This is a genomic window from Hungatella sp. SL.1.14, from assembly GCF_024460495.1.
In the GTDB taxonomy this organism is placed as follows: domain Bacteria; phylum Bacillota; class Clostridia; order Lachnospirales; family Lachnospiraceae; genus Hungatella; species Hungatella hathewayi.
Map to the genome: position 1 here is coordinate 285,888 of NZ_JANFYJ010000001.1, position 57,671 is coordinate 343,558.

General features: G+C 50.6%; 54 protein-coding genes (2 of these 54 cut by a window edge). 9 read left to right on the top strand and 45 right to left on the bottom strand.

The genetic code is table 11. The features are described 5' to 3' along the window. The 8 genes from udk to NE473_RS01450 form a co-directional block, all read right to left on the bottom strand. A protein-coding gene (gene udk / locus NE473_RS01415; protein ID WP_006775043.1) for a uridine kinase crosses the window boundary here: on the bottom strand, positions 1-351 show its 5' portion. It extends 264 nt beyond the left edge of the window; 351 of the gene's 615 nt are visible here — the first part of the coding sequence; it begins with the start codon at positions 349-351; its stop codon lies off the left edge, out of view. A 4-nt stretch (positions 352-355) separates the two neighbouring features. Continuing rightward, a complete protein-coding gene (locus tag NE473_RS01420) occupies positions 356-1,288 on the bottom strand; it encodes a hypothetical protein (protein WP_055648931.1) in 933 nt (310 codons plus the stop codon). Beyond that, entirely contained in the window at positions 1,275-2,408 is a 1,134-nt protein-coding gene (locus tag NE473_RS01425; RefSeq protein ID WP_006775041.1) for a DUF58 domain-containing protein, read from the bottom strand. Before NE473_RS01425 ends, NE473_RS01420 begins: the two co-directional genes overlap by 14 nt. After that, positions 2,409-3,347: an AAA family ATPase gene (locus NE473_RS01430; RefSeq protein WP_055648932.1), complete on the bottom strand. Its 939-nt coding sequence runs from the start codon at positions 3,345-3,347 to the stop codon at positions 2,409-2,411. It abuts the gene before it with no gap. Positions 3,348-3,481: 134 nt separating this feature from the next. After that, complete coding sequence (locus tag NE473_RS01435; protein WP_022032470.1) at positions 3,482-4,174, bottom strand: DUF975 family protein; 693 nt, start codon at positions 4,172-4,174, stop codon at positions 3,482-3,484. 88 nt (positions 4,175-4,262) lie between these two features. Then, on the bottom strand, positions 4,263-6,314 hold the full coding sequence (recG, locus tag NE473_RS01440; RefSeq protein ID WP_055648933.1) for an ATP-dependent DNA helicase RecG: 2,052 nt from the start codon (positions 6,312-6,314) through the stop codon (positions 4,263-4,265). A gap of 90 nt (positions 6,315-6,404) precedes the next feature. Continuing rightward, complete coding sequence (locus tag NE473_RS01445) at positions 6,405-8,075, bottom strand: DAK2 domain-containing protein (RefSeq protein ID WP_022032468.1); 1,671 nt, start codon at positions 8,073-8,075, stop codon at positions 6,405-6,407. Positions 8,076-8,089: 14 nt separating this feature from the next. Next, on the bottom strand, positions 8,090-8,446 hold the full coding sequence (locus NE473_RS01450; protein ID WP_002604164.1) for an Asp23/Gls24 family envelope stress response protein: 357 nt from the start codon (positions 8,444-8,446) through the stop codon (positions 8,090-8,092). A 166-nt stretch (positions 8,447-8,612) separates the two neighbouring features. Between NE473_RS01450 and rpmB the strand changes: the two genes are divergently transcribed. Further along, the gene (gene rpmB, locus NE473_RS01455; RefSeq protein WP_006775035.1) at positions 8,613-8,798 is read left to right on the top strand and encodes a 50S ribosomal protein L28; all 186 of its coding nucleotides are present in this window, start codon (positions 8,613-8,615) and stop codon (positions 8,796-8,798) included. Positions 8,799-8,949: 151 nt separating this feature from the next. On the opposite strand, the gene NE473_RS01460 is transcribed toward rpmB, so the two are convergent. From NE473_RS01460 to NE473_RS01510, 11 genes are all read right to left on the bottom strand, one after another. Further along, positions 8,950-9,087, bottom strand: a complete 138-nt coding sequence (locus tag NE473_RS01460; RefSeq protein ID WP_002604166.1) for a hypothetical protein — start codon at positions 9,085-9,087, stop codon at positions 8,950-8,952. 56 nt (positions 9,088-9,143) lie between these two features. After that, entirely contained in the window at positions 9,144-9,548 is a 405-nt protein-coding gene (locus NE473_RS01465; protein WP_006775033.1) for a GerW family sporulation protein, read from the bottom strand. Between the two features lie 74 nt (positions 9,549-9,622). Next, positions 9,623-10,540, bottom strand: coding sequence for a DUF2953 domain-containing protein (locus NE473_RS01470; protein WP_155560675.1), 918 nt, complete (start codon positions 10,538-10,540; stop codon positions 9,623-9,625). 7 nt (positions 10,541-10,547) lie between these two features. Beyond that, positions 10,548-10,937, bottom strand: a complete 390-nt coding sequence (locus NE473_RS01475) for a hypothetical protein (RefSeq protein ID WP_055648935.1) — start codon at positions 10,935-10,937, stop codon at positions 10,548-10,550. Further along, positions 10,918-12,258, bottom strand: coding sequence for a hypothetical protein (locus NE473_RS01480; RefSeq protein ID WP_242866045.1), 1,341 nt, complete (start codon positions 12,256-12,258; stop codon positions 10,918-10,920). Before NE473_RS01480 ends, NE473_RS01475 begins: the two co-directional genes overlap by 20 nt. Before the next feature lie 21 nt (positions 12,259-12,279). Next, the gene (locus tag NE473_RS01485) at positions 12,280-13,527 is read right to left on the bottom strand and encodes a competence/damage-inducible protein A (protein ID WP_022032464.1); all 1,248 of its coding nucleotides are present in this window, start codon (positions 13,525-13,527) and stop codon (positions 12,280-12,282) included. Between the two features lie 6 nt (positions 13,528-13,533). After that, positions 13,534-14,076: a CDP-diacylglycerol--glycerol-3-phosphate 3-phosphatidyltransferase gene (gene pgsA / locus NE473_RS01490; protein ID WP_022032463.1), complete on the bottom strand. Its 543-nt coding sequence runs from the start codon at positions 14,074-14,076 to the stop codon at positions 13,534-13,536. Beyond that, positions 14,060-15,400, bottom strand: coding sequence for a 30S ribosomal protein S12 methylthiotransferase RimO (rimO, locus tag NE473_RS01495; RefSeq protein ID WP_022032462.1), 1,341 nt, complete (start codon positions 15,398-15,400; stop codon positions 14,060-14,062). The genes pgsA and rimO overlap by 17 nt, the downstream gene beginning before the upstream one ends. A gap of 97 nt (positions 15,401-15,497) precedes the next feature. After that, entirely contained in the window at positions 15,498-15,749 is a 252-nt protein-coding gene (rpoZ, locus tag NE473_RS01500) for a DNA-directed RNA polymerase subunit omega (RefSeq protein WP_002604174.1), read from the bottom strand. Between the two features lie 23 nt (positions 15,750-15,772). Continuing rightward, entirely contained in the window at positions 15,773-16,393 is a 621-nt protein-coding gene (gene gmk / locus NE473_RS01505) for a guanylate kinase (protein ID WP_055648936.1), read from the bottom strand. A 19-nt stretch (positions 16,394-16,412) separates the two neighbouring features. Continuing rightward, positions 16,413-17,291, bottom strand: a complete 879-nt coding sequence (locus NE473_RS01510; protein WP_055648937.1) for a YicC/YloC family endoribonuclease — start codon at positions 17,289-17,291, stop codon at positions 16,413-16,415. Between the two features lie 155 nt (positions 17,292-17,446). On the opposite strand from NE473_RS01510, the gene NE473_RS01515 reads away from it, so the two are divergent. The 3 genes from NE473_RS01515 to NE473_RS01525 are packed head-to-tail and all read left to right on the top strand — an operon-like array spanning position 17,447 to position 20,518. After that, positions 17,447-17,857 (top strand): PH domain-containing protein, encoded by a 411-nt coding sequence (locus NE473_RS01515; protein ID WP_006775022.1) that lies wholly within the window; start codon positions 17,447-17,449, stop codon positions 17,855-17,857. 36 nt (positions 17,858-17,893) lie between these two features. Further along, a complete protein-coding gene (locus NE473_RS01520) occupies positions 17,894-19,651 on the top strand; it encodes an Rqc2 family fibronectin-binding protein (RefSeq protein ID WP_055648938.1) in 1,758 nt (585 codons plus the stop codon). Positions 19,652-19,678: 27 nt separating this feature from the next. Next, positions 19,679-20,518, top strand: coding sequence for a prenyltransferase/squalene oxidase repeat-containing protein (locus tag NE473_RS01525; protein ID WP_055648939.1), 840 nt, complete (start codon positions 19,679-19,681; stop codon positions 20,516-20,518). A 97-nt stretch (positions 20,519-20,615) separates the two neighbouring features. Here NE473_RS01525 and NE473_RS01530 read toward each other — a convergent pair whose 3' ends face one another. From NE473_RS01530 to NE473_RS01550, 5 genes are all read right to left on the bottom strand, one after another. Further along, a complete protein-coding gene (locus NE473_RS01530; protein ID WP_055648940.1) occupies positions 20,616-22,031 on the bottom strand; it encodes a sulfatase family protein in 1,416 nt (471 codons plus the stop codon). Between the two features lie 16 nt (positions 22,032-22,047). Continuing rightward, the gene (locus tag NE473_RS01535) at positions 22,048-23,226 is read right to left on the bottom strand and encodes a glycoside hydrolase family 88 protein (protein WP_022032456.1); all 1,179 of its coding nucleotides are present in this window, start codon (positions 23,224-23,226) and stop codon (positions 22,048-22,050) included. A gap of 46 nt (positions 23,227-23,272) precedes the next feature. After that, the gene (locus NE473_RS01540; protein ID WP_055648941.1) at positions 23,273-24,100 is read right to left on the bottom strand and encodes a carbohydrate ABC transporter permease; all 828 of its coding nucleotides are present in this window, start codon (positions 24,098-24,100) and stop codon (positions 23,273-23,275) included. 14 nt (positions 24,101-24,114) lie between these two features. Further along, on the bottom strand, positions 24,115-25,035 hold the full coding sequence (locus tag NE473_RS01545; protein WP_055648942.1) for a carbohydrate ABC transporter permease: 921 nt from the start codon (positions 25,033-25,035) through the stop codon (positions 24,115-24,117). 176 nt (positions 25,036-25,211) lie between these two features. After that, on the bottom strand, positions 25,212-26,576 hold the full coding sequence (locus tag NE473_RS01550) for an ABC transporter substrate-binding protein (RefSeq protein ID WP_055648943.1): 1,365 nt from the start codon (positions 26,574-26,576) through the stop codon (positions 25,212-25,214). A 256-nt stretch (positions 26,577-26,832) separates the two neighbouring features. On the opposite strand from NE473_RS01550, the gene NE473_RS01555 reads away from it, so the two are divergent. Beyond that, entirely contained in the window at positions 26,833-28,638 is a 1,806-nt protein-coding gene (locus NE473_RS01555) for a sensor histidine kinase (protein WP_055648944.1), read from the top strand. A 27-nt stretch (positions 28,639-28,665) separates the two neighbouring features. Continuing rightward, on the top strand, positions 28,666-30,270 hold the full coding sequence (locus NE473_RS01560) for a response regulator transcription factor (protein WP_055648945.1): 1,605 nt from the start codon (positions 28,666-28,668) through the stop codon (positions 30,268-30,270). A gap of 35 nt (positions 30,271-30,305) precedes the next feature. Here NE473_RS01560 and NE473_RS01565 read toward each other — a convergent pair whose 3' ends face one another. The 7 genes from NE473_RS01565 to NE473_RS01595 form a co-directional block, all read right to left on the bottom strand. Next, entirely contained in the window at positions 30,306-31,220 is a 915-nt protein-coding gene (locus tag NE473_RS01565; RefSeq protein WP_055648946.1) for a hypothetical protein, read from the bottom strand. Between the two features lie 8 nt (positions 31,221-31,228). Further along, positions 31,229-32,086 carry a nitroreductase family protein gene (locus NE473_RS01570; protein WP_055648947.1) on the bottom strand — a complete coding sequence of 286 codons (858 nt, stop codon included), beginning with the start codon at positions 32,084-32,086 and terminating at the stop codon, positions 31,229-31,231. 153 nt (positions 32,087-32,239) lie between these two features. Continuing rightward, positions 32,240-34,258, bottom strand: coding sequence for a sensor histidine kinase (locus NE473_RS01575; RefSeq protein ID WP_055648948.1), 2,019 nt, complete (start codon positions 34,256-34,258; stop codon positions 32,240-32,242). Next, positions 34,255-34,935 (bottom strand): response regulator transcription factor, encoded by a 681-nt coding sequence (locus NE473_RS01580; protein WP_055648949.1) that lies wholly within the window; start codon positions 34,933-34,935, stop codon positions 34,255-34,257. The genes NE473_RS01575 and NE473_RS01580 overlap by 4 nt, the downstream gene beginning before the upstream one ends. A gap of 227 nt (positions 34,936-35,162) precedes the next feature. Beyond that, the gene (locus NE473_RS01585; RefSeq protein ID WP_256265147.1) at positions 35,163-36,596 is read right to left on the bottom strand and encodes a serine hydrolase; all 1,434 of its coding nucleotides are present in this window, start codon (positions 36,594-36,596) and stop codon (positions 35,163-35,165) included. 2 nt (positions 36,597-36,598) lie between these two features. Then, the gene (yaaA, locus tag NE473_RS01590) at positions 36,599-37,348 is read right to left on the bottom strand and encodes a peroxide stress protein YaaA (protein ID WP_055648950.1); all 750 of its coding nucleotides are present in this window, start codon (positions 37,346-37,348) and stop codon (positions 36,599-36,601) included. After that, positions 37,345-38,700, bottom strand: a complete 1,356-nt coding sequence (locus tag NE473_RS01595; protein WP_055648951.1) for an amidohydrolase — start codon at positions 38,698-38,700, stop codon at positions 37,345-37,347. Before NE473_RS01595 ends, yaaA begins: the two co-directional genes overlap by 4 nt. Positions 38,701-38,854: 154 nt before the next feature. Between NE473_RS01595 and NE473_RS01600 the strand changes: the two genes are divergently transcribed. Further along, a complete protein-coding gene (locus tag NE473_RS01600) occupies positions 38,855-39,793 on the top strand; it encodes a PfkB family carbohydrate kinase (RefSeq protein ID WP_055649024.1) in 939 nt (312 codons plus the stop codon). A gap of 81 nt (positions 39,794-39,874) precedes the next feature. On the opposite strand, the gene ilvA is transcribed toward NE473_RS01600, so the two are convergent. From ilvA to NE473_RS01635, 7 genes are all read right to left on the bottom strand, one after another. Continuing rightward, positions 39,875-41,098, bottom strand: a complete 1,224-nt coding sequence (gene ilvA / locus NE473_RS01605; RefSeq protein ID WP_022031224.1) for a threonine ammonia-lyase — start codon at positions 41,096-41,098, stop codon at positions 39,875-39,877. A gap of 3 nt (positions 41,099-41,101) precedes the next feature. Beyond that, on the bottom strand, positions 41,102-42,043 hold the full coding sequence (gene ftsY / locus NE473_RS01610) for a signal recognition particle-docking protein FtsY (protein ID WP_006775637.1): 942 nt from the start codon (positions 42,041-42,043) through the stop codon (positions 41,102-41,104). A gap of 13 nt (positions 42,044-42,056) precedes the next feature. Further along, positions 42,057-45,617: a chromosome segregation protein SMC gene (gene smc / locus NE473_RS01615; RefSeq protein ID WP_055648952.1), complete on the bottom strand. Its 3,561-nt coding sequence runs from the start codon at positions 45,615-45,617 to the stop codon at positions 42,057-42,059. 19 nt (positions 45,618-45,636) lie between these two features. Further along, positions 45,637-46,341, bottom strand: a complete 705-nt coding sequence (gene rnc, locus NE473_RS01620) for a ribonuclease III (protein WP_022031222.1) — start codon at positions 46,339-46,341, stop codon at positions 45,637-45,639. 77 nt (positions 46,342-46,418) lie between these two features. Next, on the bottom strand, positions 46,419-46,649 hold the full coding sequence (acpP, locus tag NE473_RS01625) for an acyl carrier protein (RefSeq protein ID WP_006775640.1): 231 nt from the start codon (positions 46,647-46,649) through the stop codon (positions 46,419-46,421). 18 nt (positions 46,650-46,667) lie between these two features. After that, entirely contained in the window at positions 46,668-47,684 is a 1,017-nt protein-coding gene (gene plsX, locus NE473_RS01630; RefSeq protein WP_022031221.1) for a phosphate acyltransferase PlsX, read from the bottom strand. A gap of 88 nt (positions 47,685-47,772) precedes the next feature. Continuing rightward, entirely contained in the window at positions 47,773-49,119 is a 1,347-nt protein-coding gene (locus NE473_RS01635) for an EAL domain-containing protein (RefSeq protein WP_081034781.1), read from the bottom strand. A 222-nt stretch (positions 49,120-49,341) separates the two neighbouring features. Between NE473_RS01635 and NE473_RS01640 the strand changes: the two genes are divergently transcribed. Continuing rightward, entirely contained in the window at positions 49,342-49,818 is a 477-nt protein-coding gene (locus NE473_RS01640; RefSeq protein ID WP_006775644.1) for a LytTR family DNA-binding domain-containing protein, read from the top strand. Continuing rightward, positions 49,790-50,410 (top strand): DUF4318 domain-containing protein, encoded by a 621-nt coding sequence (locus NE473_RS01645; RefSeq protein ID WP_055648954.1) that lies wholly within the window; start codon positions 49,790-49,792, stop codon positions 50,408-50,410. The genes NE473_RS01640 and NE473_RS01645 overlap by 29 nt, the downstream gene beginning before the upstream one ends. Before the next feature lie 18 nt (positions 50,411-50,428). On the opposite strand, the gene NE473_RS01650 is transcribed toward NE473_RS01645, so the two are convergent. The 7 genes from NE473_RS01650 to NE473_RS01680 form a co-directional block, all read right to left on the bottom strand. After that, on the bottom strand, positions 50,429-50,863 hold the full coding sequence (locus NE473_RS01650; protein ID WP_006775646.1) for a MarR family winged helix-turn-helix transcriptional regulator: 435 nt from the start codon (positions 50,861-50,863) through the stop codon (positions 50,429-50,431). Further along, positions 50,860-52,188, bottom strand: coding sequence for an alkyl/aryl-sulfatase (locus tag NE473_RS01655; RefSeq protein ID WP_055648955.1), 1,329 nt, complete (start codon positions 52,186-52,188; stop codon positions 50,860-50,862). Before NE473_RS01655 ends, NE473_RS01650 begins: the two co-directional genes overlap by 4 nt. A gap of 111 nt (positions 52,189-52,299) precedes the next feature. Then, positions 52,300-53,628 carry an MATE family efflux transporter gene (locus NE473_RS01660; protein WP_070102746.1) on the bottom strand — a complete coding sequence of 443 codons (1,329 nt, stop codon included), beginning with the start codon at positions 53,626-53,628 and terminating at the stop codon, positions 52,300-52,302. A gap of 35 nt (positions 53,629-53,663) precedes the next feature. Beyond that, positions 53,664-54,500, bottom strand: a complete 837-nt coding sequence (locus tag NE473_RS01665) for a sugar phosphate isomerase/epimerase family protein (protein ID WP_055648957.1) — start codon at positions 54,498-54,500, stop codon at positions 53,664-53,666. Next, positions 54,497-56,110: a glycoside hydrolase family 28 protein gene (locus tag NE473_RS01670; protein ID WP_055648958.1), complete on the bottom strand. Its 1,614-nt coding sequence runs from the start codon at positions 56,108-56,110 to the stop codon at positions 54,497-54,499. The genes NE473_RS01665 and NE473_RS01670 overlap by 4 nt, the downstream gene beginning before the upstream one ends. 4 nt (positions 56,111-56,114) lie before the next feature. Next, a complete protein-coding gene (locus tag NE473_RS01675; RefSeq protein ID WP_022031214.1) occupies positions 56,115-56,963 on the bottom strand; it encodes a carbohydrate ABC transporter permease in 849 nt (282 codons plus the stop codon). A 14-nt stretch (positions 56,964-56,977) separates the two neighbouring features. Continuing rightward, positions 56,978-57,671, bottom strand: the 3' portion of a protein-coding gene (locus NE473_RS01680) for a carbohydrate ABC transporter permease (RefSeq protein WP_006776571.1). 221 nt of this gene lie beyond the right edge of the window; only the last 694 of its 915 coding nucleotides appear in the window; its start codon lies beyond the right edge, outside the window; it ends in the stop codon at positions 56,978-56,980.

The following is a 57,671-nucleotide window of genomic DNA, read 5'->3' on the forward strand; positions in this document are numbered from 1 at the left end:
CCTCTGGTCGGCAAAGACCAGGATTCCCTCCACCAGTATCACCTTTTTCGGGTGGACCGTTAAAAACTGATCCGACCGGTTGTGCCGGGAATAATCGTACACGGGACATTGGACGGTTTTCCCGTTCCTCAGCCCGGCCAGCTGATCCAGAAGAAGCTCTGTCTCAAAGGCCTCCGGATGGTCATAATTCATCTTTTTTCGTTCGTCGAAGGGAATGCCATCCTGCTTTTTATAGTAATTGTCATGATAAAGCACAGCGATATCATCGTGAAATGCATCCTTTAACCGGTTGGTAAAGGTAGATTTTCCTGAACCGGTGCCTCCTGCTATTCCAATTAATACGCTCTTCATAGTTCTATTCCTCCAATGTCTTTTGGTATTTCAAACGCTCCAGATCTTCTTTGGTGCATCCCTTTCCATAACGCGCCTTCTCATATACCTGATGATAGACCGCACAAAGGGAAGGCTCCTCCGGCAAGCCGCTTTTTTGCTCCAGCTCCTCCGGCGTTTCCGTACGGGAAATACGGTTTCTTCCGGCAAGCCTTCTTAAAATCTCCCGTTTATATGCTCTGCGGATTCTTCCCTCTATCGTAAAATCTCTCCACAGAGGCGTCTCCTTCGTCCGCTGGGCCCCGGCTCTGCTGAACACGGCAGCAGGCTTTATAAACTCCTTTTCATCCCCGTCTTCTCTCGGCTTTAAGAAACGGAGCAGCAGAAAGAACAGCTGTCTGAGCAAAGCGGCGGCGAGAAAAACCAGGACTATGACGGAGATGACGGTGACAGCCGCATCCAGAATTTTGGCAAAAAGAGAGGGATCCGCCGCCTCTCCCAACTCGGGCGGAATAAAACTCCCTGCAGGCATGGATTCCACCGGCTCGTTTACCGCTTCCGGAAGAAAATGGGCCAGAAACCGAAGCAGAGCCGTCAGGACAGACTGAATCCCATGGATCAGCCAGTCTGCGCGGAGTAAGGAGAACACCGCCATAAAAGCACCCGCGGCAGCCAGAAACACAGCCATGTAGACCCCATTTACCAGCTTCATCTGTGATTTCGGGATATGATCCGTCGACGGGTGCATGCTTAAAAAGTTGTCACAGGCGTGGAGCTGTAAATGGAACAGAAAGAAAAGGATTGTCAGAAACAATCCGGCATATCCGGCGGTCATAAGCCGGGAACTTGGAATTAAGTATCCTGCGCCATACAGGAAGACGCAGAGGACGGCCGTCATGATATGGATTCCGCTTAAATCAGCGGTAATCCACCGGTTGATCCATTTAAATTTTGTCATAAGGCACCTCCCACTTCATTGCAAGCGCAGCCGGACAGAGGGAAAGCGTCACCTCGTCCTCCGGCCGCAGCGGGGCAATCCATAAGGAGCCCGGGCTGTAACGGCAGAATTCCTGGTATGCGGTCTGCAACTCCGGCCGTCTGCAGGATGAGATCATGATATACAGACAGTCTTCCGCTTTCTTTTCCAGGCTGCATTCCCTCATGAGCGTCTCAAAGGGAGTCATCGGAATGTCGTAGCGGAGGCGGCTGAGTGCCTCCATACACCGGGTGACATGGCTCACTCCCGCTCCGGCCGGAACGAAGGATGGTTCCCCGATCAAAGCATCCATTCCGTTGCTGAAAAATCCGGTTGGAATTCCTTCTGAGACAAACGCGCCGATGAAAGATCCGCAGATTGAGACGGCTTCCTCTCTGAGAGCCTCCGACGCCCACGGATAGTCAGAATCCATATTCAGGAACAGGAAGATATTCTGTGTTGCCGTGGACTCGTGAACGTTGACCTTTAAGGCACCGGTACGGGCGGTGGCCTTCCAGTTCACGCTGTGCATGGAGTCGTAGGTCTGATATTCCCGGATTCCCTTTAACTCAAAGGGATCGGCAACCAGCCTGTTTCTCGATAAACAGGTACCCATCATCTTCTGGAACGGTACGTTCAGACGGCTGCCGTCCGCTGCCGCCGGATAGACGTATAAATGAGAATCCAGGGACAGAGTCTCGATGAGATGGCCGGAAAAGAACAGATCGTGGCTTACCAGGTCCAGACTTTTGATCTCGTAATAGCCGCGTTTGCTGCAGTGGAACGTAAGCTTTCTGGTAATCTTCTGATAAGGGAAGACCGAGAAAACATCGTTGCGGTACGTATAGTCGGATACGGCGGAGTTCTCTCCTGTGACGAATTCCAGTTCCCTGCCGATGCGGAATTTTACCCGCAGAATGGAAAGCGGAAGAAATTTCGCATTGATGACAGTTTCAAGGAGATATGCCTCGCTGCCGCAGACTGCAGGATTGTCCTGAAACGCTGCATCCGCAGTCAGTCCTTTCTTCCAGAACCGCTCGTACAGGGCGCGCTGAAGAACGTAGAGGATACAGGCCCCAAGGGCCATGAGGATCAGTTCCATTTATGCATTCCACTCCTCTGTAGGTACAAAGACGGTATTTAAAATCTGTTCAATCACCTGGCGGCCCGTGCTTCTTCCGGTCAGAGTCCTGGCGAGAACCAGCCTGTGGGCCAGGACGGGAACGGCCAGCGCCTTTATATCCTCAGGAACCACGTAGTCCCGCCCCTTCACCAGGGCATAGGCCCGGACAGCCCGGTAAAAGGCGAGGCTGCCGCGCGGGCTGACGCCCCCTTCCACTTCTCCGTGCTTTCTGGTAGCGAGAACCAGTTCGACGAGATAATCCATCAGCTGCGGATGGACGTATACCGCTTCCGCCTCCTTCATCAGCGCCAGCAGTGTCTCCCGGTCACAGACGGCGGTGAGGCTGTCATAGGGATTCTCTCTGCCAAAACGCTCAAGAATCTGCCTCTCCTCCGCTGCGTCGGGAAGTCCCATGGGAATCTGCATCAGAAAACGGTCTAACTGGGCCTCAGGGAGCGGATACGTCCCCGCTGTCTCGATGGGGTTCTGGGTTGCGATGACGAAAAACGGCTCTTCCAGCTTCTTTGTCTCCCCGTCGATGGTGACCTGATGCTCCTCCATACACTCCAGCAGACTGGACTGTGTCCTGGGCGTGGCCCGGTTGATCTCATCAGCAAGAAGCAGATTCGTAAATACGGGGCCTCTGCGAAAGACGAATTCACCCTCCTTCTGGTTGTAATAGTTGAGACCGGTGATATCAGACGGCAGCAGGTCCGGCGTAAACTGTACCCTCGAAAAGGAAAGCTCCATGCTCTTCGCCAGAGATTTTGCCAGAATGGTCTTGCCCGTTCCGGGAACATCCTCCAAAAGTACGTGGCCGCCTGCCAGAATCGCAGAGAGAAGGCAGTCCGTCACCTCTTCTTTTCCAACCAGTACCCGTCCGATATTTGTCTTAATTGCTTCGATCGCTTCTTTCATCCCAGCGCCTCCCACCATAAATTGGATCTGATGATCTTTCCTGTTATTTTATCAAATTAACCGCAGGCATACAAGAAGAACCGCCTCTTTCCGGATAAAGAGGCGGTCATTTTTCCTGTTTTCCTGTGATTCAGTTAATATGTGGTTCCTGCATCCTCGTAAACCACGGACACCGGCTTTAAGCGGTTATAGTAATTGGCAAACGTAACCGTCATATACGGATAGACATAGATGTACGCCAGACCGCAGGTAACACTGCCCAGCAGCATCCAGAAGAAGAAAGAGATTTCTAAAATGAAGTATTCCATCTTGTGTCCAGCCATCATCTCTTTGCTTTCACGGATACACTGCATCACACCTTTATCTGGATTCTCAACCATGATGAAGATGGCCTGGGAATAACGGTACGCAGCAATGATACCCGGTATAATCAGCAACAGACACCACAGCATAACAAATATTGAGATCATAAGCGTCAGTCCGATGGCCTTCAGCAGATATTTCAGCGACGAAAACAAATCCCCGTAGGACATGGAACTGTCCCGGTTCGCCACCTTCAAACAGTAGGAGCTGTAACCAAACTGCAGAATTGTACTGATCAATAAGTAAACAACAAAAAATACAATGGAGGAAACGACGTATGTACTGAATTCTCCTCCGCTGACGGCAGTTCCCGAGGAGATGAGCTCACCCCAGACATTGAGAACCACCTGAACAACAGACATAATAACGATGATGACTCCCATGATGATGGTAACCACATAGGGATTTACAGCCGCCTGCCGCATCTTTTCCTTTGCATCAAATTTTAACTCCTGTCTGTTCATATAAGCCCTCCTTAATTGTAAGACAGATGCCGTTATATTTTTAACAACATAAGTTTACCATGCTGCCCTGTTAATTTCAACCCTGTATTTACAGATTCAGCTTGTCATAGCTTTTCTCCAAATAAAGGCTGAGTTTTTTTCCCAGCTCAATATGCTCCTCTGAGGTGAGTTCCGGATCTTCGTCAAGCAGACGGTTGACCTCTTCGGATACGGTCTTTAAGATGTTGGCATCGGTAAAGATATCGGCCAGCTTAAACTCCAAGTCTCCGCTCTGTCTGAGTCCGAAGATATCTCCCGGCCCCCGCAGCTTTAAATCCTCGGAGGCGATAAAAAAACCGTCATTGGATTTACTCAATATGGTCAGACGCTCCCTGGTTCCTTCCTGACCGGAACCATCCACGAGAATGCAGTAGGACTGGTGCTTTCCACGCCCTACACGGCCCCGAAGCTGATGGAGCTGGGCCAGTCCGAATCGCTCCGCATTTTCAATCATCATCACGGTGGCGTTGGGAACGTTGACTCCCACTTCCACGACTGTGGTGGAGACAAGAACCTTAATCTCCCCTGCGGCAAACCGTTCCATAATTGCGTTTTTCTCCCTGGCCTTCATCTTGCCGTGAAGGTATTCTACTGAAATTCCCGGAAGTGCGCTCTGAAGTTTTTTGGAGTAATCGAGAACGTTCTCCGCCTCAATCATCTCACTGGCCTCTACCATAGGACAGATCACGTAGGCCTGGCGCCCGGCGGCCACCTCTCCCTTTATAAAGGAGTATGCCGTGCTGCGGTAGCTGGTGTCTACGACACAGTTCTTAATAGGAAGCCGGTTGGCCGGCAGCTCATCGATAATGGAGATATCGAGATCGCCGTATATGATAATAGCCAGAGTCCTGGGAATCGGCGTCGCACTCATAACGAGTATGTGGGGCTCATCCCCCTTGTCTCCCAGCATCTCACGCTGGCTGACGCCGAAGCGGTGCTGTTCGTCGGTGATGACGAGGGCAAGCTTATCGTAGACTACCTTTTCCTGTATGAGCGCATGGGTTCCAACGATGATATCCGCCTCATGGGAGGCGATCTTTTCGTAAGCAGTACGCTTCTCCTTTGCCGTCATGGAGCCGGTTACCAGCACGACCTGTTTCTCAATGCCGTTTTCTTCAAACAGGGAGAGCATTGACTCGTAGTGCTGACGCGCAAGAACCTCCGTCGGCACCATAAGAGCACCCTGAAACCCGTTGCAGGCGGTCTCCAGCAGAGCGAGGACGGCGATTATGGTTTTACCGGAGCCCACATCTCCCTGAATTAACCGGTTCATCACCTTTTTACCGGTCATATCGCGAAATACTTCCGTCAGTACTTTGTTTTGCGCATTGGTCAGCGCGTAGGGGAGATTTTTTACAAGTCTCATCACTTCATCGGATGGCTTCATCGGAAAATGGCTTTCCCGGTCCACACGCCTGTCCTTTAGGCGGCGCACCGCCATGAGAAACAGGAAAAACTCATCGAAAACGAGGCGCTTTCTGGCAAAAAGAAGTTCTGTCCGGTCTGTGGGAAAATGAATATGCTCGATGGCAAAATTATATTCTGCCAGTTCATGGCGAATCCGCAAATCCAGGGGCATGTAATCGCGGACCATCTGTCTTGCCGACAGCGCCTGTTTCACTGCCCGCACAATGGTCTTGTTGGGAAGTCCCTTTGTCTGTCCGTAGATGGGCTGCATGGAATGAATGACCTCTCCGTAGGCATCTCCCAGAAAGATCTCCGGCTGTTCCATCGTAAGGCGGCCGTTCTTCTTAACCACGCGTCCGCGGAATACGGCGCGCATACCGGCCTTTAAGGTGGCGTGCAGATAGGGCATATTGTACCAGGTAAGCGTCAGGGAGCCGGTAATGTCCCGGATCATGGTGGTAATCACCTGAATATGGCTGTAACGCTTCACCTCCGCGCTCTTAAACAGCACTCCGGAGACCGCCATCACGGTATCCGGCTTCAGCTCGCCGACGGACACAGGCTCCTCGCAGGCGTCGTAGGCCCGGGGATAGTATTCCAGCAGTTCATCCACGGTTTCAATCCCCAGCTTTGCAAACAGCCTGCCTGTCTTTTCACCGATGCCCTTTAAGCTATCAAGCGGTTGTTGATTCATATTTCCTTCACCTTTCACATCATATATACAATACAGTAAAAAGTTCCCGGACAGTTCGTCTGCCCGGGAGCTAATTCTGTTTCTTCTGTTCTACTCTACGGATATCAGATAATAGTAGATTGGCTGACCGCCCGGATGCAGCTCTACTTCACAGTCGCCGAAGGAATCCTCGGCCTTTTCGCGAAGCGTTTCTGCATCTTCTTCTGACACATCTGCGCCGTAATAGATGGTAATCAGCTCAGATTCTTCATCCACCATGGACTTCATGGATTCCAGAGCCGTCTGCTCAATGGCTTTCCCGGCCGCCAGGATTCCGTGGTCTCCGAGAGCCATAATGTCCCCCTCGGTGATCTCGATGTCATCAATCGTGGTATTGCGCACCGCATACGTAATCTGGCCGGTCTTTACGCGCTGCATCTCTTCGGTCATCACCTTCTCATTCTCTTCCGCGGATAAATCGGGAGCGAAGTTGATCAGAGCGGTAATTCCCTGTGGGATCGTCCTGGAGGGGATTACGATGACATGCTTATCCTTTGTAAGCTTTTTGGCCTGTTCTGCCGCAAGAATGATGTTCTTGTTATTCGGAAGGATATAAACAGTATCGGCGTTTACCCGGTCGATGGCATTTAACATATCTTCAGTACTGGGATTCATGGTCTGGCCGCCCTGGATGAGGTAGTCGGCTCCGATTCCCTTAAAGATCTCGTCAAGCCCCTCTCCCACTGATACGGAGATGAATCCGTAAGGCTTTCTCGGCCCCGCGTCCTTCTCTTCAGCCTCTTTCTGTGCAGCAGCCAGCTTCTCTGAGTCCTTGATCAGCTTTTCCTGATGCTCTTCCCTCATGTTATCAATCTTCATGCGTGACAGGGAGCCGTAGGTCAGCGCCTTCTGGATCGCAAGTCCCGGATCATTGGTATGGACGTGAACCTTGACGATATCGTCGTCGGAAACGACAACGATGGAATCGCCGATAGACTCTAAATATCCCTTAAAATCGTGTTCGCTCTTCTCGTCGTAAGGCTTTTCCAGATTTACAATAAATTCGGTGCAGTAGCCGAACCTGATATCGAAATCATCGGTCACCGCAGCACCGCCGGATACGCCTGCAGCGCTCTTAACGCCTTCTACGGATAAATCCAGTTCCTTGCCCATCAGACAGTCCAGAGCGCTCTTTACGACCTGCATAAGGCCCTGTCCGCCGGAATCGACGACACCGGCCTGCTTCAGAACGGGCAGCATCTCCGGCGTCTGGCTCAGCACGTAATCGCCGTGTTCAATCACCTTCTGACAGAATTCGATGATATCTTCCGTCTCCGTCACCAGTTCCACGGCCTTGTCGGCCATTCCCTTGGCGACAGTCAGGATCGTTCCCTCCTTCGGCTTCATAACGGCCTTATAAGCCGTCTCCGTCGCCCTGACGAAGGAATTCGCAAGCGTTGTGGTCGTGATCTTATCCACCGTCTTTATTTCTTTTGTAAAGCCTCTGAAAAGCTGGGAAAGAATAACGCCGGAGTTGCCGCGGGCGCCTCTTAATGAGCCGGAAGAAATGGCCTTTGCCAGAGATTCCATGTCCGGATGTTCGATGGCCGCCACTTCTCTTGCCGCCGACATGATGGTCATCGTCATATTCGTACCCGTATCCCCGTCCGGAACTGGGAATACGTTGAGTTCATTGATCCATTCCTTCTTAGCTTCCAATCCTTTTGCACCGGCCAAAAATGCTTTCTTCAGCATCTCTCCGTCTATATACTTCATACCCACAGGTAGTTTCCTCCTTAATCTATCACTCTTACACCTTCAACGAAGATGTTGATCTTATCTACCGTCATGCCGGTGAATTCTTCTACTTTGTACTTCACATTTTCGATCAGATTGTCAGCAACTGCCGAAATACTGATTCCATATGCTACGATGACATGGAAGTCGATGGTGATATGGTTGTCCTGTATATTCACGTTGATTCCGTGCGTCAGACTTTCGCGTTTTAAAAGCTTAACAAGGCCGTCCTTCATGCTGACAGCCGCCATGCCGACAATACCGAAACATTCCACTGCGGTAGTGCCCGCATACATAGCGATAACATCAGGGCCAATCTGGATTTCACCCAGTTTATTGTTGATGTAACCCTTCATAATTTTTACCTCCTATCATTCTGACTGATTTGATTATACATTATTTTCCCAAAAAAAGAAACAAATTTTTAAATTTCACTTGCAAAACTATGCAATTTCTGTTATCATACATTTGTTGTGGATTTTTATAACAGAAAATCCAAGTAGCGTTTAAGGAGGTGCAAACATGGCTAAATGTGCAATCTGTGAAAAAGCTGCTCACTTTGGTAATGCGGTGAGCCATTCCCATAGAAGATCTAACAAGATGTGGAAAGCAAACGTAAAGTCCGTTAAGGTTAAAGTTAACGGAGGCGCTAAGAAGATGTACGTATGTACTTCCTGCTTAAGATCCGGTTTAGTTGAGAGAGCTTAATCATTTAAGAAAGAAAACTCCAGGCTGTTGTCAGCCTGGAGTTTTTGATATCATAGGTGGAGAAACAGCTGGCTGCCAGGGCAGTTCGGCTCTTTATTTTAATCGGAAACGGGCACCAGGACACGTCTCTCCCGTTTCCAACAATCGCTCATTACCAGCAGAATAAGTTATATCCCAGAACCATACAGGCGATGATGAATAATATCGTCATAATTGTTGCCGGGATAAAAAGCAGAATTGCCATTCCTGCACCGAAGCAGAACAGCATCAGACCACATACCCTCTTCATATCATCCCTCAATCCGTTACCATGCTATATGATATAGTATGCGGCTTATCCTATTCTTATTCCTGATCCGTCTCTTCCGCCGCGGCCATCTCCTCCGCTACTTTCAGTGCATCAGGGGATATGTCATGGGATCCCCCTGTAAATTTATTCACGAAGTCAGGCACCATGTCCAGAATCTTTGTCATGGCATCCTGCTGTTTGATGTTGACCAGCTTAGTCACCCCGTTCTGGATGATTAAAATTGCGCTGGGACTCATCTTTGCATTCATACCGCCTGCGCCCTTCTGTTTTGAATTCTCAGCAAATGAACCGGCAGCCATACCGCAGGTCACATCCACCAGAGGAAGGATGATGGTATCATCCACCTTTACTGCCTCTCCCACTACGGTTTTTGTTGTCACAAAGGTATCCATACCCTTGAACAGAGCCTCCACTGTAGAGGTAAAATAATTATCTGCCATCTGAATAGTTCCTCCTCGCTATGAGCACTCAGCGTGCCCTGTTTTATCGGACATGACGGACGTGTGTTGTCCGCTTACCGAAGCCATTTTCTTAAAAGGCCTCTGAAATTCTTATCGAGCAGCATTCTTCCCGCGATGAGAAGCAGTGTGCCTGCCCGGATTCTTCCGCTAAAATGTCCCTCCGCCGTAAATACCTGTCTGTCAAACTCCGGATAGATATCAATCAGCTTATGGCAGAACGGATAAATCACGCTGACCGCAGTTAAGACCTGTCCGGTCGTATAGGGATCGTCGAAGCCGAATACCACTTCGCCCTTTCCCTTTCGGGGAAGGAGGTGGCGGACCAGTTTCTTTAACTGCTTTAAAAGAAGGCGGATGGTCTTTCTGTTATTTTCATCGGTAATCCATGCCTGAATCTCTTCTTTTTTCTCTTTTATGGCTTTTAGTTTATCACACATCCCCTTGAAAGAAAACTTAAGTTTTGCGTAAATTGACGAAAGCCTGTCGGCAGTTTTCCCGGCTTTCCCGTTTTTTTCATCGCTTGCCTGGCTGGCTTCCTTTTCCCGGCCGGGGCGTGGTTCCTCCGGCAAAGGCACTTGCTTTCCCTCTTCCGCCAGCTGTTTTTTGCCGGATTTTTCTGCATCTCTTACCAGATCGCCGGTGAATTCTTCGGTTTCCCGGTCCGTCGTTTCCATGGCATGAACCATCATATCTTCGGCATCTTCCCTGCTCTCCTCCACAGGCTTAAAAAGCCGGAAGCCAAACAGGCGGATCCCAACGGAAAACTCGTCTTCAAAGGCTGCCGTTACAGAAACAATATGTAGCAGCCATGTGATGCGGGCCTTCCCCTTCAACTGTTCATAATAGGAGCCTTCGATCCGGTATCTGACCGGTACAAGAAGAATCAGAAGGAGCACTCCGAGAACGAGTCCCAGCAGAATCAGTACCAGAATTCCCAGCAGCTTTAAAATAAATAATATGATAGGAAGCATGGACACCTCACATCCTGCCGGCTTCCGGAACATGTTCGGACATGCCCTGAGCCGGATCGTCACGGTGACTCTTTCGCAGCGGCCGGCCGTTTAAATATCCGGTCAAGTCGAAGCCGCCGGTATTCTGATACAGCTCCTCCACGATCTGTCTCGTCACCTCTAAGGCCTCCCAGTAGTCGGCCGCGATTCCAATAATAAAGAACTCATCTTCCCTGTACCACGGGGCAGAAAGCTCCATGGCCGGATAGATATCAAGTACATTATTCCCACTTAATGAGGGTGTAATCACATAAGCCCCCGAAATCAGGCGGGAATTTCTGATTGACTGTATGATCTGATAACGCTTTTTTTTCGCCTTGTCACCCACGTACAAGTGGTCATACCAGCTTATTTTCATATTCCATCAGCTCTTCCAATAATTCCTTGCAGGTTTCTTTTTCCGCCTCGTCCCCGCAGCTTTCCAGGCTCCCTCTGATGTAAGACTTAATCTCGTCGATCGAATGAAAGTACACCGGAAGATCCGACAGTACTTTCGCCATGATGGCGCGCATGACCGGCCTGGAGGTGTCGGAAAAAACGGTATCCAGTTCACTGAAATACGCTTCCGCGGTTTTTTCCAGATACGCGCGGTCTGCCAGCTTCTTAAGTTCGCTCTCCTTTGGATCATTCTCTGCGGCAGTCTTCTTTAAACTCATAAAAGAGCTTCCGGAAAGGAGAAGATCAATGTTGCGGGCTCTCACATAATCCGGATCAGCGAGCAGTTCCGGTGTCTCCGGCGGAATTTCCGAGCGGAGAAATCTCTCGTAATAGGCCTCCTGACGTCCTTCCATCTGTGTGAGAAGCGCGGCAAAGGAGTCAGCCGGTTCACTGCCGTCTTTCTTCATCAGATTGTCCTGGACACCGGCGATGATGGAACGATAGAGATTTTCCTCGTTGACATCAATGACCGCATCGCTTTTCGCAAGAGAAAGAACGTATAAATCATTGATGATTTCCTGAAGGCTTACAAAGCATTCCGCTTCTTCGTTTAACTCGGCGCTTACGCCCATCAGCTTCGCCTGTGCTTCCGTAAACGCCTCCGGGGAAAGGCTGCGGTAATCCATATGGCCGAACTGCATCAGCGTCTCATACAGGGGCCTTCGCCCCTCCGCCATTCCCTCCGGAAGGGAAGCCATGGACTCGGTCCTGAGCGTATACATCATGTCATGAAGGCTTTCCACGGGGGAACCGATATAAACCGAGAGCCCCTCCAGCACGAGGCCGTAGAATTTCTGTTTTGTCAGACGAACGGGAAGCTGGCCGATAATCTGACGGATGCGCCCGTTCATGACGGCGGATTCCCTGGTATTCGTAATAAATGCCATCAGCATGGCCAGGAAGGACTCATCGTCAAGGCCTGTTTTCGGCAGAGACCGGTAGGATCTCTCCATGCGGTTTAACACGTATTCATAGATCTGAAAGCAGTCCGTGTAAGCCGTCAGAATCTCCACTTCACGGGTAACTTCTTCCCGGAGCTGATCCAGACGGGAAAGGATGTCTCCGCCCTCCAGAAACGCTCCGATGAGTTCGTGAAGGGTGGCGAGAAATGCTCCTCCCTTTCCGGACAGCTCCGGTTCTTCTGTTATAGTTTCGTATAACGTATAGTAATTAAGCGCCAGCCTCGTATAAGAATATTGATACGCCGCTGTCATCTGTTTTTTTATGAAACGGGTTTCCAATGTATTTATCCTCCTGAAGACTTATCCCCGATAATTTGCGAGTATGGACCTGCGCAGGAGATCCAGTGATTTTACGACTGCCTGTTCCCGGATCTTGTCCCGGTTGCCCTTAAAGTGGTATTCCTCCACCTTCACTTTATCCTTCATATAGCAGGCAATGTAGACGAGTCCGACAGGCTTGTCCCCTTCGGTTGAAGGTCCGGCAATTCCGGTAACGGCGATACAGACGTCGGCGTCAGTGGCAAATACGCCTCCCGTGGCCATCTCCTTCGCAGTCTGTTCGCTGACTGCGCCGTACTTCTTAAGCGTTCCCTTGCTGACATCGAGGATTTTTCTCTTTGCCTTATTGGAGTAGGTGACAAAGCCCTCGCGGAACACTTCGGAGGCTCCGGACACATTCACCAGGCGTCCGGCGATCAGTCCGCCGGTGCAGGATTCGGCAGTGGTAACCGTGAGCTCATACTTTTTAAGGAGACGGACAACCGCCATCTCCAGGGTCTCCTCTTCCTTCGTCGTATAGATATCGTCGCCGAACCGGTTCTTGATTTCTTTTACTACCGGCTTGATCAGACTTTTGGCGGTCTCGTCATCGGCGGCGCGCGCCGTAACGCGTAAGTGTACCTCTGCCGTCTTCGCGTAAGGAGCAATGGTCGGATTCGTCTGTGCGGCGATCAGGTCCTTGATCTGGTCTTCCACCTGGCTCTCCCCATGGCCGCAGATCTTGATCATCTGGGAACGGATCACCTCAGGCTGTAATTTCTGAAGGCAGGGGGAAACCTCATCCAGAAAAAGAGGCTTTAACTCGTTAAAGGGACCCGGAAGAAGAATCGCCGTCTTTCCATCCTTTTCCATAATCAGTCCGGGGGCTGTACCGTTATGATTGTCGAGAACCTTGCAGCCTTCCGGAACAAGAGCCTGTTTCCAGTTGTTATCCGTGATGACCGGATAAATGCCATCTTTGAAATACGCCTCGATCCGCTCTCTCGTATGCGGATCTTCCACCAGCTTAAATCCCATAACGTCGGCACAGACCTCCTTTGTGATGTCGTCCTCCGTAGGGCCCAGGCCACCGGTAAGGATGATGATGTCCGCCCTCTTAAGCGCCGTACTGATGTCCTCCGCCAGCCGTTCCCGGTTGTCTCCCACCGTGACCTGATGGTACATGGACAGACCGAGTGACGCGCATTTCTCCGCGAGAAACTGGGCGTTGGTATTCACGATATTTCCGAGTAAAAGTTCTGTTCCGACTGAAATTAATTCAACAACCATAATGATTTACAGACTCCCTTCCGTAAGAACACGATAATTTTTCGCAATGTAATCGATCAGTGAAACCACCGTCAGCACCAGCGCAATGACGCTGAAAATGGCGGTCAGTATGGACAGTGCCGGGATATTGACAATCAGCAGCACAGACATAATCATCTGAGAGACGGTCTTAAATTTCCCCCAGTAGCTGGCGGCGATCACGACACCGTTGTCGGATGCGACCAGACGGAAGCCGCTGATGATGAACTCACGGCTGATAATGATAATCACGAACCAGGCCGGAAGCGCTCCAAGACCGACGAAACAGATTAAGCCGGAACAGACCAGAAGCTTGTCAGCCAGCGGGTCCATAAATTTGCCAAAGTTGGTTACCAGATTGTATTTCCTGGCGATCTTTCCATCCAGTAAGTCGGTAAAGCTGGCCACGATGAAAATGACCGCGGCGATATAGCGGTACGTCTGGTTCGCACCGCCGTCCAGCAGCATAAAGAGTACAAAAAACGGAATCATGATGATTCGAAGAATCGTCAGTTTATTCGGTAAATTCATCTTCAATCTCCCCTATTAAATCGTATTCCAGCGCGCCTGTGACCCTGGCCCGCACAAAGGCGCCGGACATCAGTTCCTCGCCGGTCTGGATAAAAATCATGCCGTCCACACCGGGGCCGTCCATATAGGTCCTTCCCACATAGGCATTTTCATCGGCAACCTTGCCTTCGATCATAACCTCCAGCGATCTTCCGACCATGGACTGGGAATGGTCGAAGGAGATTTCCTGCTGAAGCTCCATGATGGCATCGCGCCGCTCTTCCTTCACTTCCTGTAAAACCTGATCCGGAAATCCTGCCGCCGGAGTGTCTTCTTCCGCGGAATAGGCGAACACACCGAGACGTTCGAATTCCATCTCATCCACAAATTCCATCAGTATCTCATGATCTTCCTCTGTCTCCCCCGGGAATCCGGAGATCAGCGTCGTACGGATGGCGATATCAGGAATCTCACTGCGCAGTTTGCCGATCATCTCCTTTAACTGGGCCCGGGATGTCCTCCGTCCCATGCGTCGCAGGATCGTGTCACTGGCGTGCTGGATCGGCATGTCGATATAATGGCAGATCTTTTCTTCGGTCTTCATGGTCTGGATCAGTTCATCCGTGATCTCTTCCGGATAGCAGTACTGGATCCGGATCCACTGAATCCCGGAAATCCGGCAAAGCTTCTTTAAGAGTTCGGGAAGCGATTTCTTTCCATAGAGATCCACACCGTAAAGCGTCGTCTCCTGAGCTACCAGAATCAGCTCCTTCACCCCCTGATCGGCCAGCGACTGTGCCTCCGACACCAGACGTTCCATGGGAACGCTGCGGAAATTGCCGCGCAGGCTGGGAATGATACAGTAGGTGCAGTGCTTGTCACAGCCTTCTGCAATCTTCAGAAACGCGTAATGGCCTCCTGTGGTAATCACCCGGTCTGTCTTCACTTCCGGGATGATATCCAGATCGTGGAAGCACTGGACGTGCTCTCGGCCGTCCAGTGTCTCGGCCAGCACGTGGGATATCTCATCATAGGTGGTGGTGCCGAGAATTCCGTCCACTTCCGGAATCTCGTCGACGATCTCCTGTTTATAGCGCTGTGCGAGGCAGCCTGTGACAATCAGCGCCTTACACTTTCCGACCTCCTTCATCTGCGCCATCTCGAGAATGGTATTCACGCTCTCCTCCTTGGCGTCGCCGATAAAACAACATGTGTTGATGACGATGACATCCGCTTCGTATTCATCATCCGTAAAGGTATAGCCGTCCCTGTTTAAGAGGCCCAGCATCATCTCCGTATCCACCAGGTTTTTATCGCAGCCCAGCGAAATGCATAGTAATTTCATAAAATGTCATAACTCCTGTCTTTTCGTATCTTCTATTTGCGAAACTATCAAAACGGAAAGGCCATCTCTGTCAATGTGGAGACGGCCTTCAACCTTATCAATCGTCCTCTTCAGTTGCATCCGCTTCACTTAAGATCTTTACATCGCCGTCATATAACTCTTCTACGGCAACGGAAAGCGGCTTCTTTCCAGCGGTTGGAAGATCAGACTCAGCTCCTCCGATGATCTGCCTTGCCCTCTTTGCGGCAGCGATCACGATGGAATAACGGCTCTGAACAACCGGCTGTTCTCCTGGCTCTACCTCACTGTTTACTACTTTAATTAAATCTGAATAAGATGGATGTAACATCTTTCATTCCCCTTTCCTGATGGCTATATATTCTTTAATTCTTCCCTGATCTGGGATAAAAATGCCAGATTATTTGAAACTCTGCTGTGCTGTACTCTGATCATCTGATGAAGCCGCTCCGTGCAGGAGGCGATATCGTCGTTGATTAAGATATAATCGTAGGAGTCCATGCCCTCCGCCTCTTCCACTGCTCTGCGGAGTCTTGCATGAATCACCTCCATACTTTCCGTGCCTCTGCCGACCAGCCGTCTCTTCAGTTCCTCCGCACTCGGCGGCATGACGAAGATCAGAATAGCTTCCGGGAAACGCTCCTTAACCTTTAAGGCGCCCTGAATCTCAATCTCCAGAAGCACGTCCTTCCCCTGTTCCATCTGGTTTAATACGTACTCCTTCGGAGTTCCGTAGTAATGGTTGACGTACTGTGCGTATTCGATCAGCGCGTCCTGTCCGATCATCTCTTTAAAACGGTCTTCCGTTACAAAAAAGTATTCCCGTCCATCCGCTTCTCCCTCCCTGGGATTCCTGGTGGTAGCGGATATGGACAGCGCATAATTGTCATACTTTTCAAGCAGGGCCTTCATAAGGGTGCCTTTTCCTGCGCCGGAAAAGCCCGATATGACTGCCAGCACACCATGCTCGTTCATAAGTTTCCACCTTTGCTTTTTATTCTATGTTCTGAATCTGTTCTCTTACCTTCTCGATCTCGGTCTTCAGCGCAATGGCCTTGTCAGAAATCTCCAAATCAGTGGCCTTCGATAAAATCGTGTTGGCCTCCCGGTTCATCTCCTGGGCGATAAAATCCAGCTTTCTTCCTACGCTTCCGCCGGCCTCCAGCTCAACCTTCGTATTCTCAATGTGGCTTCTCAAACGTACAGTTTCTTCATCCACACAGATCTTATCGGCAAAAATAGTCACTTCTGTGGCGATTCGTCCTTCATCGATGGTGGTATTTGCAAGCAGTTCTTTTACCTTGTCTTCCAGCTTGGCGCGGTACTCCTCGATAATCCGCGGGGAGCGCTCCTCGATAAAGTCCACAAGACTGGTCATGTAGTTTAACTTGCCCTGTAAATCAGCCTTTAAATGATCTCCCTCTGTAACTCGTGTTTCCACAAACCTGCGGGCTGCCTCTTCGACCGTCTCGGAAAGAAGCTTCCACATATGCTCCTCGTCTTCCGGAACATCCTCCATGGAGAGAACCTCCGGACATCTGGAAAGCGTGGATACTGTCACGTCATTTCGTATACCAAACTGAGTCTCCATCCTGGCAAAGTAATCCATGTATTCTGCGGCAAGCGCGCTGTTATACTTCAAGCACAGCTTGTTCTCCGTGTAATCTTCATACGTAATAAACACGTCGACTTTTCCGCGCTGGATATAATTCTTCAGCAGATTCCTGATTCCGGCTTCAAAATAATTGAACTTCTTTGGCATCTTGATGCTTAAATCCAGATATCTGTGATTTACCGCCTTCATCTCGACGGAAATCTTATATTCATCCGTGACGGTTTCGAATCTTCCAAAACCTGTCATGCTTTTTATCATTCCTTGTGCCTTCCTTTCGCCATAGATACCATCCATTATAAGTCATAATAAAAAACAAGTCAAATAGTTTTCTGGAGGGCAAAACTGGACGAAAGGAGTATTCCATAGTATAATATATCCAGTTTCAGTCAGTTGAACGATAAAGGAGAACAGCTATGAAGAAGGAAAGTATGATCTGGTACGATAGAAAGCGCCTCTGGTGCGGACTCCCATGGACCTTTACGAAATATGGAATGGATGAGGGCCGCCTTTTTGTAGAAACCGGTTTCTTCAATACAAAGGAAGAAGAGGTACGCCTCTACCGCATTTTAAATATCAGTCTGAGCAAAAATATCATCCAGAGGATTTTTGGACTGGGGACGATTCATATTGACAGTACGGATCTCGATTTAAAATGCTTGAAAATTACCAATATAAAGGACAGTGACCATGTAAAAGAGATGCTGTCTGAAAAAGTGGAGGAAGAACGCATGAGAAACCGCGTCAGCGCCAGGGAATTCATGAACCACGGCGAAGACGGCGACGCAGATGAGGACTTTCACCCGTTTGACGATCATGAAAATTAGAAAGACATAAACATTGAAAAGAATAGAGGTACAACAATGGCATTAGACGGAATTGTAATGGCCAGTCTCAAAGCAGAACTGAAAACTCGTCTGGAGGGCGGAAAGATTGCGAAGATCGCCCAGCCGGAAAAGGATGAACTGCTGTTTACCGTTAAGAATCAGAAAAACACGTGGCGCCTGCTCATATCTGCGAGCGCCAGTCTGCCGCTTCTCTATTTTACGGAGCGGAACAAACAGAGCCCGTTAACGGCCCCCAATTTCTGTATGCTTCTGAGAAAACACATCGGAAACGGCCGCATTATCAGAGTCAGCCAGCCTGGACTGGAACGAATCATCTGCCTGGAGGTCGAGCATCTCGATGAACTGGGGGATAAGCGGATAAAGAGACTCTATATCGAGATCATGGGCAAGCACAGCAACATTATCTTCTGCAATGAGGAGGACGTGATTCTCGACAGCATTAAGCATATATCCGCGCAGGTCAGCTCCGTTCGCGAGGTTCTGCCCGGCCGTCCCTATTTTATTCCTCAGACGGTGGAGAAAAAGGACCCGCTCACCATATCGGAGACGGAATTTATGGAACTGATCGGCCACACGGCTGCGCCGGTTCAGAAAGCGCTCTATATGAAGCTGACAGGCATCAGCCCCATCATCGGTACGGAGCTTTGCCAGCTTGCCTCCATCGACGGTGACGTTTCAGCCAACGAACTGTCGGAGGCGGAGCTGATCCATTTCTGCCATATGTTTTCGCTTATGATGGATGATGTGAGAACGCACAGCTTCACTCCAAACATTATCTATCACCAGAATGAGCCGGTGGAATTTTCCGCTCTCCCGCTCACCTGTTATGACGGGGACGGTTATTCGACCGTGACCTATGATTCCATCAGCACTTTGCTGGAGGAATACTATGCCTCCCGGAATGTTTTGACGAGAATCCGCCAGAAGTCTGTAGACCTGCGGAAAATCGTTCAGACTGCACTGGAGAGAAATTATAAAAAGTATGATCTGCAGATGAAGCAGTTAAAAGACACGGAGAAAAGGGACAAGTACAAGGTCTGCGGCGAACTGCTCAACACGTACGGCTACGAACTGGAAGGCGGAGAAAAAAAGCTGACCTGCTTAAACTACTACACCAATGAAGAAATCACAATTCCGCTGGATGACCAGCTGACCGCCAGGGAAAATTCTCAGAAGTTTTTTGATAAGTACAATAAGCTGAAACGAACCTATGAGGCCCTCTCGGAACAGACGCAGGATACAAAGCGGGAAATCGATCATCTGGAATCGGTCAGCGCCGCGCTCGATATTGCGCTGAAGGAGGAAGACCTCGTTCAGATCAAGGAAGAACTGATGGAATACGGCTACATCAAACACAGGCGCGCCGGTGATAAGAAACCGAAGATTACGAGCCGGCCGTTCCACTATATTACCTCCGACGGATTCCACATCTACGTCGGCAAGAACAACTACCAGAACGACGAACTTACCTTCAAGCTGGCAAATGGCGGCGACTGGTGGTTCCATGCAAAGGGTATTCCTGGTTCCCACGTCATTGTGAAGACAGAAGGGAAAGAACTGCCCGACCATGTATTTGAGGAAGCCGGTTCCCTGGCTGCTTACTATTCCAAGGGCCGGGAGAATGAGAAGGTGGAGATCGACTACATCCAGAGAAAGCATATCCGGAAGGTGGCCGGCGGCGCCCCGGGATTTGTCATTTACCATACGAACTACTCTCTGGTAGCTGAGCCGAAGCTGCTTCTTGAGGAAGTCAGCGAAAAAAAGAATCATTAATCAGGAAACGCCACAGGAGGGAAGAAAATGGCAATCGATAAAAAGTACGAAGCGGATGCGGCAGTAATCCTCTCCCACCGTTACGACCAGGGAGGTCTGCTGTGGGATACACCGGACCACCGGCTGCAGAAAGGGGCGCCGTTTTCCACACTGGACTGCGTAAGCTATCTGATGGAACTGGGGATGGAACCGGAAGAACCCGTATTAAAGGAAGCTGCAGAGCTGATTTTCAGCGCATGGCAGAAGGATGGCCGCATCCGGTGCTATCCGAAGGGAAGTATCTATCCCTGTCATACGGCCTGCGCGGCGCAGGTGTTGTGCCGCCTGGGATATGGAGAGGATGAGCGGCTTAAGACCACATTCCGCTACTTCCTGGACAGCCAGTATCAGGACGGCGGCTGGAGATGCCGAAAGTTTTCCTTTGGCCATGGCCCGGAAACAGAGTATTCCAATCCGCATCCAACACTTCTTGCACTCAATGCCTTCCGCTTTAGTGATTATATCAACAGGGAACCGGCGCTGGACCGGGCGGTGGAGTTTTTACTGGATCACTGGACGATACGGAAGCCGATCGGTCCGTGCCATTACGGGATCGGAACGCTGTTTATGCAGGTGGAATATCCGTTCCGGAACTATAATCTTTTTGAGTACGTCTACGTTCTCTCCTTCTACGAACGGGCCAGAAAGGATGCCCGTTTCCTGGAAGCATTCCATGAGCTGGAAAAGAAAACGGTGGACGGGCAGATTGTGGTGGAACGGGTCGTGCCGAAGCTGGCTAAGCTGGCCTTCTGTAAAAAGGGAGAGCCAAGCGAACTGGCGACGAGGCGATTTGGGGAAATACAAGAGAATCTGGCGGCGGATATCTGACGGACTGTACGGTACCGTTGCCTGAAAAAAGAATGCCGCCCTTTTGGTAAGCTCTTCAGCAAAACCAAAAGGGCGGTATTTTCATCCTGCATTTCTGTTACTGTACCGTTTCACATCGGGGTCTGTCCCAGAGAAATGGGTCTTCTGTTAATTCCAGATAATCCTTAAGCCGTTCCCGAAACGCCAGGATACGTTCATCTGTACAGTCTTTCTCTATGGCAGCCGGATTCATTTCATACGGATCAAGCTCTCTGTCATAGAGAAGCTCTCTCTGGGGCTCATCGGGGGCGTAGCCATTAGTGATGACATAAGTATACCGCCTGTTTCTGATCCCCCGCCAGCCGTAGGCCTTGTGTGTCAGACCACGCTTCGAAAATGCGGCAACCATATCCGCGCCTCCCGGATAGGAGCAGATCAGCATATCTTCCGGTTCACCGGGCACTGCGCTGCCTCTGATCAGACTATCGGCATGGCTGTATCCCTCACACGTCTCCGGCACAGCCAGATCCAGAAGCTCTAAGAGCGTCGGCATGTGGTCAGGACTTGCGAAGATCACATCATTTTTCCCCGGCATCAGTCTTCCCTTCTGCCGGAATATCAGCGGGATGTGAAGTGCTTCATCATACCAGATATTCTTGCTCATAAGTCCATGGGACCCCAGCATTTCCCCGTGATCGGCGGATAGAACCACAAGCGTGTTCTCCTCCATGCCGTTTTCCTTCAGCCATGCCAGGATTCTTCCAAACTGCTCGTCAATTCCATGAACCGCAGCAAAGTACTGGCGTGTCTGTGTCTCTAAGAGACCGCCCTCTTCCCGCATGGATTCCGGCACATTGGGACGGTAGTGAACCTTCAGATTTTTAAATTTCTCATAATAGCGCTCCGGTACCAGCTCATACGGCAGGTGCGGCGGATTATAGGAGACAAACAGAGCGAACGGTTCCTCTCCGTCCTTCTTCTGATTCATATATTCAATGGCTTTATCGGTCTCAAATTCCGCAGACCATTTGCCGGGTTTTATCTGAGTCTCATCATCCAGCCAGTAATGGGGATCGAGATGATCGTCACATGCCCCATAGGACAGGAAATAATCGAAGCCCTGTCGTCTCTCTCCCGGCGGCGTATAGGCATCCCACTCGCCTGCACCGGACTTTGGATGCGGACTAAAATTGAGTTCCGACGCGTCAAGGTGCCATTTGCCGATATAACCTGTTGCGAAACCGGCGTCCTTTAACACATTGGCGATACACGTCTCCTGGGGCTTTAACATGATCTTCTCCTCCAGGCCGATCTTGCAGTTCGTCCACATCCCCAGGCGGAACGGGTATTTGCCCGTCATGAGCGAGGCCCGGTGCGGGGAACATAAGGGAAAGGTGCTGTATGCGTTGGTACAGCAGACACTTTCCTCTGAAAAACGGTCGATGTTCGGCGTTACGACCTGATCGCTTCCGAGAGAGCCTACGGCCTCGGCGCGCCACTGGTCCGCGAAGACATACAGCAGATTGGTTTTCATGGATGTCTCATCTCCTTTACCAGTATAACTTCCAATCCTGCGAAAGCCGGGTAAGGGCTTCCATATAGAAATAGTCTCCCCATGTATTGCATTCATCTACACCGCGGTTCGTGCAGGTATTTTCCTTCGAATCCCTTGCATACGTACCGTGAAGCAACAGTCCGTTGGATTTTGTGATGTCCGTGTTGGCGCAGTGATCCACGAGAGCCCGCAGCATGCGGTCCGCAGCCGTTAAGTAGCGGCCGGCCTTTTCCTGATCTAAATATTTGGCCATCTCCAGGATTCCGCAGACAGCGATGGCCGATGCGGAAGAATCTCTTGGTTCTGTGCTTCCCGTATCGAAATCGAAATCCCAGTAGGGAACGAGATCTTCCGGCAGATGCTCGATAAAGTAATCCGTAACACGGCAGAATAAATCCACGTATTCCGGATTCTTTAAATAGCGGTAGCTGAGAGCGATGCCGTAGACGCCCCACGCCTGGCCTCTCGCCCATGCGGAACCGTTCCGGTTGCCCTGATGTGTGACGCCGTATGTCGGCTCACCGGTCTCCACATCAAAGAAATGGGTATGGTACGTGGAATTGTCGGGTCTTAAGATACATTTCATAGCGGTTTTGATGTGATTTTCCGCTTTCTGCGCGTAGGACTCATCTCCTGTTACCTCTGTCGCCCAGTAAAGGATCGGAAGGTTCAAGAGGCAGTCGATGATCAGGCGGTACTCTTTGGGTTCGCCCGGATTTCCCCAGGCCTGAAGGAAGTTTCCTTTTTCCCTGTAACGCTCCGCCAGATGGTCGGCAGCTAAAAGTGCAGCTTTTTTAGCATGCTCATTACCGGTCAGCTTATAGGCTGCCACACAGGACAGGCTGTATAAGAAGCCCATATCGTGGTGATTGACATCGATTTTCTTCTCAATCCGCTCTAAAAAGCTTTCCACCTGGATATCGGCGGCCTGTTTGAATGCCTCATCTCCGGTATGCTCATAGGCCAGCCAGATGGAGCCGGTCCAGAAGCCGGTGGTCCATTCCACATTTTCCGTCGGTTCATAGAAACCGTCAAAGCTGTTGGAGGACTGGAATTTTTCTGTAAATACTGGAAGATTTTCCCGGATAACAGCTACGGCGCCGTCAAGCGCCGTAGTTATCATCCCCTCTTCCATGCCCGGATAGTTCCGGATCGTGTCAAGGGTCTGTGCCATAGTTCATTCTCCTTATTATTACCGTGTCCGAAGTTTTTATTATTCTTTATCCCTTAATTCCGCTTGCTGCCACGCCTTCCACGAAGAACTTCTGACAGCTTAAGAATACGATGACAACCGGGATCAGGGAACAGACGGATGCTGCCATGATCCATGCGTAGTCGGCGCCATACTGGGAAATAAACATACGGATACCTAACTGAATCGTCTTTAATTCCTTTGTCTTTAAGTAAATGAGGGGTCCCATAAAATCGTTCCACACAGTGGTGAAGGTGAAGATCGTCAGGGTAGCCATCGCCGGTTTTCCCAGTGGAAGTACAATTCTTGAGAAGATTCCGAACTCTCCCAAACCATCGATTCTGGCCGCCTCACAGAGCTCATCCGGGATACTGATATAGAACTGACGGATTAAGAATACGCCGAATGCAGAGAACGCCTGCATCAGGATCAGTCCGATATGAGTATCATTTAATCCCATCTTGGAAATCAGAATGAACTGAGGAATCATATATACCTGCCACGGAACCGCAATGGTGGTAACGTACATCAGGAAAATCAAATCTCTTCCCTTAAATTTCGTCTTTGTAAAGCCGTAAGCCGCAAGACAGCTGGTGAACAGCTGGATCACCGTGGTGCAGATCGTCAGCTTGGCCGTATTTAAGAAGAACGTCATGAGCGGAAGCTTTTTCCAGATGATCTGGTAGTTATCCCAGTGCATGGTATCCGGCCACCATTTCATGGGAATGGAGAAAACGTCCTTATTAAGCTTTAAGGAGGAAATCACCATCCAGTAGAAAGGAACCAGCATGAATAATGACAGTAAAACTAATAAAATATAGATGAGACCTTTGTATGATTTATGATTTGTCTGCATACCGTTTCCCTCCTTTACATTAAGTCCTTAGACCATTTTTTCTCACCGGTGAACTGAATGAGCGTGATGACAAGTACAACGGCGAACAGGATGATTGCGCCTGCGCTTGCCGGCCCCAGCTGCCAGCTGGTAAATGCTTTTTCATAGATATAGTTGACCAGGGTCTTGGTCGCATTGCCGGGACCGCCGCCGGTCATAACGTATACTAAGTCGAATACCTTGAAACACTGGATCGTCAGCATGATTAAGACGAAGAATGTGGTAGGTGTCAGCATCGGAATCGTTATGTAACGAAGCTTCTGCAAGCCGTTCGCACCGTCGATGCTGGCTGCTTCATAGAGGGAACTCGAGATTCCCTGAAGGGCTGCCAGATAAACAATCATGTAATATCCCATGTATTTCCAGATACTGACGATGGAAATGGCCACCATGGCCCAGTTCACATCCACTACCCAGCGGGGCGGATTGGCGATTCCTATAAATTTTAAAAATTCATTGACCGGTCCGAAATCCGGCTGAAACAGCATGTTCCAGACAGCTCCCACCGCCACGATGGAAGCGATATACGGGAAATAGATTGCCGTACGGAAAATGGCGATTCCCTTCAGCTTATTATTTAAAAGAACGGCTAAAAGCAGGGAAAGCACCAGAGTCGGAAGGACCGTCATGAGTGCGTACTCAATGGTGTTCCAGAAGGACTTCATAAAGATCTCATCCTGAAAGATCTGAGCGAAATTGGCAAGCCCTACAAACTCCATGGGAGCCTGGGAGGCATCCCATTTCATGACACTTAATAGAAAAGAAAAACATACGGGAATGAAGATGAAAATCGCGTAGCCGATCAGATTCGGCAGTATGAATGCATAACCGACCATATTGTCGCGGATCACTCTCTTCTGACGCGAGGAAAGACCTTTCTTCTTTTTATCTTCCATATTATTATACCTCCTGGTTCTGGCACACGGTCACCGCTTCCCGGCGGCATGCTGTGCGATATGATCTGCCCTGCAGGCAAAAAGTACCTGTCAGAGCTGCTTTTTCCCATAAGAAAGAGCGCTCACCATAAGAAGTTTACAGAGGCGCTCTTTCTGTCATGGGAACCTGTTAATGATTAGTTCCAGCCCTTTATTTCTGCTACACGTTTGTTCAGTTCTGCAATACCGTCGTCGATGGAGTAAGCCTTGATCATGATCATCTCATGTACTTCGTCTAATGGCTTACGGATCTCTTCGATCTGAGGATCAAGAGGACGGTCAAATGCGTAATGTGTATAGGTTAAAGCTTCCTTGTTGCTGTCGCCTTCCGGGAAATTCTCTGCGGATGCGATGGTGTTGATGGATTCGTCTGTCTGGATGCCTGTGAATACGCCCTGCTCAGCAAGAATGTTGGCTGCTTCTTCAGAGGAGGCAAATTTTACGAAATCCCATGCTAAATCTTTCTGATCAGTGTAAGCGCTGATTCCGATTGGTGTTAAAGCACCTACTGTGTAACCGGATTCTGTATCTTCCGGATGAGGAATTCTTGCTACGCCCCAGTTGAAGTCGGTTTCGCCTTCCGTCTGAGCCTGCATCATGGTTGCGATAAACCATGTACCCATCGGCATCATAGCGCACTGCTGATTCTTAAATACAGATGAATAGTGAATGTTGGCTGTCTTTAATGTGGAGTAGTCCTGCATATAACCATTTTCCTGTAATGCAAGCGCTTCCTCATAATATGGCTTTAAGAAGGAGTAATCTTTCTCAACAACGGTGTGCTTTCCGTCCTGAACAGCCCAGTTGGTAACGAGTGCCTGCCATGTGTGATCATGTGTTCCGTATACTTTGGCGCTGCCCTCACCGGAGGTCATCTTTGCTGCCAGTTCATCGTATTCGCCCCATGTCATATCATTGGAAGGATACTCTACGCCTGCTGCGTCAAATAAATCCTTGTTATAATATAATACGTACCAGTCGGAACGGTATGGAAGTCCGTAGGTTGTATCGTTGTACATTAACTGCTCTGCTGCACCACTGTATACGGATAAGTCCAGGTTGTCTGCTTTGATCATATCATCTAACGGAAGCAGCTGGCCCTTATCTGCCATCTGAAGCATGGAGCCCATGTCCTTTACCCAGATTACATCAGGATCGGCCTGAGCAGCGGATAAGCTGATTCCCAGTGAGTTGTTGTACTCGTCTGCGGAAGTGTCGATGACCTTGATCTCTACGTTCGGATTCTTTGCTTCATACGCTTTTACTACTGCGGAGAACTGCGGGGTTGTGTCATAATCCCATGTGGTTACGGAAAGAACTTGCTTCTCACCGCTTGCTGCTGTGGTCTCTTCCCTGCTCTCTGCATCTGCAGCGGTTGTGGCCTCTTCCTTTGCTGCGGTCTCAGGTGCCGCTGTTGGTGTGTTCTTGCTTCCGCATGCTGCGAGTGATGTGCATGCCATTCCGGCTGCCAGTGTCAGTGCTGCAACTCTCTTTAACTTCATGTTAAAACCTCCCTTATTTTTGAATCACAATTGTTTGTGTTCCTTGATGACATAAGAATACCAAATATTTCACTCAGGTTAAATCAACGATTTTTATAATTCTGTTACTATTTTTCTGATTTGATAAAATAACAGCCGGAAAAAATATACTATTTACAGATTCTTGTATTTTTTTCATGTCGTGCTGCTTCGGCAATTGAAATCCTGCGGTTTTATTAGTATGATATCATTGAAAACATATGGAAAGGGTTGAAATATGAAGAGAGCAGAAAAACAGAAAAACGGAAAAATGCCGAAAACCTTTCAGAAGAAACTGATCTTATATAATATGCTGGTCATTATCTGTATAGCCAGCGCAGTAAGCTTCTATAACTATCGTTCCTACTGTCAGGATGTCATCATCAGTGAGACCAATAACTCCGCAAACCGCGTCCGGGCGCTGTCGGAGCGGCTCCAGGTGGCATACGATGAAATGGTGAATATCGTGCTGAACTGCGCGGAACGGAAATCGCTGTTCTTCGCCACCACTCTGGACAGCCCCAACAAGCCCTATAATACCCACATGGCGGTCTATGCCTCCGATGTACTGCGGGATTTCTGCGCCATCTCCGGTTACAGCAGGTATATCAATAAAATCGTGCTCTTTCATAATGGTCTCGTTCTTCAGGCAGGGAACTCCTTTGGCGCGTCCACGGATGTGGAAAACATTATGAAAGCCCCCTGGTTTTCTTCTCTGTTATACAGGGAAAACTCACAGTATACCCTTTCCCTGGAAGATAATCCGTTTACATTCAGCAGCGGTCGTTCGGCCGGGCCAAAGCTTCTTCCGCTCCTCCGGCCGCTCCAATACAGCGCCCGGTCGAAGCCTGAGGAATCCTGGGTCTTCCTGGGGATCTCTACGACCCTGTTTTCGGATACGCTGAAAAGTCTGCCGCCAGATGCGCTTGTGTATGCCGTGACTGCAGGCGGGGATATCATTGCTTCGACCGATGTGAACGGCGAATTTGACACTTCCGCCATAATCGGCAGTCTTCTGGCTGACAAAGGGGCGGAAGGCAATTATCAGATGAAGCTGAACCACGAAAACTGTGTAATCACCTATGTAAAACAGCCGGTCAGCGGTCTTCTCTTCTTTGAGATCCGCCCGGAGAGCCGGATGCAGCTGGATCACGGCGTTATCCGGAGAACGGTTCTGATCGTATTTTTCTTCTGCATCGCGATCGGGCTCACTCTCTCGCTCTTAATCTCGCGCCAGCTGGGCGCTCCCATCAGCCGTCTGACGAAGCGTCTGGAGCTGATTTCCAGGGGGGATTTCGAACCGGATCACTCCATTGAGACAGATGATGAGATCGGTATGATCGGACGGCAGATCAATCATATGTCGGGGCACATTTCCACCCTTCTGGAGACGAGAGTGGAAAATGAAAAAGAAAAAAAGGATATGGAAATCAAGATGCTTCAGGCCCAGATCAACCCCCATTTCCTCTATAACACGCTGGATTCCATCAAATGGATTGCAACTATGCAGAAAAACAGCGGAATCGTGTCGGTGGTTACCGCTCTCTCCTCCTTATTAAAGAATATGGCTAAGGGCTTCAATGAGAAAGTAACGCTGCGCCAGGAGTTGGATTTTCTCCAAAATTATGTTATTATTGAAAAAATCCGGTATATTGAACTGTTTGACATCGACATTATTGTCGAACAGGAGGAACTTTACGATGCAAGGATCATTAAACTGACGCTGCAGCCAATCGTGGAAAATGCCATCTTCAGCGGCATCGAGCCCAGCGGACGGACGGGGCTCATCACCATCCGCGTCTGGGTTAAGTCCGGCGTCCTGCATATATCCGTCACGGATAACGGCATCGGTATTTCGCCTGAAAATATTAAAAAACTGCTGACCGATACTTCCAGAATTACCCGCAGCAACATGAGCGGCATCGGCCTTCCCAATGTAGACCGCAGATTCAAGCTGGTATACGGCGAGGATTACGGCCTGACGATTGAAAGTGTTGTTGATCAATATACCACTATTACCATAACGCTGCCGCTGGAATTTTAAAGGCCGGCCGCGGGGAGGAAAAAAATTATGTACAGAGTTATTATCGTGGACGATGAACCGCTTATCCTGGCCGGTATCGCATCTCTTATCACCTGGGAGGAGTATGACTGCACCATCATCGGCAAAGCGACCAACGGTCCGTCCGCTTTTGATATGATCATGGAGCTGAAACCGGACATCGTCATCACCGATATCCGGATGCCGGTGTTAAACGGACTGGAGCTGGTGGAGAAATGCAAGGATGAGGGCTGTACCTTCTCCTTCATCGTACTGACCAACTTGGAAGAGTTTCACCTTGTGAGAAAAGCGCTCTCCCTGGGGGCTTCCGACTACCTTGTCAAGCTGGATTTAAACGAGGAAGCGCTGGCCGCCTCCCTTGCGCGGGCCAAGGAGGCGTGTGAGCTGCTTGTGAGCCAGAAACAGCACCAGCTGTTAAATGACCTGATGAAGGACAATCAGGAGAATGCATCCAAAAACTATTTGAGCCAGCTTCTGCTGTCCGGGAATAACCCGGAGGTGCCGGATAAGGTAAGGGCGGAATATCCGGATCCGTTTTTGCTTCTCTTCTCCATAAGCCCCATCAATATTGCGTTTGAGACTGATGACGATCCCTACGATTTCCATCAGATCAGCAAACAGCTGATGGACATACTGGGCGGAATCGCCACCAGAACCTTTCGCTGCCATACGCTTCTCGAGTTCCGGACGGATACGTATCTGCTGGCCGCTTCCCTAAAGGATGGCGATGTATTTGAGACGGTGGTGTCGGAGTTCTGTCAGAAGATGACGGTGGCTTTAAAGACGTATTTCGAGTTCAGCGCCGTATTCGGCGTGAGCAGGCGGAAATCGGATATCTCGCTTCTTAAGGATGCGCTGTCAGAGGCGCAGACTGCGCTGGAGGTCTACTATTTCGAATCCAGCTCACCGGTGGTTTTCTACCAGGGGCAGAAATATCACATGAGCAGGGCAAAGGATTTTAATATCAATATTTTCAAAAAAGATTTATCTGCCGCGATCGCACAGAACGACAGTGATAAGCTTGCGGCTGTCTTCGGGCAGATTATCACTCTCTTTAAGGAAAACCAGCCGGGCAAGGATCAGGCGGCCAGCGCGTGTATCAATCTCTATACATATCTGTATTCATATTTTGAGAGCGCGGATAACAGCTACGGGGATATCTTTCCCTATGCGATCAATGTGGCGGGACGGCTCTATCAGTTTAACAGCCTGGCCGATATTCTGACCTGGCTCCAGAGCTTCTGCAGCAAACTCTGCCGGCTGCTGAACGACCGGAAGTCCACCCGTTCCGATAAGCTGGTGGAGCAGGCCAGAGCCTATGTAGACGAGCATTACATGGAAAAGCTGACCCTGGCTGATATCGCTGACTGTTTGAACATCAGTGCCGGCCATTTGAGCAACACCTTTAAGAAGCTTACCGGCAGCACACTGTCCGATTATATTGCCACAGTGAAAATCGAACACGCCAAGGAACTGATTGATACACACCAGTATCTGATGTATGAGATCTCGGATATGCTGGGCTTTGATAATCCCTACTATTTCAGTAAGGTATTTAAAAAGGTAACGGGAATCTCTCCCAGAGAACATGAAAACAGGACACCTGCCTCGTAATACAGCAGGCGTCCTGTTTTCTTATGGAAGTGCTGTTAGAAATCCTTATCGTCTTTGGCACCCGGTATCAGGTACAGAAATTCCTTTTTCCCTTCACGGTATGCCCGTTTGGCCAGTGCTTCGCACTGATAAGAATCTAACGATTCTACGGCGATACTGAAAAAATCCTTCCGGTCGTCTTCATAGGCACGATATGCGTATGATGTCTGTTCGTTCCCGGCAAGATCTGAAAACAGGATGGAGAAGAATGCGGTCTGATTATCCTGATAGGATTTTTCCAGATACTGAAGCCTCTCTTCTGCCGTCAGGATCTGCACCGTCATGCTGAAGCAGGGAATGTTATGTTCCTTATAGGCACGTTCTGCCATAGCAGCCTGCGTCTCCTTTGAGGACTTTTCCAGCACGGAAGAATAGTATTCTTTTTTCCCTGACTCATAGAATAAAGCGGCAAGCTCATCATATGTCTCCTGATAAGGGCCATCCACTCCCACCACGACAGGATTTGTCATAATAAAATTGGTGACCCACTGATTGGTGGAATTCTCTTCTGTCTCCCGTTCCTCCAGTATGGCCAGGCGAATGGCTTCCATGACAGCCGGATTATCTGCATACTGTTTCAGTTCTTCGATAAAGGATACGGTATATACCTCCCCTGCTGTGACCTGCCGGGTCGTCTGATAGAGGGATGAATCATTATTCCATGCAAGGCGGATTCCGTATTGATTTACGAAAAAGCCTTCGGTTTTAAAGCTGTGCCTCCATTTTTTACTTTCGGGATTCTTCGAATCGTTGAGCCATCCATCTGTTACATCTGAGTCTGTCTGTATTTGCCGCTCCGGCTCCTGTGCATCTGAAGCAAAGCCCCCGAGTATGAGAAGGGAGCCGGTTAAAACCGCGGTTACCGCCAATGATGCCAACTTTTGAATTCTTGTGATCTTCGTTGCTTTCATAATAGTTCTTAAAGACTGCAGTATCCAACGATCTCACAGTCAGCCGGCAGTTCATATCCGCTCAGACTGCCCAGTGTCCACTTTGTCTGGAACGGACGGCGTTCATCGAGAGCCGCTGCGAAATTCAGCATGACAGCCCCGCAGTTTAATCTGGCATCGAGTTCGCCGGTCATGGAGTCCATCATCTTCACCAGGATTGCTTTTCCGTCAGCCAGGAGCAGGCGGAAGGACTGGCGGTTTAAGAAGGTTGGCGCATAGCTTGCCGCATACAGGGCATCTCTGAGGCCGTCGTCGATATACATCTCATCCAAATCGGCTTCTTTGCCCCATGCATCGCCATAAACCATCTGTGCGAGTGAAATCTTCGGTGCCAGGTGGCCCTCTCTCGTGATGACATCCACATCAGAAATACTTCTGATATGGAGCCTCGTCAGGCTTCTCTCCTTTTTTCCATAGCCAAAGGCAGTGATGGCAGCAACTTTTCTGTCATCCCCGATCTTTAGCGCAGCCCGGAGCGCCGGATCGTCATCGACGGTCAGCCAGCAGCTGTCTAGTCCCATGTCGGTCATGTGAAGGATGATGTCCTCGTTCATGTAGCCCACATTTTCAAGATAGCCCGGCTTCACTTCTGAAAGGAGAAGCAGATAGGCGGGCGCCTCAAACGTAAGGCCTTCGTAACCTGCATTGCCCTGGAGACAGCCGCATTCTGATTGATCAAGTATTAGTATCTCTGTTTTGATATCTGGTACAAGACGCCTGCATTCTGCGAAGCTTTTTTTGAGCGCTTCTTTCAGTTCTCCGGATACGGGTTTGTCTGTAAATTCTCTGATTGATTTTCTGGCTTCCGCCACTTTTCTGTAATCCATGATTGCCCTCCTTGTTTTATGATTCCTTTTATATTATAACACCGCTCTTCACGGCGGGCAAGACTTCCTCGGGTCTTTGACACCCTGACCATAAAGATCAGCGTGTAAACCAGCAATGTCTTAGTTAAAAGGACTGTCAAAGACGGGATTATGTCATCGTTGAGCAGCGTCTGCAGGCAAAACCGGCTTTTGAGCTTCGGATACCCTTGCCGGAAACGTCAGGGTGAATACCGTTCCTTTGCCCGGCCTGCTTTCCACCTCCACGGTCCCTCCCATAGCTTCTGCGGTATTTTTCACGATATATAATCCCAGCCCGCTGGACCCATCCTTCTCTCCCCGTTCCGGTGACACCTTATAGAATCGCTGGAAGATGTGAGGAAGATGCTCCGCGCCAATCCCTTCCCCGGTATCGGCCACCACAAGATTGGCCCGCTCACCGGCTTCACACAGTTTCAAGGAGATGCTCCCGCCTTTCGGCGTGTGGCGCAGCGCATTGTAGACTAAGTTGTCCAGCACACTCCAGATTTTGTGCCGGTCGATCAAAAGCTCTGCGGCGCAGTCCGCCCCAACCGAAAAGGAAAGCTCTTTATCACGGATTAAATCGCCATATTTACTTCCCGCTTCTTCTAAAAGACTGGACCCTTCCACCCAGTCCAGACGGTAAACCGCAGTTCCCGCCTCCATACGGGTGACCTCAAACAGGTTATGAACGAGACGCTGAAGGTCTAGGTTCTTATGGTAGGCAATCCCTATGTACTCCGCTCTCTCCTTCTCGTTGGAGGCGATGGCATCATCCCCCAACAGTTCCAAATAGTTGTTAAGCACCGTCAGCGGGGTCTTTAAATCATGGGAAATGTTACTGATCATCTCCCGCAGTGCGGCCTGGGAGGCGGACAGCTGCCTGTTGGTGTCGTTCAGCTGTGCGGTCCGTTCCTCCACAATCCGTTCCAGATTTTCATTGACCCGTTCCACTTGTTCATGAGCGTCGGCATAACTGCGGGAAAGCATCACGCACTGGCTGAGGATGAGGAATAAGTTGGATACGGCGCCAGGTATATACAGCTTTGCCTCCAGCACCGTCTTGGTCAGCGGCGCATAGATGATGAAGAGAACCAGGCTGAATAGATACAAGAGCCGGTAAGGGTCCCTGCCAACTTTGCCGCTTCGAAGGGCAAGCGCCGCAGCCAGGCCGTTGGGGATCAGCGCAAGGAACAGACCGGCCACCGCCGCCGTATTCGGCAGCAGAAACACTCCCAACACCGGCAGCGCAAAGCAGGCCATCACCACTCTGCGATGAAGACGGCTTAAGCGGAGGGAAAACGCCTCCAGCATAAAAAGGCAGATGCAGATGGAATGGAGCGCAAACAGCAGCAGATAAACCCGGCTCAGGAAAAAAGTCAGCCCATCCCGGCAGAAATATTGTACCATTGAGTTCGTCTCCATCACCAGCCGCAGCACTGTCACAACACAGGTTACGCTGTACACCAGATACAAGCGTTCCATTCGGCGGAACAGATATAAAAACAGGTGGTACACACCGATCAGCAATATGCCTCCCATAGCGGCGGCGGCCGCTGCCCGCTGCCAGAGTAAATGATGGAGCATGACGGTATCGCGGCCAAACAGGATTGGATAAAACAGGCCGCTGTCGGTCAGATGATAATTGGCAGCCCAAACCACCAGTTCCAAAGTCCCGTCTTCTGATGACACCGCCAGCAGTTCATTGCGCACACCGGTCACTGTATTGGCAGCGGAATCTCCCACCTGACCGGCCCGGTAAATCTCCGTACCGTTGTTCCAGATCACCGCAGATGAAATGATCTCCGGAATAAAGAGCAGATAGATTTCCCCAGGATCCGTCTGAAGGGTCAGCCGGTAGGTGGCATGGCCGAGAACCGGATATCCCAGGCCGGCCCAGGAACCGGGCAGCGTGATCAATTCCCGGCCTTTTGGCGTTCCCTGCTTAAACTCTTCCGGCGCATAAAGACTGCCGTAATAAAATTCCCATTGGCCATCCAGCTGATAAACCGAGGAGGTAAAGTCAGTTCCTCTATAATCCAGAACCCCATCCACCGCCTCCGGCCCCTTTGATACAAAAGACACGGACATGGTAACAAACAGCGCGGCGCACAAAGCCAGAATCAATAAAAAGATTGCCAAAAAGCGTTTCATATCTTTATCCTCGCTTCCGAACCAGGTATGAAGCGGTAGCCTTCCCCCCGAACCGTCTCGATCCGGCCAATCACGGCCCCAGCATCCTCCAGCTTATGCCGCAGCCGCTTGATATGTACTGCCACAGTGTTTGCACTGTCTGTTTCCCCAGTGCGCCAGACCTGCTGATACAGTTCTGCCGCCGGAAAAATCTGGCCGGGATTGCCAAACAGAAACAAAAACAGTTCAAACTCCTTCTGGGGCAGTGGGATGATCTGGCCATCGACCAGCAAAAGCTGGTTCGAGTGGTCGATGGCAAATCTCTTCATGGAGACGCGCCGCACCTGGGCGTATACCCGCGCCGCCAGCTCCTTTAAGCTGTATGGTTTGGTGATATAGTCATCACCCCCAGCCATCAGACCCTCGATCTTGTCCTCCTCCTCATCCATACAGTTAAGAAACAGGATGGGCGCAGAGGTAAGGGCCCGAATCGCCTCACAAAGCGCAAATCCGTTCCTATCGGGCAGCAGTACATCCAATAAGATCGCGTCATAATTCTGATTTTTCAGATGTTCCAGCGCTTCTGACGCGCAGGCTGCCGTGTCAACCTGGTATCCCTGCGCTTCTAAGTACCTGCGGTTCGTCCGGAGTATATCAGGCTCGTCATCAACTGCCAAAATCCGGTAAGCATAATCCATAGATTCACCTCCAATCCGTAACATGAACGATTCTGTTCATATTCCATAAACGGGCAAATGCGAATGGCAGCTGCCATTCGCATTGTATCACTGTCACTATTGTATGATAGAACAGACTGCTTGTCAATGCAGGGAATGCAAGAAAAGTCTTGAAAGAAATGCCCGGAGGTCTCTAAGCAGTGTTCAGTAACCGCATCGCCGATACCTGGGAAAATAACGGCGCTCTGTCATTTTCTATGCTTTTTCCCCGAAGAGCCCCTGCGTCTGGCAAGCAGCGCCCCGAATTCTTCCGCCGAACAGCCGGATTCCTGCATCCACTGCTCTCTTCGGTGCTTTCTCACAGCCGCCGCTTTCGCTTCCCTTATTTTCTGTCTCTTCAGGATAAACAGAATGCCGCCTGCGATGACGGCCAGTACAGCGGCGGCTCCGGCAGCCAGAAACCAGCGGCGGGAGAACTTCATCGCCGGACGATTGCCGGGATCGGACCCATCTGATATACCATCCGGGACGGCAGACCGGGTGAGGCGGCTTTGGATGGCTGGATTGGGGGTAATCCAGGCGTGGCCGACTGTACGCTCTCCATACAGGTAATTAACCGTCACGACGGTTCCGGAGGGAGTAAGAGAAGTCTCGTCGTAGCTCACGATTGGGACGACGGCAGACAGATCAGCCTCCTTCGGAAGCACGATGCGGCTGTTTTGGTTCAGCAGAAGAAGCGACTGGTCCGTCCGGGAGTCTGAGTAGGTCAGATGGTTTTCCGGGACGAGACTGCCTTCATAGTCGGCAAGCTTCTTAGACTCGAACTGGCTGAAGCCGAAGTCCAGCAGTTTTTTTGTATCGGTATAATGCGTCTGGTGACCATTTAAAATAACCGAAATCAGCGTCATATCGTCTTTTTTCGCATAAGTCACCAGGGTATTGCCGGCCAGCGACGTAAATCCGGTTTTTCCGCCAAAGACTCTGGGATCATAGGCGGAATCATTCTTTTTGAGCATCTTGTGCCCCGGTGATATGGTCTGTCCCTCGGGCGCTTTTTTAGATGGCGGAATCTTATAGACTCTCGTCCCCATGATTTCGACAATCTCAGGATAATTTAACGCCGACCTGGCAATTAAGGCCATATCGTAGGCGGTAGTATAGTGATCCGGATCGTTTAAACCGCTGGGATTGACGAAATTCGATCCGGTACAGCCCAGCTCCTTCGCCTTTTTATTCATCAGCTTCGCAAATTCTTCCGTGCTCCCGGCTGCATGTTCAGCCAGAGCATTGGCCACCTCGTTGGCCGAATGCAGGATCAGACCGTATAAGCAGTCCTTTACCGACATCCGGTCTCCCGTATCCATGCTCAGGCTCTTACTCCCCTGCTCCACGTTGTAGACAGCATTCTGAGAGAATTCCACCACTTCATCCAGCCTGCACCGGTCCAGTACCACCTGGGCCGTCAGCAGCTTCGTGATACTGGCCGGATAATACGCCTCGTTGATATTCTTTCCATAAAGGATTGTCCCCGTATCCGCATCCATCAGGATTCCGCCATCCGCTTCCATGGCGACTTCGGACGGCCAGTCAGCCGCCCCGTATACTGTCATGGGCGTAAGGCCCGTAAATGCCACTGCCATACAGAGTAAAAAATAAAACAAAATGTTCTTTTTATGCCGCATAATCATGTCTCCTGAACATAAACATATTCCTTTTCACAGGAATATTCTTCCCGGTAACGGTATCCCAACGCAGTAAACTCCTTTAATTTTCCAACACATTCTATGCCGTTGGCAGCCATAAAACGCACCATCTCACCTCTCGCCATCTTTGCGGCAGTCGCCTTAACCCGTACCTTCCCTCCCTGCTCTGTGCCGAAGACACAGGTGATGAAGGTGTCAGAAGCCTTCAGCCATGGTTCCACCGCCCGGCTGTACTCCTTCGATGCAAGATTGACAATCACGGATTCTCCATCTGCGGTCAGTTCCTCATAGATGCGGCTTCCCCAGAAACCATACAGATCCCTGTTCCCATCGACGGGAAGCCTGGCCTGCATCTCCAGCCTGTATGGAACGACGCCGTCGCATGCCTTTAAAACGCCGTAAAATCCGCTCAGTATCCGCAGATGATCTTTTACATAGTCCCATTGGGAGCCGGTAAAAATATCGGGAGCCATGGACTGGTACTGAAGGCCGACATAAGCCAGGACAGCCGGTGTCAGGCCCCTCTCTAAATCCATGGTCTGATAACGCTCGTAGTTCTGTCTTGTGATCGCTTCATTGGCGCCGAACAGCTTTCCCAGCTGTTCCATGGAATACTCCTTTAACAGGCCATGAAGCTGTTTTGCATCTTCCAGAAAGACCGGCATGCCCGTCTCTTCCATGATGTCAGTCTGTACTCTCATCTTCTTGGCCGGGGATATGATAATTTTCATTTGTTTTCTCCTCGCTGTCTCGTATCCTTGCAGGTCTCATCCTGCATTAAATCACAGGTAACGGCAGAGAAAATCCGTATTCCCTCTTCCAGTACCGTTTCGTCAAAATCGAAATCCGCTGTGTGCTGGGGCGCTTCCATGCGGGTCATGTTCCGCATGCAGATGGCCTGGCCGCCGTGGGACTGGACCCGGTTCATCATCAGGGAAATATCTTCGCTTCCCCAGTTCCTGACGTTTCTCACACTGCTGACCCGGATATCCGGAAGTTTCCGCCCGATAAGCGCAGCGGCTCTGTCAGCCAGTGCCAGATCGCTGTGGTGGGAATCGGCAGCTCCCATGCAGATCATCTCGCAGGTACAGCCATACATAGCTGCAGCGGCCTCACAGATGCGTCTGGCGCTGTCTTCCATATATGCGTTGACTGCTGTCGTTTCTCCTCTCAGCTCTATCTCCATCTTCGCGTAATCGGGGATTACATTCCTTCCGGTACCTGCGTGAAGCGTCCCAGTATTGACCCGGCTGGCCCCTTCGCTGTGACGAGGAATGGCCGCCAGGCCCATCGCTGCGGAGGCTGCAGCCAGGAGGGCGTTTCGTCCCTTTTCAGGGAATCCGCCGGCATGAGCCGGAGCGCCATGGTAGATCACGTCGTATTTGGTCGTGGCCAGAGAGCCATAGGTCGCCGGAGTCACCGCTCCGTCATCGGGGCCGTCTAAAGGCGCGAGATGGGTTCCGATAAAGTAATCCACATCGTCCAAATGCCCCCTGGAAACGATGGCTCTCGCCCCACGCACGCCTTCCTCGGCGGGCTGAAAGATCAGCTTCACAGTTCCGTGCAGCTGTTCTTTTACGCTCATAAGGACCTCCGCCACACCGAGGCCGATGGCGGTATGGCCGTCATGGCCGCAGGCGTGCATAACGCCCGGACACAGGGAAGCAAAGCCCTCGCGGGCCGGTCTGTGGCCGGAGCTCTCATCCTCAAGAACACCGAGGGCGTCGATATCAAACCGAAGGGCGCAGACGGGGCCCGGACCACAGCGCAGGATTCCGATTACCCCGGTATATCCCGCCTCCATCTCTTCTGTCAGGTATGTAAGGGGCGTATTCCAGCTTTCTCTTACCAGGTTTGCATGTTCCCGCAGCACCTCCTCCGAAGGAAGGCCCAGTCTGGCTTCTCCATCCAACACGTTACTGCCGGTCAGTACCTCATACCCCAGCTCCGTCAGAATCCCGGCGATGACGGCGGAAGTGCGCATCTCCAGCCAGCCCGTCTCCGGATGCCGGTGCAAGTCTCTTCTCCTCGCCACGCTTCTTTCAAAAATCTCTTTTGCCATGGCTGTAATCTGATCGTACATCTATCTTCATCTCTCTTCTCTTGTATTTCCTGTACTAACAGTTCTCTAAAATTTTAACATAGGAAACAGGGAAAAGCAATTGAAGGAACTTCCAGTTCCGCGTATAATAATCTTACGTTTTTATAACGAAAAAATCAGAAAACCGGAGGCAATTATGAAAAAAATACTGGTCATCGGCTCCACATGCGTGGATATCATCCTGAAGCTGGATCATCTCCCCGTAACGGGAGAAGACCTTCATCCGAAAAGTCAGTCCATGGCGCTTGGGGGCTGTGCCTGCAATGCAGCGCATGTTCTGCTATACTCCGGCTCGGAGTTTACCTTCCTTTCCCCGGTGGGCGGCGGAATATACGGCGATTTTGTAAAGGAAGCTCTGACCGCCCACGGTTTTTCCATACCGGTTTATCTCCCGGAAAAAGAAAACGGCTGCTGTTACTGCCTTGTGGAAGCCTCCGGAGAGCGGACGTTTCTCTCTCTGCACGGCGTCGAATACACCTTTCGGAAAGAATGGATGGAACCATACCGCATGGAAGACTATTCCATGGCCTATCTCTGCGGACTGGAGGTGGAAGAACCAACGGGGGAAGCTCTGGTGGAGTATTTTGAAGCAGAGCGTGGACCGAAGCTGTTTTTTGCACCCGGTCCCCGCGGAACCAGACTTCCAGGAGAGCGGCTGAACCGAATCCTCGCACTCTCCCCCGTACTTCATATCAATGAGCAGGAAGCGCTGGAGCTGGGCGGCAGGGACTGCGTGGCAGATGCCGCGGCCGCGCTTTACCAGATAACGGGAAGTCCGGTCATTGTAACACTGGGAGAACGCGGCGCATACTGCCGCGAAAGCGCGGAACACGCCTATGTGGTCCCGGGAATCCCGTCAAGGGTTGTGGACACCATAGGAGCAGGCGACTCCCATATCGGGGCCATTCTCGCCGGCCTTCAGAAAGGCAGCAGCCTGCGAGATGCCATCGCGGCTGCCAATCAGGTGGCGGCCGCCGTGGTCAGCCAGGAGGGGGCGATCCTTCCGAAGGATTCCGTTTTGTTCAGGAATCTGCGTTTGACGAAAGAGGGATTGAGAGAGAGTACGAATCATTAACAAAAGCAGAAGAACCGCGGTATCCTGCCGGTCACCGCGGTTCTTCTGCTTGTTTATGGTGATTCTAAATAGTTTGATATCTTAATCCGCGTAAGTTCCTTTGGACTTCACCAGCTTCGGACGGTATCCTGCTTCGGTGAGCGCGGCCATAATGGTGTTTTTGTGTTCTGTGCCGTAAGCTTCTATGGTGATGCGCAGCTCCACGGCAGAGTTCCGGTTGATGCTGATGAACTGATTGTGTTCCAGGCGGATTACGTTGCCCTGTTCTTTCGCAAGAAGCGTGGAAACCTTGGCCAGCTCACCCGGCTTATCCGGAAGCAGGACGGACACGGTAAATACCCGGTCTCTCTGGATCAGACCGTGCTGTACGATGGAAGCCATGGTAATGACATCCATGTTGCCGCCGCTTAAGATGGAAACGATCTTCTTGTTTTCAGCCTTCATATGCTTTAAGGCGGCTACAGTCAGAAGACCGGAGTTCTCCACGATCATCTTATGATTCTCCACCATGTCGAGGAAGGAAACGATCAGCTCTGAATCTTCGATGGTGATGATGTCATCCACATTTTCCTGAATATAAGGAAACAGCTTATCGCCCGGGCATTGAACCGCCGTACCGTCCGCAATCGTGTTGACGCCGTTTAAGGCGACGACCTTGCCCTGGCGCAGTGATTCCTGCATGCAGTTGGCGCCGGCCGGCTCTACGCCGATGACTTTGATCTTCGGATTCAGCATCTTCGCCAGTGTGGCAACACCGGTACAGAGTCCGCCGCCGCCGATGGGAACGAGTATGTAATCCACGGTCGGCAGTTCCTTGATGATCTCCATGGCTATGGTTCCCTGACCGGTAGCCACATCCAGATCGTTAAACGGATGGATAAAGGTAAGGCCTTTTTCCTCTGCCAGCTTATAGGCGTAGCTGCAGGCTTCATCGAAGACGTCGCCTTCCAGAACGACCTCCGCGCCGTACCCCTTGGTCCGGTTTACCTTCATGAGCGGCGTTGTCGTCGGCATAACGATGGTTGCGGAGATTCCGGCCAGCTTCGCGGCGTAGGCCACACCCTGAGCGTGATTGCCTGCAGAAGCGGTGATTAAGCCCTTCGCCTTTTCTTCCTCGCTTAAGGTGCTGATCTTATAATAAGCACCACGCACCTTATAAGCCCCTGTATACTGCATATTTTCCGGTTTGAACCAGACACGGTTGCCTGTCTGGGAAGAAAAATACTCGCTGTACACCAGCTTTGTCTCCTGGGTTACTTTGCTCACAACCTCGGTTGCCTCTTCAAATTTCTCTAATGTCAACATACCTTACGCCTCTTCTTTCTCTTCCACATGGAATAATGCATTTACAAACTCTTCCGCGTTAAATTTCTGCAGATCGTCGATCTTCTCTCCAACCCCCACGTATTTGACCGGAATCCCCAGTTCCGACTGGATTGCCACGGCGATTCCGCCTTTGGCGGTTCCATCCAGCTTCGTTAAGATGATTCCCGTAATATCCGCCACTTCCATAAACTGTCTGGCCTGTGAAAGTGCATTCTGTCCGGTCGTACCGTCCAGCACTACCAGCGTCTCCCGGTAGGCCTCCGGAAACTCCTTGTCGATGATCCGGTTAATCTTCTTAAGCTCTTCCATCAGATTCTTCTTATTGTGAAGCCGTCCCGCCGTATCGCAGATCAGAATATCCGCGCGGCGTGATTTGGCAGCGGCTACGGCGTCGTAGACGACTGCAGCCGGATCGGAGCCTTCCTGCTGTGCAATGATATCCACGCCGGCCCGGTTGGCCCATTCCGTCAGCTGCTCGATCGCGGCGGCGCGGAAGGTATCTGCCGCTGCGAGAATTACCTTTTTCCCGTCATCCTTTAACTGGCCGGCCAGCTTGCCGACGGAAGTGGTCTTTCCCACTCCGTTGACTCCGATGATCAGAAGAACAGACTGGCGGTTCTCGTATTCATACGCGTTTTCTCCCAGATCCATCTGATCCCGAATGCTTTCCATCAGAAGCTCTTTGCATTCCGACGGGTCTTTAATTCCCTGTTCCTTTACCTTTTTTCTTAAATCCTCCACAATCGACATGGTGGTCTGAATTCCCAAGTCTCCCATGATCAGAGTCTCTTCGATCTCCTCATAAAACTCATCATCGATGGCTGAAAAGCCGCTGAAAATGGAATCCATTCCCGATATAATATTGTCCCTTGTCTTTTGCAGTCCTGCTACCAGTTTCCCAAAGAATCCCTTTTTCTCACTCATAGACGGCCTCCTTTTACTTATCTAAATCTTCTTCTATCAGATTTACCGAAACAAGCGTTGAAACGCCTTTCTCCTGCATGGTAATACCGTATAAACGGTCTGCGGCCACCATCGTTCCGTGACGGTGGGTGATGACGATAAACTGTGTATACTTCGTCAGTTTATGTAAATATTTTGCATATCTGTCCACATTCGAATCGTCTAACGCCGCCTCGATCTCATCCAGCAGACAGAAGGGAGACGGTTTTAAGTTCTGAATCGCGAACAGCAGCGCAATGGCAGTCAGGGCCTTCTCTCCACCGGAGAGCTGCATCATATTCTGCAGTTTTTTGCCCGGCGGCTGGGAGATAATCTGAATTCCCGCTTCCAGGATATCCTCATCCTCCACCAGTTCCAGAGTACCGCGGCCTCCGCCGAACAGCTCCTTAAATACTTTGTCGAATTCGGTACGGATCTCCTTGAATTTCTCCTCAAACTGCCTTCTCATACCGGTATCCAGTTCATCGATGATCTTAAGCAGCGTCTCCTCCGCCGTAACCAGATCGTCGTGCTGGGTCTTCATGAATACGTACCGTTCCGATACTTCTTTATAATCCTCAATGGCGTTGACATTGACATTGCCGAGCTTCTTGATCTCTTCTTTTAAGGAGGCGATGTGCTTTCGGATCTCCGGAAGGGATTCCTCCTCCCCGCCCTTAAGTTCCAGTGCGGCGGAATAGGTCAGCTCGTACTCATCCCACATGTAGTTTGCCGAATTTTCCAGGCGTTCCTCCAGCTTCTCCTTCTGACTCTGCAGACGAAATAAATCCTTGTCGAGACGGCTCATCCGGTCGGAAAGTTCTTCCCGCTTCTGAAAGAGTTCCTTCTGCTGTCTTGACTTTTCTTCTCTCTCTGCCGTCTTTTCCGCGATCACAGACTCGAGTCCTGCAGCGCGTATCACGGTATTCTCAATCTGCGCCTTTAATCCGGCGATTTCCGCCAGCTTTTCTTCGATAATCAGGTTGGAATCATCGGTGCCGCCGGAAAGGCCGGAAAGCTCCTCCTCCAGACGGCGGACGTCTTCCTTGACCCGCCGGATATTCTCCAGTTCGAAATCGTCCTTCTGTTTGAGACCGGATGCCTCTAGCTGGACGGTGGAAAGTGCTCTGGAAGCCTCCTCCCGTTCTGCCTTCGACGCGTCAAGACGCTCGTGGCAGGAATCCAGGCGGCTGTTGATATCCTGGTTCTGCTCCTCCAGCCGGATAACTTCGTCGGCCAGCTCGCTGCGGCTCCTGCCAATCTCCCGGATCTGCTCCTCCAGCTGGCTGTTTTCGCGTTCCAGATCGCCATAGGATTCCCGGATCTCTTCCTTTTTATCCTCAGTCCTGGAAATGCTCATGCGGACCGTATTCTGGCGCAGATAGCTCTCCTGTTTCCTGGATTTTAACGATTCCAGTTCTTCCCGGCTCTCGGCCAGAAGCGCCTCGTTCATCACCAGATCCTGTTCGATCCGGTCCACATCGGTCAGCGCCTTGGTACAGGCCCCTTCCAGTTCCTCGATCTCCCGCTTTCTGCCCAGTAAATTGCTGGTGTTCTTAAATGCGCCGCCGGTCATGGAACCGCCCGCGCTCAGCAGCTCGCCCTCCAGGGTGACGATCCGCAGGGAATACTGGAATTTTCTGGCCAGTGCAATGGCGTTGTCGATGGTATCCACCACCACGACCCGACCCAGCAGATACCGGATCAGCCCTTCATACTGGCCGTCTGTCTCCACCAGACTGTTGGCCAGTCCTAAGACACCGGGCTCCTTCAGCGCCTTGTCCTGATTAAAGGTGTTCTTGCTGCCGATGCTGGTAAGCGGTAAGAAGGTCGCCCTTCCGTACCGGTTTTTCTTCAGATATTCAATCAGCTGCTTCGCCGTCTGTTCGGAATCCGTCACAATGTTCTGGATGCTTCCGCCCAGCGCCGTCTCCACCGCGATCTCATACTTCTTCGGAACGGTGATTAAATCGGCCACAACGCCGTGGATGCCGTGAATACGGTCTCTGACCTCCATGACGCGGCGGATGCTTCCGCCGTAGCCCTCATACCGTTCCGCTATATTCTTCAGCGATTCCAGCTTCGTATAGCTGGTGTGGTATTCCTGCTGCTTATCGTTTAAATTCCTGTTCAGGCGGCGGACCTCATGATCCAGCTCCTCCGTCCTCGTCTCGGCCGCTGCCTGGGCGTCTCCGAGACTGGCGATTTCGGCCTCAATCTCTTCCAGCTGACGGTTTAACTCGTCTAACCGGCCATCCTGCTCCGATTCGTCGCTCTTATACTTTAAAAGCTTCTGACATACCTCGGAACGCCGGACATTTACCTGTTCCAGCATGGTTTCGTACCGCTGCTGTCTGGCGTTTATGGAGGCCTTCTCGTTTAAGGTGTCGATGATGTTTCCCTTGCCGGATTCAATCTCTTCCTCCAGCGCCCGGATCTCCTCGTCCTTCTTCTTCAGGGCCTCCTCAGCAGCGGCCAGGCGTTCTAAGGATTCCTTAACCTGGGCGGCAATACCGCTTCGTTCTTCCTCGTAGGCGGAGACCTTCGTCTTCTTATCTGCGATTTCCCCGTGGATCGCTGTCATTCGCTTTCCAATGTGCTCCGCGTTCATCTTTTCCGTGTTGATCTGCTCGTTCAGCACACCTACACGGCCTTCGAGGGTACCCTTTTCCATGTTGGCCTCACTGAGCGCCGTTCTGGCTTCACCTGCGGCTGCCTCCAGCCCGGATAAGATGGCGTCGAGGGTCTCATATTCCACACGGATATGTTCGGAAGCCTGTCTCGTTTCTTCCAGATCCTTCGATACAATGGCTGCGTTTTCTTCCGTCTCTTTTAACTGGCCGCGCGTTCCGGCGGTTTCCAGCAGGAACTGGTTCACATCGTATTTTTTTAAATCTTCTTTTAAACGCAGATACTCCTTCGCGGCCTCGGACTGCTTTGCCAGAGGACCGACCTGCTTCTCCAGTTCCGATAAAATATCAGTCACACGGACCAGATTCTGTTTCTCATCCTCCAGTTTCTTCTGCGCGATGGCTTTTCTTCGCTTAAACTTAACGATTCCGGCCGCCTCATCAAAGAGTTCCCGCCTCTCTTCCGGTTTTCCGCTTAATATCTTATCGATCTGGCCCTGTCCGATGATGGAGTAGCCTTCCTTGCCGATACCGGTGTCATAGAACAGCTCGTTGATGTCCTTTAAACGGCAGGTACTTCCGTTGATCATGTATTCGCTTTCACCGGAACGGTAGACACGCCTCGTCACCGTCACCTGATCGTAATCGATAGCCAGCTGATGGTCGGAGTTGTCCAGAGTAATGGCGACACTGGCAAAGCCCTGGGGCTTTCTCGTCTCTGTTCCGGAGAAGATGACATCCTGCATGCTGGAGCTTCGAAGCTGTTTGACCTTCTGCTCTCCCAGCACCCAGCGCACTGCGTCCGCAACATTGCTCTTTCCGCTGCCGTTAGGTCCCACAATACCGGTAATTCCGTTATGAAATTCAAATACGATCTTGTTGGCAAATGATTTAAAGCCCTGTATTTCAATACTTTTTAAATACATAATTACCGTCGGCAGACGGCTATGCCTGCCTTTCCTTTTCCATTTTCTTAAGCTTTAAAATTCCGTGATAAGCGGCGACTGCCTCCGCGGCCTTCTTCGTCCTTCCGGTTCCCCGGCCGATCTCCTCTTCCCCAATGAGCGCCCGCGATTCAAAGAGCTTGTTGTGGTCAGGCCCCTCCTCCCGCAGAAGCTCATAGGCAAGCGGTTGATCGGTCTGGCTCTGCACGATCTCCTGTAAGATAGTCTTGCTATCAAAAAAGAGCTGTTTATGCTCGATGTCGTTCATGATAAATCGAAGGATAAACTCTTTTGCATTAGCAAAACCACCGTCCAGATAGATCGCACCGATGAGGGCTTCCATGGCATCCGACACGACCGATGCCCTTCCGCGTCCGCCTGTCGCCTCTTCTCCCTTTCCCAGCAGTAAATACGCTCCTAAATCAATGTCCTCCGCGCAGTAGGCAAGCGTCGGTTCACATACAATGCTGGCACGGATCTTCGTCAAGTCTCCTTCCGGCCTCTCCGGATATTTGTGATATAAAAAATCGCTGGAAACGACCTCCAGCACGGAATCCCCTAAAAATTCCAGCCGCTCATTGCATTCCAGCTTATTCAAGCGGTGTTCGTTGGCGTAGGAGCTGTGGGTCATGGCCTGCGTAAGAAGCTGCCTGTCCGTAAAACGGTAGCCGATCCGCCCTTCCAGCTCATGTAATTTTTTGCTCATTATTTCCTCTTTCCTTTACTATGAAAGAAGGTGTTGCGGACAGGCGGCATCATGCCGCCCTGCAACACCCACATCTATTAATTCAGCGCGTTCTTAATCTGTTCTACCGCATCACCGACTGTAGCGATCTTCTCTGCTACCTCGGCCGGTATCTCGATATCGAATTCCTCTTCGATACCCATGACGATCTGGAATACATCCAGGGAATCTGCACCTAAGTCATCTACGAATGTAGAAGCCATGGTTACCTCCTCCGGTTCAACATTAAGTACCTCTGCGACAATTTTCTGTAACTTTTCAAATTCCATCTTTTCCCTTCCTCTCTCCTATTCTTTATTTTCCTGATTTTCAGCAGTCAGGCTCTCTCTTATCTTATCATTAATCCCCTGTTCTTTAAAGGTCATGCATTGAAGAATGGAATTACACACTTCCTTAGCCTTGGAATTCCCGTGGGTTTTTACCACCAGACCGTTCAGTCCGAGAAGCGGTGCTCCGCCGTACTGAGACGAATCAAAGGATTTCAGTGTCTCCTTAAGCGCTGGTTTTACAAGCAGTGCTCCAATCTTACTTCTTAAGTTCACCATCATGCCGCTCTTGACCTTACTGATCAGAGTGGCACCTACTCCTTCGTAAAGCTTCAGGATTACATTGCCTACAAATGCTTCGCATACAATGACATCGGCACCGCCATGCGGAATCTCCCTCGCCTCAATGCTTCCGATGAAGTTTATGTCCCTGCATTCCTTGAGAAGCGGAAACGTCTCCTTGACAAGTGCGTTCCCTTTCTCTTCCTCTGCCCCGATATTGACGATGGCCACCCGTGGATTCTTCACCCCCATCACATGTTCCATGTAGATGGAACCCATGCGTGCAAACTGTACCAGATGGGAAGCCCTGGCATCGACATTGGCACCGCAGTCAATCAGCAGAGACGCGCCTTTTTCAGTGGGGATTAACGGCGCAAGCGGAGGTCTTTCCACTCCTTTGATCCTTCCGACAATCACCTGGCCGCCAACTAAGATGGCGCCGGAGCTGCCGGCGGATACGAAGGCATCCGCTTCCTTCTTTTTCACCAGATTCATGCCAACCACAATGGAAGAGTCTTTTTTCTTTCGTATGGCATTCACCGGAGGTTCTTCCGTCTCGATTATCTCTGTCGCAGGAACAATCTGTATCTGCTCCGCCGGAAAGCTATGCTTTTTCAGTTCCTCAGCTACTGCCGGTTCCTGCCCTACCAGGAGGACGGAGATCTCCCTGTTCGCGTTCACTGCCTGTACGGCACCTGCCACCATCTCAGCCGGTGCATAATCGCCGCCCATGGCATCTACAGCTACTTTTATCATCACAATTCCCCTTTCAAGTCTGGCCTAAGATAATCTATTACATAATATACTAAATATTATTCTATAAATCAATATAAAATTTAAGAAATCAAAACTCGTTCTGAGACGCCAGCAGATGGAAGAAATCATCCACCGGCATAGGTTTATAATAATAGAACCCCTGTACCATGTCACAGCCCGCATGTTTCAGGAAATCGATGTACTCTTTCTGCTCCACACCCTCGGCAATCGTCTCCATGTGAAGCGTCTTTGCAATTTGAATGATTGTCTCTGTGATGGCGCAGTCCTGAGGGTTAAACGCTTTCGTGAAAAACTGACGGTCGATCTTCAGTCCGTCCAGCTGAAGGCTGGAGATGACCTGAAATGAAGAATACCCGCTTCCAAAGTCATCCAGCATGCAGACAAATCCCCGCCTTTTAAATCCGGGGATCAGACGCATCATTCTGGCGCTGTCGTCGAAGGAGATGCTTTCCATCAGTTCAAACTGAATCCAGGATTCCGGCACCTCGTACTGGTCAAACACTTCCATATAGTCAGTAAACAGATTGTCATCATTATAATAGGATTTTGAGATATTAAACGACAGCGGCACGACCGGTATCCCGGCGTCTCTGCATTCCTGCAGCTTCCTGCACATCGTTTCAAATATATACAGATCCACATTTCTGATATATCCGTTTCTGTCAAGAACCGGGAGGTAGTCTTTAAGCGGAATCAGTTTTCCGTTCTCATCAAACCAGCGCAGCAGAACTTCCGCTCCGACGATTTTCTCGTCGCTCAGCCGCACTTTGGGCTGCAGATAAGGAATAAATCTCCCCTTCTCCACTGCTTCCGCCGCTTTCTCTTCAATCTCGCAGTCCTGCAAATACCTTTTTAATGTACTGCTGTTGTAAAAATCATAAGAGGTATTCCTAAGGTGAACGTGGCTGCACATCGTACGGGCAAGCTCCGCCTTATTAAGCGCCGTATAGAAATCATCATCCGGAGTATCGATCATATAGACGCCAAAGGAATAGAAGATTTTCAAATGGGTCCTGGGGTCCGGGTACTGACATCCTGCCCAGTCTGCGTCATAAATAAACTGCACCAGGGCTTCCTTACTCTCCCGCTGGAGCAGTATGACAAAATGGTCGGAATAAATTCTGGAAAGCCATTCGTTTTCGTGAAGAAGCCCCTCTGTCACATCGTAAAATTCCTTCAGTATCTCCTCTGAGGCGTTCTTTCCATACCGCAGAAGATACCCTCTGAAATTTTTTATGTGGATAGTCATAACCGCATAATGATTCATACGGAGCAGACAGTTTTCCTGGTATTTTTCTTTGATCCAGCGCTCGTTGCCGCCGCCGGTCACCGGATCTGTATATTTTTCTTCCAGCCGTATCTTCATATGGTATTTTCCTTTTTCTATCGTACTTAATTTCCTATTTCTCATCATACCAGATTTTTCCGCTTAAAAAAACCTTTTTGAAAAATATAATCGTTTTTCCTGAACCCGCAGCTGCCACTTACCCTTGAAATACTGCCTCTTACCGGAAACACATGGATATTTATCAGATCATCCTTTATAATAACCGCATCTGGAACAATTCCCTGATAGGAAAGCTTTAAAAAGCGGGGAGGAAGAGACCGAAGAACAAAAAGTCAGGAGGAGACAGACATGCAGACGTTGGTCAGAGTGGTTCCCGGGCAGGAACCTGAGCATGCGGAATTTTATGTCCATCAGAAGGACCGGGCCATAGAAAGGCTGGTGGAATATGTGGAACAGGAACGGTATCACAGCATTCTTCTGACGTGTTACCGCGGAAATGAAATCGTACAGCTGCCGGAGAGCTCGATCTGCTTCATTGAGACTGTACGGGAAAAGCAGCTGGTACACACGGATGCTGAAATATTGGAGGTAAAGAAAAGGCTGTATGAGCTGGAGCGCCTTCTTCCGCCCGGATTTATCCGGATTTCCAAATCAGTTATTATGAATATGGATCGGGTAACGGCCTACCGGCCGATGGTAAACGGATTGATGGCGGCCTCGTTTCCCAATAACGATATCGTCTATATATCAAGAAAGTATTTAAAAGACGTCCGCAGTCATATTATGGAGGTGCGAAATGAAAGAAAATCTTATGGAAACGTTTAAGCAGGGCCTTTTTCTTGGAATGCTGCTGTTTATATGCTCTCTGACGGCACTGCGCCTCGCTGCACCGGAAGGCGTCGGACCGGTATGGTCGTTGTTTCCGGCAGTCCTTTCCGGCTACCTGGCCGCAGGCTGCTTTCTGCAGCTGATCCGCAGTCTGGCTGCGCGGCTGGATTCCGTATTCTTTCGCGGTGCAGCGGCAGCGGCCTGGTGTTATATCGTTCTGTTCTGCCTGTTTTTTCTGGCACAGAATCTTCCTCTGCCCGTACGGACCATGCTTTTGACCAGTGCGGCAGTTCTTTTACTGCTGTGGGAGGCAGAATACCGTTATCTGAAATCTGTTGCCAGGGATTTAAACAGTGGTGCGGCCGGAAGGATTCTCCTCATCGATCTGGACGAAAAACCCGGTTCTTCGGAAGAATTCTTTGCCGCTTTGGAAACCTACTGTAAAAAGAGTTCTATCACACTGGAATACGTAAAAAGAGACATTCCGGCTACCGTTAAGCTAAACGGCCGCCTGCACACGGTGACTCTTACTGAATCCTACATGTACGGCGGCCCTGGCTGGTCTATGGAAATTCAGGAGATCCTGTAACTTTGATGCTGTTTCGTTCTACAGTTCCTTCTCCGCAAAATTAGAGTGCATTTTCATTAATGCGCCGCGCAGGATGGGGATGTCATCTTCCGGAATTCCGAAGTACTGGCGTTCGTAGATTTTCTCTGAAATACGCTGAAGTACAGAGGCTAAATGCCTCCCCTGCTCCGTTAAAGCGGCCATGGTCACACGGCTGTCACCCGAAGACTTTCCGGTCGTCACATATCCGGTGTTTACAAGCTTCTTTATCAGACATGTGACGGTCTGCGGTGTCCTGTCAATACGGCGGGCCAGTTCATTCATGGGCATCTGGCCGTGCTTCATCAGTTCCATAATAATCGCTCCATGGGAAGGCACAATATCCGCGATGCCTTCCGCTGCCAGCTCTTCTGTGATAAAGCGCCGGATCTCTCCATCGATGCGGCTGATCAGCGTAAAGGTATTGTCGATCATCCGTTGTCCTCCTGCTTCTTTCCTACATCCATCATGGCGCCGTTCAGTTTAAGGGTTCCGCCTTCCCCCCTTAACTGTCTGGCACATGTGAGATAATAGTGGCGGGCGTTGGCGCTCGTCTGTGCCCTCCCCAGTTCGGTCAGCGCGTCGGCTTTGAGAACAGAGGCTTCCTCAGTTTCTTTCCTGCAGGCTAACAGAAGGTCACAAAGCTCTGCAGCCCACTGTGCCTCTCCGCGCTTCAGGGCTGCGGCTCCTTCGGCAAGCACCCGTGCGGGACCACCCATCATGGAAACCGTCTTTTCCGCCCGCTCTTTCGTGGCCATGTGTCCTAACTTTGTGGGATTTCCGTCAAACCAGCCCAGGTATCCGGTGTAGATGGAACGGACAGACCATTCCACGGTTCCGTAATACTCCTGCAGATACGGGAGGGATGCAAGCGGTTCCGGAAGGTGGACGCGTTCAACCAGTTCATCCGGCGTAAGTCCCTCATTCATGCCCTGAAGCGTCTCTGTGAGCACATATTCCAGCGCGTCCCGGTAGTTTTTCAGAGTTGTTTCCACCTGCCTGCTGCCGATTACTGCCTTCGTATGTCCCGGAAGCAGATACTCTGCCCTGTATTCCCTCATCTTATCCAGCGAATCGATCCAGCCGCTTATGTCACGGTACTGACCGCCGCGGATCGCATATAAGTTCGGCCAGGATTCATAATAGTTGTCACCGCAGCAGAGAACCCGGTGCTGCGGGAACCAGACGAAGATCTGGTCATCCGTCTCTCCGGGTGCTGCCGCCAGAACTGCCTTAATGCCGTCTGACTCCAGTTCCAGCAGCTCCTCCTCAAACAGTTCACTGCAGGGAAGATTCCCCTTCTCACCGTTAATTTCATTTCGCGGTCCGATTCCGACACAGATGTTTTCTTCCGGCGTTAAGCCAACGCCAAACTGCCTGGCCCCCCGCACTCCGCAGATATCCCGGATCATACCGGTTCTGCCGTATTGAGGGTAGGTCGGTTTCCTTCCAATAATCCGCGTACCCGGTTCTGCAAATACCGACGCCCCGGAGGTGTGGTCGAAATGGAAGTAGTGGGTATAGATAATGGTCCTGATGGGCTTATCCGTCAGTTTTTTAAACGCTTCCTTTACCTCCTCCGCCGGAGCGGTGCCGTTTAACGTATCCACCAGAATACAGGAATTTTCTCCTATAACCAGCGTACAGGTACTGCCGCCATACCCCAGTGCAAAATACACATTGTCACAGATCTTTGTGATTCCCTTTGGGAAACCGTTTTCCGCCTGTCTTTTTAACTTTTCCTCTCCTGCATAAATCATGGTCTGACCTCACTTTTCTATTTAACTTCGATATCGAATCTTTTGTTGATACTATAATACTTCGATATCGTATTATTGTCAAATAGAATTGATTTTTTTCAGAATGTCTCCTCAAAGAAACATTCTGCCCTCCCATTTCGAACCATGAAAACGGATCAGGAAAACCACTGCCCGGAACATCCAGTCTAAAAACATGGCGAACCATACACAGATGACGCCAATATCCAGGATTTCCCGGAATAAAGCGCTGCACCCGACGCGGAACACCCACATGGAGATCATGGACACAGCCATGGTAAAGCGGACGTCGCTGGCGGCTCTTAACGCGTCGGATATATTAAAAGCCGGTACCCAGAAGAAGAGACACGCCACGGCCTGCCACCTCACAATTTCAGAGGCCAGTTCCCACGTCTCGCGGTTCATCTGATAGAAACCCACCACCGGTCCCGCAAAAATCCAGGATAATACCGCGGCCGCTCCTGTCACCAGAAAGGATACCCCGGTGATCTTTTTTACGTAATACCTGGCCTGCTGGATCTCTCCTGCGCCGACGCAGCGGCCTACAACAGTAATCAGGGCGAGACCGATGGCAAATCCGGGCATATGGGTGAATTCAGAGATCGTAAGCGCCACCGCATTGGCGGCTATGGCCGCCGTTCCATAGGAGGTGACAATTCCCTGTACCAGCAGTTTTCCGATATGGAAAATGCTGTCCTCCAGACCGGTTGGAACCGCCAGCTTAAGAATATTTTTCACCATGAAGCCGTGCCAGCCGCTTCCAAAGAAGGATCGAATCCGGACAGCCCCTTTGTGATGGTATAAAAAAAGAAAAATGGCTGCGCTGCTGACGGCCCGTGCCAGAAAGGTTGCAAATCCGGCCCCGAACACGCCCCAGTGAAGGCCAAAAATAAATACAGCATTTAACACAATATTGATGATGCTCATAAAGAAGGATACGGAAAATGGCAGCGCAGCATTTCCCATGGAACGGAAAATGGCGCCGCAGCTGTCCAGCATCATCAGAAACGGATAGGAGGCCATGGAAAAGCAGAAATAAATCATGGCCTGGCGGAGAACCTCCGGCTCCGCTGAACCATAGAGACCGTATACCACCATTCTGCGAAACAGAAAACACATACCTGCCACTGCCAGGGAGAACAGAAGGGAAATCCCCAGCAGATGCTTTGCGGCAAGATTGGCCATATCCGCTTCCCGTTTTCCCAGATACTGGGTACAGACGATGGTTCCCCCTGTCACCAGCGCGGCAAACATGCTGTTAAATAAAAGGTTGATGGAGTCTATAAGGGAAATCCCCGAAATCGCTGTCTCCCCTACCGAGGCGACCATCAGCATATCGGCAATCCCAATGGTGCCCATAATTACCTGTTCACAAACCAGAGGTACTATCAGCTTTACCAGCTGCTTTCTGTCAAATAACATCTTATCACTTCCGTCTGTCCGCCTCTCTCCTGCCGTCATGAAAGATGCGGCAGTGTCTCAAGAATTGAGTTTAAATAGGAGAGGCTTTTTTTAGCGGCAGTCTCTGTATCTGGCGCATTCGTGATTTCCAGGGCCAGCGCTCCGCGGTAACCTACACGGTGCAGGGCTGTCAGTGTTTCCGTGAAATTATAGTGGGCATGCCCCGGATACCAGCGGTTATTATCCGCCACATGGACGTGGCAGACGGCACTGCCGGCGCTTTCGATCGCTTTGCCGATATCGTCTTCCTCGATATTTAAGTGAACCGTATCCAGATGAAGCTTCAGCCGGTCAGAGCCCACCGCACGCAGGAGCCCGGAGGCCTCCCTGATCGTGGTTCCATAATCGCTCTCAAACCGGTTCATCACCTCAAAGCCCAGGGTTACGTCGTGTGCTTTTGCTTCCTTTGCGCAGAGCTTTAAGCTCTCCGTCAGATTCCGTTTAAATGCTTCTCCATCCTGGCCGCAGTCGGAAAATCTTCCCGCGATGAGACCGATGATAACGATGCCATGGAACGGGGCGGCTGTCACCATGTGTCCGGTCAGACGGCGTATGGCCGCCGCCCGCTTCTCCGGATCCGAGCTTCCGAGACAGATGCCGTCCCGCTCATAGGCGGAACCGGTTCCGATGGAAGTGAGAACTACGTGATTCTCCGCCAACAGGCGGTATAACCGTTCCCGGTCGATCTGGTCCGAGTCGTAAATGTGAAGTTCCACAGCGCGGTATCCCAGCGCGGCCATCTGGGGAATCGTCTCCTCAAACGGTCCCCGAAACAGAATGGGATCATCTCCGCCCGCAGCCGTACTTGCCGTAGCGGCAATCGTCATACTCATGTTCTTTCTCCTTCCGTGCCGGAATTGATAACAGTACTGCCTGTCATGGTTTGATTTCCGGTTATTTGGCCGATATGTTCAAAAATCATGGGCTCGCCTTCACAGCCGCTTATGGAGACGTCGTTCAACACCAGTTTCTGGACATTGTTGATGTAGAGTCCCATTTTTGCAGTCAGCCCGATGTCATCCATCATGGCGGGCTCATCCGGTTCCGGATTTTCATCGTAATCGATGGTCACATGGTCGAATTCCACGTAATCTACCTTTTTCTCAGGAAGTCCATACAGAAATGCTCCGGCTACATGGCAGTTGCGAGCCTCGATATTGCGGAACACCATCTGCTTCACGGAGGGCGTCCGCTCATCCACCGGAAGAGGCGACTTGCATTTCACATAATCGGAATGGCAGTCGGGATCACAGCAGTTGTAAAAGGAATTTAAGACAAAGGGAGTCAGCACATGGTCCATGCGGATATTCTCAAAACAGATATCTTCCACAACGGCGTCTTTTCCTCGTCCGCGCCTCGTCTTGATCCGCAGTCCGCGGTCGGTGTGCAGGAATAAACAGTCTTTTACGTGAACGTGTTTCACTCCCGCCGCCATCTCACTTCCGATGGTCACCGCGCCGTGTCCGTTGTTCATACAGCACTGGCGCACCTCGATGTTCTGCGACGGCACCTTGTATTTATGGCCCATATAGTATTTCCCGGACTTGAGTGCGATGCAGTCGTCTCCCAGGGAAAAATAGATGCCGGCAATTTCCAGACCATTCACCGATTCGGGATCCATGCCATCCGTATTCGGGGAATCCCATGGATTTAAGATCGTCAAATCGAGGAAACGGAGATCATCCGAAAAATAGGGATGAAGATTCCAGGAAGGACTGTTCTGTATGGTGACTCCGTGAAGAACCACGTGGTCACAGTGATTTAAAAATACCATACGGGGCCGGAATGCTATGATTTTGGCCCTGTCGTCCTCCCACCAGTCGTCAAAGGTGGCGCATCCATCCAGGGTACCTTCCCCGGTAATCACTACATTTGACACGTGAATTCCCGTAATCATGCTGGTAAAGATATCGAGAGGATTTCCCTCCCACGATCCGAGATTATATTCCCCTGTCTCATCATAGCTCTGAATCATACCGGGAAGCACACCGAACTTCTCCCGTTCTGCATGGCCCAAAAGCACGGCATTTTTACCGATGTCCAGTGTGAAGTCACTTTTTAAAAACAGGCTGGTCACAAGATACTTCCCCTCCGGTATATACACTCTCCCGTCTTTCGGACAGGAGGCGATCGCCGTCTGGATGGCCAGCGTATCATCATGGATCCCGTCACCCTTCGCGCCAAATCTCCGCACGTTCAGCGTGACAAATTCATAGTCAGTGCGGACGGAAAACTCGGAACAGATGTCTCCGCCGCACCGCAGGGTTACGCGGTACTCCGTGTCGGGTGCAAGGCCCGACACGGTCTGGATCACGCGGCTGCTTGTCAGAACATACCGGCCATTCAGCCACACTTCATACTCTTTCTCTGTATAAAAGACTCCGAAGTCCTCCCACTCCAGCAGAAACTTCCGGGAAGTCTTAAAAATCACGTTTGCTTTCATATACTTACCCCTTTACACCTCCTGCCGCAATGCCGTCTACGAACTGATCCTGCGCCAGGAAGAATACGATCAGAGACGGAAGCAGGGTGATAACTGACAGTGCCAGCACCTTGTTCCACTCAAAGCCGGTTTCCGCATCTGTCAAGAGACGCAGGCCGAGGGAAGTCGGATACTTTTTCACACTGTCGATATAGATTAACGGTCCCTGGAAATCGTTAAACGCCCACATGAACTGGAACAGCGCCACGGAGACGATCGTTGGCTTTACCATGGGTACCACGATGTATACCAGTCTTTGGAAGGAATTACAGCCGTCGATCTCCGCCGCTTCCTCCAGTTCCCTGGATACGGACCGCATGAACTGAACCAGCATAAAGATGAAGTACGGTTCGGCTCCGAAAAAGGCCGGAACGACCAGCGGCAGATAGGAATTCGTCCATCCCCACGTCCGGAATAACAGGAACTGGGGAATATTTAAGACAACCTGCGGCAGAAACAGCGTCGCCAGCAGGATAGAAAACCAGAAATTCTTTCCCGGAAACTCGAACCGGGAAAAACCGTATGCCGTTACGACACTGGCCACCACCGCTCCGATCACCTTCGGTATGACGATCTTGAAGGTATTGATCAGATAAAGACTGTACGGATTGCCCGTCGCGGTCCAGCCGTCGATGTAAGCCTGAAACGACGGACTCTTCGGAAGAAAGCTGATGGTCGAGTAAATTTCATTGTTGCTGGCCTTAAAAGACGCGCCCACCATCCAGAGCATCGGGTAAAACATGACGAAGCCAACCAGAATCAGAACGGTATAGCGAAGGACCGTGCTGACCTGTTCTCTTGTTTTCTTACTCATCCTTATCGTCCCCCCTATCTCTCATCATCCGAGTAATAAACCCAGTACTTCTGGCTGGCAAAGGAAGCCACGGTCAGAGTACAGATGATAATAAACAACAGCCACGCCATCGCGCTGGCAAGTCCCATCTCATATGTGCGGAACGCATTCTGGTAAATCAGCAGAGAGATCAGCGTCGTCGAGCCCAAAGGACCTCCCTTTGTGATGATAAATGCGCTGTTGAACTCCTGGAATGCCTCGCAGAGCTGTGTGATCAGATTATAGAAAATAACCGGTGTAATCAGCGGTACCGTAACAGAGAAGAACTGCCTCCATTTTCCGGCGCCATCGATCGAAGCGGCCTCGTAAAGTTCCTGCGGAACGCCCTTTAGCGCAGCCAGAAAAATCACCATAGCGGAACCAAACTGCCACACGCGAAGCAGGCAGATTACGAAGAGTGCATAGTGGGTGCTGCCAAGGAAATTAATCTTTTCACCGCCGAACATCTGGATAAACTGATTGATTAAACCGTCCCCCTGGAAAATGAATTTCCACACAACCGCGATTGCCACGGAACCTCCCAGGATGGAAGGAATGTAGTAGATGGTCCGGAACATTTTCACGAATTTCAGTTTAAAGTTTAAGATATATGCGATGAACAGGGAAAACGCCAGTTTTAACGGCACCGTGAGAAATGCATATTGAAATGTTACCTTAAACGCTTTTATG

Excerpts from the sequence above, each read along its gene's own strand:
- NE473_RS01420 (WP_055648931.1), bottom strand. The coding sequence starts at position 1,288 with ATGACAAAATTTAAATGGATCAACCGGTGGATTACCGCTGATTTAAGC.
- NE473_RS01425 (WP_006775041.1), bottom strand. The coding sequence starts at position 2,408 with ATGGAACTGATCCTCATGGCCCTTGGGGCCTGTATCCTCTACGTTCTT.
- NE473_RS01430 (WP_055648932.1), bottom strand. The coding sequence starts at position 3,347 with ATGAAAGAAGCGATCGAAGCAATTAAGACAAATATCGGACGGGTACTG.
- NE473_RS01435 (WP_022032470.1), bottom strand. The coding sequence starts at position 4,174 with ATGAACAGACAGGAGTTAAAATTTGATGCAAAGGAAAAGATGCGGCAG.
- recG (WP_055648933.1), bottom strand. The coding sequence starts at position 6,314 with ATGAATCAACAACCGCTTGATAGCTTAAAGGGCATCGGTGAAAAGACA.
- NE473_RS01450 (WP_002604164.1), bottom strand. The coding sequence starts at position 8,446 with ATGAAGGGTTACATCAACAATAAACTGGGTGAAATCCAGATTGGCCCT.
- rpmB (WP_006775035.1), top strand. The coding sequence starts at position 8,613 with ATGGCTAAATGTGCAATCTGTGAAAAAGCTGCTCACTTTGGTAATGCG.
- NE473_RS01460 (WP_002604166.1), bottom strand. The coding sequence starts at position 9,087 with ATGAAGAGGGTATGTGGTCTGATGCTGTTCTGCTTCGGTGCAGGAATG.
- NE473_RS01465 (WP_006775033.1), bottom strand. The coding sequence starts at position 9,548 with ATGGCAGATAATTATTTTACCTCTACAGTGGAGGCTCTGTTCAAGGGT.
- NE473_RS01470 (WP_155560675.1), bottom strand. The coding sequence starts at position 10,540 with ATGCTTCCTATCATATTATTTATTTTAAAGCTGCTGGGAATTCTGGTA.
- NE473_RS01475 (WP_055648935.1), bottom strand. The coding sequence starts at position 10,937 with ATGAAAATAAGCTGGTATGACCACTTGTACGTGGGTGACAAGGCGAAA.
- NE473_RS01485 (WP_022032464.1), bottom strand. The coding sequence starts at position 13,527 with ATGGTTGTTGAATTAATTTCAGTCGGAACAGAACTTTTACTCGGAAAT.
- pgsA (WP_022032463.1), bottom strand. The coding sequence starts at position 14,076 with ATGAATTTACCGAATAAACTGACGATTCTTCGAATCATCATGATTCCG.
- rimO (WP_022032462.1), bottom strand. The coding sequence starts at position 15,400 with ATGAAATTACTATGCATTTCGCTGGGCTGCGATAAAAACCTGGTGGAT.
- rpoZ (WP_002604174.1), bottom strand. The coding sequence starts at position 15,749 with ATGTTACATCCATCTTATTCAGATTTAATTAAAGTAGTAAACAGTGAG.
- gmk (WP_055648936.1), bottom strand. The coding sequence starts at position 16,393 with ATGAACGAGCATGGTGTGCTGGCAGTCATATCGGGCTTTTCCGGCGCA.
- NE473_RS01510 (WP_055648937.1), bottom strand. The coding sequence starts at position 17,291 with ATGATAAAAAGCATGACAGGTTTTGGAAGATTCGAAACCGTCACGGAT.
- NE473_RS01515 (WP_006775022.1), top strand. The coding sequence starts at position 17,447 with ATGAAGAAGGAAAGTATGATCTGGTACGATAGAAAGCGCCTCTGGTGC.
- NE473_RS01520 (WP_055648938.1), top strand. The coding sequence starts at position 17,894 with ATGGCATTAGACGGAATTGTAATGGCCAGTCTCAAAGCAGAACTGAAA.
- NE473_RS01525 (WP_055648939.1), top strand. The coding sequence starts at position 19,679 with ATGGCAATCGATAAAAAGTACGAAGCGGATGCGGCAGTAATCCTCTCC.
- NE473_RS01530 (WP_055648940.1), bottom strand. The coding sequence starts at position 22,031 with ATGAAAACCAATCTGCTGTATGTCTTCGCGGACCAGTGGCGCGCCGAG.
- NE473_RS01535 (WP_022032456.1), bottom strand. The coding sequence starts at position 23,226 with ATGGCACAGACCCTTGACACGATCCGGAACTATCCGGGCATGGAAGAG.
- NE473_RS01540 (WP_055648941.1), bottom strand. The coding sequence starts at position 24,100 with ATGCAGACAAATCATAAATCATACAAAGGTCTCATCTATATTTTATTA.
- NE473_RS01545 (WP_055648942.1), bottom strand. The coding sequence starts at position 25,035 with ATGGAAGATAAAAAGAAGAAAGGTCTTTCCTCGCGTCAGAAGAGAGTG.
- NE473_RS01550 (WP_055648943.1), bottom strand. The coding sequence starts at position 26,576 with ATGAAGTTAAAGAGAGTTGCAGCACTGACACTGGCAGCCGGAATGGCA.
- NE473_RS01555 (WP_055648944.1), top strand. The coding sequence starts at position 26,833 with ATGAAGAGAGCAGAAAAACAGAAAAACGGAAAAATGCCGAAAACCTTT.
- NE473_RS01560 (WP_055648945.1), top strand. The coding sequence starts at position 28,666 with ATGTACAGAGTTATTATCGTGGACGATGAACCGCTTATCCTGGCCGGT.
- NE473_RS01565 (WP_055648946.1), bottom strand. The coding sequence starts at position 31,220 with ATGAAAGCAACGAAGATCACAAGAATTCAAAAGTTGGCATCATTGGCG.
- NE473_RS01570 (WP_055648947.1), bottom strand. The coding sequence starts at position 32,086 with ATGGATTACAGAAAAGTGGCGGAAGCCAGAAAATCAATCAGAGAATTT.
- NE473_RS01575 (WP_055648948.1), bottom strand. The coding sequence starts at position 34,258 with ATGAAACGCTTTTTGGCAATCTTTTTATTGATTCTGGCTTTGTGCGCC.
- NE473_RS01580 (WP_055648949.1), bottom strand. The coding sequence starts at position 34,935 with ATGGATTATGCTTACCGGATTTTGGCAGTTGATGACGAGCCTGATATA.
- NE473_RS01585 (WP_256265147.1), bottom strand. The coding sequence starts at position 36,596 with ATGCGGCATAAAAAGAACATTTTGTTTTATTTTTTACTCTGTATGGCA.
- yaaA (WP_055648950.1), bottom strand. The coding sequence starts at position 37,348 with ATGAAAATTATCATATCCCCGGCCAAGAAGATGAGAGTACAGACTGAC.
- NE473_RS01595 (WP_055648951.1), bottom strand. The coding sequence starts at position 38,700 with ATGTACGATCAGATTACAGCCATGGCAAAAGAGATTTTTGAAAGAAGC.
- NE473_RS01600 (WP_055649024.1), top strand. The coding sequence starts at position 38,855 with ATGAAAAAAATACTGGTCATCGGCTCCACATGCGTGGATATCATCCTG.
- ilvA (WP_022031224.1), bottom strand. The coding sequence starts at position 41,098 with ATGTTGACATTAGAGAAATTTGAAGAGGCAACCGAGGTTGTGAGCAAA.
- ftsY (WP_006775637.1), bottom strand. The coding sequence starts at position 42,043 with ATGAGTGAGAAAAAGGGATTCTTTGGGAAACTGGTAGCAGGACTGCAA.
- smc (WP_055648952.1), bottom strand. The coding sequence starts at position 45,617 with ATGTATTTAAAAAGTATTGAAATACAGGGCTTTAAATCATTTGCCAAC.
- rnc (WP_022031222.1), bottom strand. The coding sequence starts at position 46,341 with ATGAGCAAAAAATTACATGAGCTGGAAGGGCGGATCGGCTACCGTTTT.
- acpP (WP_006775640.1), bottom strand. The coding sequence starts at position 46,649 with ATGGAATTTGAAAAGTTACAGAAAATTGTCGCAGAGGTACTTAATGTT.
- plsX (WP_022031221.1), bottom strand. The coding sequence starts at position 47,684 with ATGATAAAAGTAGCTGTAGATGCCATGGGCGGCGATTATGCACCGGCT.
- NE473_RS01635 (WP_081034781.1), bottom strand. The coding sequence starts at position 49,119 with ATGATGAGAAATAGGAAATTAAGTACGATAGAAAAAGGAAAATACCAT.
- NE473_RS01640 (WP_006775644.1), top strand. The coding sequence starts at position 49,342 with ATGCAGACGTTGGTCAGAGTGGTTCCCGGGCAGGAACCTGAGCATGCG.
- NE473_RS01645 (WP_055648954.1), top strand. The coding sequence starts at position 49,790 with ATGAAAGAAAATCTTATGGAAACGTTTAAGCAGGGCCTTTTTCTTGGA.
- NE473_RS01650 (WP_006775646.1), bottom strand. The coding sequence starts at position 50,863 with ATGATCGACAATACCTTTACGCTGATCAGCCGCATCGATGGAGAGATC.
- NE473_RS01655 (WP_055648955.1), bottom strand. The coding sequence starts at position 52,188 with ATGATTTATGCAGGAGAGGAAAAGTTAAAAAGACAGGCGGAAAACGGT.
- NE473_RS01660 (WP_070102746.1), bottom strand. The coding sequence starts at position 53,628 with ATGTTATTTGACAGAAAGCAGCTGGTAAAGCTGATAGTACCTCTGGTT.
- NE473_RS01665 (WP_055648957.1), bottom strand. The coding sequence starts at position 54,500 with ATGAGTATGACGATTGCCGCTACGGCAAGTACGGCTGCGGGCGGAGAT.
- NE473_RS01670 (WP_055648958.1), bottom strand. The coding sequence starts at position 56,110 with ATGAAAGCAAACGTGATTTTTAAGACTTCCCGGAAGTTTCTGCTGGAG.
- NE473_RS01675 (WP_022031214.1), bottom strand. The coding sequence starts at position 56,963 with ATGAGTAAGAAAACAAGAGAACAGGTCAGCACGGTCCTTCGCTATACC.